The sequence below is a fragment of the Flavobacterium crocinum genome (genome assembly GCF_003122385.1).
Classification (GTDB): Bacteria; Bacteroidota; Bacteroidia; order Flavobacteriales; family Flavobacteriaceae; genus Flavobacterium; species Flavobacterium crocinum.
Map to the genome: position 1 here is coordinate 4,902,072 of NZ_CP029255.1, position 57,671 is coordinate 4,959,742.

Annotated in this window: 47 protein-coding genes (2 of these 47 cut by a window edge); 22 read left to right on the forward strand and 25 right to left on the reverse strand. The window is 33.9% G+C overall.

Features of this window, described 5'->3' with window-relative positions:
* From HYN56_RS20890 to HYN56_RS20920, 7 genes are all read right to left on the reverse strand, one after another.
* A protein-coding gene (locus tag HYN56_RS20890) for a glycoside hydrolase family 28 protein (RefSeq protein WP_109193962.1) crosses the window boundary here: on the reverse strand, positions 1–740 show its 5' portion. 625 nt of this gene lie to the left of the window's left edge; the window shows 740 of its 1,365 coding nt (coding positions 1–740); its start codon is at positions 738–740; its stop codon lies off the left edge, out of view.
* 36 nt (positions 741–776) lie between these two features.
* Positions 777–2,774, reverse strand: a complete 1,998-nt coding sequence (gene pelA, locus HYN56_RS20895; RefSeq protein WP_109193963.1) for a pectate lyase — start codon at positions 2,772–2,774, stop codon at positions 777–779.
* A gap of 10 nt (positions 2,775–2,784) precedes the next feature.
* Complete coding sequence (locus HYN56_RS20900; protein ID WP_109193964.1) at positions 2,785–4,374, reverse strand: glycoside hydrolase family 43 protein; 1,590 nt, start codon at positions 4,372–4,374, stop codon at positions 2,785–2,787.
* A 69-nt stretch (positions 4,375–4,443) separates the two neighbouring features.
* The gene (locus HYN56_RS20905) at positions 4,444–5,667 is read right to left on the reverse strand and encodes a glycoside hydrolase family 88/105 protein (protein ID WP_109193965.1); all 1,224 of its coding nucleotides are present in this window, start codon (positions 5,665–5,667) and stop codon (positions 4,444–4,446) included.
* A 22-nt stretch (positions 5,668–5,689) separates the two neighbouring features.
* Positions 5,690–6,910: a glycoside hydrolase family 88/105 protein gene (locus tag HYN56_RS20910; protein WP_109193966.1), complete on the reverse strand. Its 1,221-nt coding sequence runs from the start codon at positions 6,908–6,910 to the stop codon at positions 5,690–5,692.
* Positions 6,911–6,941: 31 nt separating this feature from the next.
* Entirely contained in the window at positions 6,942–7,880 is a 939-nt protein-coding gene (locus HYN56_RS20915; RefSeq protein ID WP_109194894.1) for an alpha/beta hydrolase, read from the reverse strand.
* A 122-nt stretch (positions 7,881–8,002) separates the two neighbouring features.
* Positions 8,003–9,445, reverse strand: coding sequence for a glycoside hydrolase family 28 protein (locus HYN56_RS20920; RefSeq protein WP_109193967.1), 1,443 nt, complete (start codon positions 9,443–9,445; stop codon positions 8,003–8,005).
* A gap of 287 nt (positions 9,446–9,732) precedes the next feature.
* Here HYN56_RS20920 and HYN56_RS20925 point away from each other — a divergent pair, with 287 nt between their 5' ends.
* The gene (locus HYN56_RS20925; protein ID WP_109193968.1) at positions 9,733–10,761 is read left to right on the forward strand and encodes a LacI family DNA-binding transcriptional regulator; all 1,029 of its coding nucleotides are present in this window, start codon (positions 9,733–9,735) and stop codon (positions 10,759–10,761) included.
* A 336-nt stretch (positions 10,762–11,097) separates the two neighbouring features.
* On the opposite strand, the gene HYN56_RS20930 is transcribed toward HYN56_RS20925, so the two are convergent.
* From HYN56_RS20930 to HYN56_RS20970, 9 genes are all read right to left on the reverse strand, one after another.
* The gene (locus HYN56_RS20930; protein WP_109193969.1) at positions 11,098–12,720 is read right to left on the reverse strand and encodes a UxaA family hydrolase; all 1,623 of its coding nucleotides are present in this window, start codon (positions 12,718–12,720) and stop codon (positions 11,098–11,100) included.
* A 219-nt stretch (positions 12,721–12,939) separates the two neighbouring features.
* A complete protein-coding gene (locus HYN56_RS20935; RefSeq protein WP_109193970.1) occupies positions 12,940–14,385 on the reverse strand; it encodes a tagaturonate reductase in 1,446 nt (481 codons plus the stop codon).
* A 220-nt stretch (positions 14,386–14,605) separates the two neighbouring features.
* Positions 14,606–15,274 carry a bifunctional 4-hydroxy-2-oxoglutarate aldolase/2-dehydro-3-deoxy-phosphogluconate aldolase gene (locus HYN56_RS20940; RefSeq protein WP_109193971.1) on the reverse strand — a complete coding sequence of 223 codons (669 nt, stop codon included), beginning with the start codon at positions 15,272–15,274 and terminating at the stop codon, positions 14,606–14,608.
* A 13-nt stretch (positions 15,275–15,287) separates the two neighbouring features.
* Positions 15,288–16,310: a sugar kinase gene (locus HYN56_RS20945; protein WP_109193972.1), complete on the reverse strand. Its 1,023-nt coding sequence runs from the start codon at positions 16,308–16,310 to the stop codon at positions 15,288–15,290.
* 99 nt (positions 16,311–16,409) lie between these two features.
* A complete protein-coding gene (gene uxaC, locus HYN56_RS20950) occupies positions 16,410–17,813 on the reverse strand; it encodes a glucuronate isomerase (protein WP_109193973.1) in 1,404 nt (467 codons plus the stop codon).
* Positions 17,814–17,837: 24 nt separating this feature from the next.
* On the reverse strand, positions 17,838–18,629 hold the full coding sequence (locus tag HYN56_RS20955; RefSeq protein WP_109193974.1) for a gluconate 5-dehydrogenase: 792 nt from the start codon (positions 18,627–18,629) through the stop codon (positions 17,838–17,840).
* Between the two features lie 4 nt (positions 18,630–18,633).
* Positions 18,634–19,473 (reverse strand): 5-dehydro-4-deoxy-D-glucuronate isomerase, encoded by an 840-nt coding sequence (gene kduI, locus HYN56_RS20960; RefSeq protein ID WP_109193975.1) that lies wholly within the window; start codon positions 19,471–19,473, stop codon positions 18,634–18,636.
* A 99-nt stretch (positions 19,474–19,572) separates the two neighbouring features.
* Entirely contained in the window at positions 19,573–20,886 is a 1,314-nt protein-coding gene (locus HYN56_RS20965; RefSeq protein ID WP_109193976.1) for an MFS transporter, read from the reverse strand.
* A gap of 47 nt (positions 20,887–20,933) precedes the next feature.
* On the reverse strand, positions 20,934–22,403 hold the full coding sequence (locus HYN56_RS20970; protein ID WP_109193977.1) for an MFS transporter: 1,470 nt from the start codon (positions 22,401–22,403) through the stop codon (positions 20,934–20,936).
* Positions 22,404–22,809: 406 nt separating this feature from the next.
* On the opposite strand from HYN56_RS20970, the gene HYN56_RS20975 reads away from it, so the two are divergent.
* Positions 22,810–23,748 carry an alpha/beta hydrolase gene (locus HYN56_RS20975; RefSeq protein WP_109193978.1) on the forward strand — a complete coding sequence of 313 codons (939 nt, stop codon included), beginning with the start codon at positions 22,810–22,812 and terminating at the stop codon, positions 23,746–23,748.
* A gap of 87 nt (positions 23,749–23,835) precedes the next feature.
* Here HYN56_RS20975 and HYN56_RS20980 read toward each other — a convergent pair whose 3' ends face one another.
* The 3 genes from HYN56_RS20980 to HYN56_RS20990 form a co-directional block, all read right to left on the reverse strand.
* Positions 23,836–25,293 (reverse strand): PepSY-associated TM helix domain-containing protein, encoded by a 1,458-nt coding sequence (locus HYN56_RS20980; protein WP_109193979.1) that lies wholly within the window; start codon positions 25,291–25,293, stop codon positions 23,836–23,838.
* Positions 25,294–25,371: 78 nt separating this feature from the next.
* Entirely contained in the window at positions 25,372–26,610 is a 1,239-nt protein-coding gene (locus HYN56_RS20985) for a DUF4374 domain-containing protein (RefSeq protein ID WP_109193980.1), read from the reverse strand.
* Between the two features lie 23 nt (positions 26,611–26,633).
* Complete coding sequence (locus HYN56_RS20990; RefSeq protein WP_109193981.1) at positions 26,634–29,027, reverse strand: TonB-dependent receptor; 2,394 nt, start codon at positions 29,025–29,027, stop codon at positions 26,634–26,636.
* Positions 29,028–29,134: 107 nt separating this feature from the next.
* On the opposite strand from HYN56_RS20990, the gene HYN56_RS20995 reads away from it, so the two are divergent.
* The 8 genes from HYN56_RS20995 (at position 29,135) to HYN56_RS21040 (ending at position 38,338) form a co-directional block, all read left to right on the forward strand.
* On the forward strand, positions 29,135–30,166 hold the full coding sequence (locus tag HYN56_RS20995; RefSeq protein WP_109193982.1) for a helix-turn-helix domain-containing protein: 1,032 nt from the start codon (positions 29,135–29,137) through the stop codon (positions 30,164–30,166).
* Positions 30,167–31,378: 1,212 nt separating this feature from the next.
* Entirely contained in the window at positions 31,379–31,693 is a 315-nt protein-coding gene (locus tag HYN56_RS21010; protein WP_109193984.1) for a hypothetical protein, read from the forward strand.
* A gap of 214 nt (positions 31,694–31,907) precedes the next feature.
* A complete protein-coding gene (locus HYN56_RS21015; protein WP_109193985.1) occupies positions 31,908–32,597 on the forward strand; it encodes a hydrolase in 690 nt (229 codons plus the stop codon).
* A 218-nt stretch (positions 32,598–32,815) separates the two neighbouring features.
* On the forward strand, positions 32,816–34,603 hold the full coding sequence (locus HYN56_RS21020; protein WP_109193986.1) for an amidohydrolase: 1,788 nt from the start codon (positions 32,816–32,818) through the stop codon (positions 34,601–34,603).
* A 98-nt stretch (positions 34,604–34,701) separates the two neighbouring features.
* Complete coding sequence (locus HYN56_RS21025; RefSeq protein ID WP_109193987.1) at positions 34,702–35,262, forward strand: 2'-5' RNA ligase family protein; 561 nt, start codon at positions 34,702–34,704, stop codon at positions 35,260–35,262.
* 167 nt (positions 35,263–35,429) lie between these two features.
* Positions 35,430–36,353, forward strand: coding sequence for a helix-turn-helix domain-containing protein (locus tag HYN56_RS21030; RefSeq protein WP_109193988.1), 924 nt, complete (start codon positions 35,430–35,432; stop codon positions 36,351–36,353).
* A 235-nt stretch (positions 36,354–36,588) separates the two neighbouring features.
* Complete coding sequence (locus HYN56_RS21035; RefSeq protein WP_109193989.1) at positions 36,589–37,311, forward strand: SDR family oxidoreductase; 723 nt, start codon at positions 36,589–36,591, stop codon at positions 37,309–37,311.
* 262 nt (positions 37,312–37,573) lie between these two features.
* Positions 37,574–38,338: an SDR family oxidoreductase gene (locus HYN56_RS21040; protein WP_109193990.1), complete on the forward strand. Its 765-nt coding sequence runs from the start codon at positions 37,574–37,576 to the stop codon at positions 38,336–38,338.
* A gap of 413 nt (positions 38,339–38,751) precedes the next feature.
* Here the strand turns inward: HYN56_RS21040 and HYN56_RS21045 are convergent, their stop codons facing one another.
* From HYN56_RS21045 to HYN56_RS21060, 4 genes are all read right to left on the reverse strand, one after another.
* A complete protein-coding gene (locus tag HYN56_RS21045) occupies positions 38,752–39,207 on the reverse strand; it encodes a hypothetical protein (RefSeq protein WP_109193991.1) in 456 nt (151 codons plus the stop codon).
* Between the two features lie 56 nt (positions 39,208–39,263).
* On the reverse strand, positions 39,264–39,740 hold the full coding sequence (locus tag HYN56_RS21050) for a PepSY-like domain-containing protein (protein ID WP_109193992.1): 477 nt from the start codon (positions 39,738–39,740) through the stop codon (positions 39,264–39,266).
* 133 nt (positions 39,741–39,873) lie between these two features.
* Positions 39,874–40,578 carry a LytR/AlgR family response regulator transcription factor gene (locus HYN56_RS21055; RefSeq protein WP_109193993.1) on the reverse strand — a complete coding sequence of 235 codons (705 nt, stop codon included), beginning with the start codon at positions 40,576–40,578 and terminating at the stop codon, positions 39,874–39,876.
* The gene (locus HYN56_RS21060; RefSeq protein WP_109193994.1) at positions 40,575–41,612 is read right to left on the reverse strand and encodes a sensor histidine kinase; all 1,038 of its coding nucleotides are present in this window, start codon (positions 41,610–41,612) and stop codon (positions 40,575–40,577) included. The genes HYN56_RS21055 and HYN56_RS21060 overlap by 4 nt, the downstream gene beginning before the upstream one ends.
* A gap of 174 nt (positions 41,613–41,786) precedes the next feature.
* On the opposite strand from HYN56_RS21060, the gene HYN56_RS21065 reads away from it, so the two are divergent.
* The 6 genes from HYN56_RS21065 to HYN56_RS21090 all read left to right on the forward strand — a co-directional run bounded on the left by HYN56_RS21065 (position 41,787) and on the right by HYN56_RS21090 (position 50,997).
* Positions 41,787–43,172, forward strand: a complete 1,386-nt coding sequence (locus HYN56_RS21065; protein WP_109193995.1) for a TolC family protein — start codon at positions 41,787–41,789, stop codon at positions 43,170–43,172.
* A 12-nt stretch (positions 43,173–43,184) separates the two neighbouring features.
* On the forward strand, positions 43,185–46,475 hold the full coding sequence (locus HYN56_RS21070; RefSeq protein WP_109193996.1) for an efflux RND transporter permease subunit: 3,291 nt from the start codon (positions 43,185–43,187) through the stop codon (positions 46,473–46,475).
* A gap of 219 nt (positions 46,476–46,694) precedes the next feature.
* Complete coding sequence (locus tag HYN56_RS21075) at positions 46,695–47,783, forward strand: efflux RND transporter periplasmic adaptor subunit (protein ID WP_109193997.1); 1,089 nt, start codon at positions 46,695–46,697, stop codon at positions 47,781–47,783.
* Positions 47,784–48,096: 313 nt separating this feature from the next.
* Positions 48,097–49,626 carry a hypothetical protein gene (locus HYN56_RS21080; protein WP_109193998.1) on the forward strand — a complete coding sequence of 510 codons (1,530 nt, stop codon included), beginning with the start codon at positions 48,097–48,099 and terminating at the stop codon, positions 49,624–49,626.
* 6 nt (positions 49,627–49,632) lie between these two features.
* Positions 49,633–50,226 (forward strand): hypothetical protein, encoded by a 594-nt coding sequence (locus HYN56_RS21085; RefSeq protein WP_109193999.1) that lies wholly within the window; start codon positions 49,633–49,635, stop codon positions 50,224–50,226.
* A gap of 3 nt (positions 50,227–50,229) precedes the next feature.
* Complete coding sequence (locus HYN56_RS21090) at positions 50,230–50,997, forward strand: hypothetical protein (RefSeq protein WP_109194000.1); 768 nt, start codon at positions 50,230–50,232, stop codon at positions 50,995–50,997.
* A 102-nt stretch (positions 50,998–51,099) separates the two neighbouring features.
* On the opposite strand, the gene HYN56_RS21095 is transcribed toward HYN56_RS21090, so the two are convergent.
* Together HYN56_RS21095 and HYN56_RS25270 are read right to left on the reverse strand one after the other, a co-directional pair.
* Positions 51,100–51,333, reverse strand: coding sequence for a hypothetical protein (locus tag HYN56_RS21095; protein ID WP_109194001.1), 234 nt, complete (start codon positions 51,331–51,333; stop codon positions 51,100–51,102).
* A gap of 580 nt (positions 51,334–51,913) precedes the next feature.
* The gene (locus HYN56_RS25270) at positions 51,914–52,036 is read right to left on the reverse strand and encodes a hypothetical protein (protein WP_262510127.1); all 123 of its coding nucleotides are present in this window, start codon (positions 52,034–52,036) and stop codon (positions 51,914–51,916) included.
* Between the two features lie 149 nt (positions 52,037–52,185).
* Here HYN56_RS25270 and HYN56_RS21100 point away from each other — a divergent pair, with 149 nt between their 5' ends.
* From HYN56_RS21100 to HYN56_RS21125, 6 genes are all read left to right on the forward strand, one after another.
* Positions 52,186–52,413 carry a DUF2683 family protein gene (locus HYN56_RS21100; protein ID WP_109194002.1) on the forward strand — a complete coding sequence of 76 codons (228 nt, stop codon included), beginning with the start codon at positions 52,186–52,188 and terminating at the stop codon, positions 52,411–52,413.
* On the forward strand, positions 52,403–52,702 hold the full coding sequence (locus tag HYN56_RS21105; protein ID WP_109194003.1) for a type II toxin-antitoxin system RelE/ParE family toxin: 300 nt from the start codon (positions 52,403–52,405) through the stop codon (positions 52,700–52,702). Before HYN56_RS21100 ends, HYN56_RS21105 begins: the two co-directional genes overlap by 11 nt.
* Positions 52,703–53,439: 737 nt before the next feature.
* Positions 53,440–54,117, forward strand: coding sequence for a response regulator transcription factor (locus HYN56_RS21110; RefSeq protein WP_109194004.1), 678 nt, complete (start codon positions 53,440–53,442; stop codon positions 54,115–54,117).
* Positions 54,114–55,472, forward strand: a complete 1,359-nt coding sequence (locus HYN56_RS21115; protein WP_109194005.1) for a sensor histidine kinase — start codon at positions 54,114–54,116, stop codon at positions 55,470–55,472. The genes HYN56_RS21110 and HYN56_RS21115 overlap by 4 nt, the downstream gene beginning before the upstream one ends.
* A 96-nt stretch (positions 55,473–55,568) precedes the next feature.
* Entirely contained in the window at positions 55,569–56,855 is a 1,287-nt protein-coding gene (locus HYN56_RS21120; protein ID WP_146194623.1) for a TolC family protein, read from the forward strand.
* Positions 56,856–56,883: 28 nt separating this feature from the next.
* A protein-coding gene (locus HYN56_RS21125; RefSeq protein WP_109194007.1) for an efflux RND transporter periplasmic adaptor subunit crosses the window boundary here: on the forward strand, positions 56,884–57,671 show its 5' portion. It continues 301 nt past the right edge of the window; 788 of the gene's 1,089 nt are visible here — the first part of the coding sequence; the start codon lies at positions 56,884–56,886; its stop codon lies off the right edge, out of view.

Here is a 57,671-nt window from a genome sequence, read left to right on the forward strand (position 1 = left end):
TTATGATTCAACGATTTATAGCTGATACCACGAATTGTGATGCTCTGAGATTTTAATAAGTGTAGGCACCAAAATGGCGAATTTTCAATTCTAATATTTTCTACTAAAATATTTTTGCAATTTAAAAACTGAATCATTTGCGGTCTTAAAAAATAACCTTCGCCAAATTTTCTGTTTTCAATTGGCGCATTAGTATGATTCATTTCACGGCTTAAGTTTTTACCTGCTCCTTCTTTTACTTTAAAGGTTTTCCAGATTTTCCCTCCTTCTCCATCAATTGTTCCTTCTCCGGTAATGGCAATATTATTACAAGTATTTGCATAAATAAGCGGACTGTAATTATAGAGTATTGTGCCCTCCCAGCTTGTTAAAACCAATGGCAGATAATCTTTTGGATTGTCACTAAATTTTATTTTTGCTCCTTTTTCTATCCTCAGATTGACATTACTTACAAAATGAATTGGACCGTTTATTTTATAAATTCCTTTTGGAACTATTATAGTACCACCATTATTCTTTTTGCACAATGCCATTGCTTTATCAAAAACCTTTTTGTTGTCAGTAATAGAATCGCCTTTTGCTCCAAGCTTTACAACATCTACTGTAAAGGATGGGAATATTGGAATCTGAATACTATTAACTATTGAATCTACTTTAGCAGATGGGAAATCACTGTTCTGCGAAAACGAGACACAGGAAAAAAGTAAAAGAAGTAAAAGAAATAAATATCTAATATTCATGTTTTTTTGATTTACATTCTCAAAAATGAGAGTCACTTAATTTAAATACCAATTAGCTGTTTTATCCTTAAGGATATTTTCGATTGTATACTGCCCTGCATCTTTTTTTGAAAGCTGATGCGACCAACTAACTCTTTTTGAAGGCTGAAAACCTTCTCCCGTACAATTGTATTCCGCATAAAAGCTGTTTTTTTCTGCTTCCGGTTTTGACCAGTTTTCCCAGCCTTCGGGTTTAATTTGTTTCCCCATTTCGCAGTTTATGAAAACCGTTTTAGCATAGATTCTCCATGGTCTTCCCAAATACACCTCTTTTGCATCAGGATTTGCAGTTAGTTTACAGTTTTTGAAAACAAAACCAAAAGAAGTTCCTACAGGTGTTGAAGCTGCAGTGATATAAGAACTTTTGATACTGTGAATGGTACAATTTTCGAATAAAGCAGTAGCTCCTCCAAAAATAAAATCTGTCGTTCCTTCTATATAACAATCTTTGAAATATTGTTTTGCTTCTTTTCCTGACAAGTATAAAGTATCCTGATTTCCTAAAATATTACAATTTAAAATTTTGACCCTGTTTCCTGTAACTGATAATGCAATTGCCTGACCACGTTCGCCTGAGGTATTTTTAATCGTCAAATTGGATGCTGTAAAGTCATCTGCTTCAACCAAAAGTGTATAGGTATAAAAAGTACTGTTTCTTCCTAAAGCAATTTTTGAAAAATTATCATCAAAGGTTATAATCGTGTTTTCTTTACTTTCGCCTTTTAAAATTACATTGTTGTTCCATTCCGGAATTCGGACTTTTTCGTTGTAAATTCCATTTTTAATGAAGATTGTCACTTTTTCATAAGGGAATGCAGGAGTTGCATAAACAGCATCCTGAATTTTAGTAAAATCTCCTGAACCGTCTTGTGCTACAGTAATTAAGCTTATGTTCTTTTTTTCTGCAGCACCTACTTTTGTGCCATTTTTAACTGCCCAATCCGGAAATCTTTTTAAAACTTCTTTTGGAGCATCGGAATACCAGGAATAGCCGTTTCTGCGTTCTGAACCAATCTGATCAATTGATTTCTTTTTTATTCCGTCACGGTCACAAAAGAAAGGTTCGTTGGTTTCTAAGTCCATAAATCGAGCCCATATTGGACTTGCGTTTACAGCTGGAATCATTTTTTTATCTATAATTTTTCCTGCGTCATTTAAAACTCTTTTCTCTGCTAAGTTGGTAATTTTCGTTTTTTCAAACCATTCCACAGCACTTTTAACAGCGGTTACAATTTCTCTTGAAGGTTTGTCAATTGACATCAATAGCAATACAATTTTTGCCGATTCATAACCACTTAATGAAGCTAATTCAAAAGCTCTTGCATTTGCCGGCGCAAAGGTAACTTCATCGTGTTGGGCGCACCATGCAGTTAAAACACCATTTTGTTTGTATTGCGTTTTTAAAATACAATCTATTCCCTTGTCAAAGGATTTTTTGCATTTCTCTACAATTTCTTTCGAAGGTTTAATACTGTAATAATCTGTTTCATTAGCAATGGCTTTTATTACATTCATAATATTAACCATTGAATCATCATTGTAAGTAATATGCGTATAATATCCTTTTTTTAACGGATAAAACTGAGGCCATCCGCCGTTTGAATACTGTGCTTCCAACAAATAATTCAAGCCTTTTAGAAAAGATTCTTTGTAACGTTCATCTTTTAGCTGAGCATACATCTTAGACATAAAAAGCATTTCCTGACAAGTTGCTCCATTATCTGTTGTGGTTTCAACAGCAGTTTTTTTCAGTGCAATTAAATCTTTTTTCTGTTTTTCAGTCAGCTCTTCCTGCATCTGAATATTTTTGGGCCAGCCGCCAATATCTCTTTGATACAGTAAAACATTCTCTGCAATTCTTTTGGCTTCATCCGATCCAAACCAGGCTGCGTCATTCTTACGAATGATTTCAGGCCATCTCTTATAAGAATTCTGAGATTTTACAGCAAAACTGCAAAAACATAAAAAAAGGATTATTTGTTTTTTTAACTGCATTATTTCTTTCTTATTTCGTTACTCTAAACCAATCTACTACTACATTTCCAGAATCATTTTTCACTTCTTCACCTAAAGCAAAAAGTCCCACTTTAGCACCAATCCATTTTCCTTCTCTTGCTTTAAATTCAGTTCCTATTGGCTGATAATTTTTATCATCTAAGCTGTAGAAAAAGTTACAGATAGCACCTTTCTTGATTTTTACTCTCAAATAAATGGTATTGTTCTCTATTAATATAGATTTCGTTTCTATTTCTGAAATAGTATTTGCAAAAGTTCCTGTTTTCTGATTTAGATATAATTTCCCATTATCATTTTTGAAACAGAGAGCACTATAATCTAATCCCATAATAATTAAACCTGTTGATTCACCATTTAATCTGGAATTGAAAGTCAGTTTTGTTGTTGCTGTAAATTCTTCTGCCGGGAATTTTTGTAATAAAAGATTTGGAGCATTAAAAATGTTTTGAGATACTGTATTACAAAACAAATTCAGATACCCTAAACTAGTTGGAAATCCAAAATTAGTTTGTTTGTTAGCCTGCCATTGCCATTGTAGTCCCAGTTTAGGTTCATTAAATTCATCTGAAGTTTCAGGTACTTCTATTGGATATTTTTTACCAACATTTGGTTTTTTATAAGTAGTAACTGGTTCTCCGATTCCGTTTTTATCAAAATCTTCTCCCATAACCGGCCAGTCGTTTATCCATTTCATGGGTTGTAAATGAACAATTCGACCATAAGCTCCTTTATCCTGAAAATGAAAAAACCAGTCTTCTCCTGTTTGAGTTGTTACCCAAGCACCTTGATGCGGACCATTTATAGTTGTAGAACCTTGTTCCAAAACCTTTTTCTTTTCATAAGGTCCAAAAACATTTCTAGATCGTAAAATACTCTGCCATCCTGTTGGCACACCACCTGCCGGAGCAAAAATATAGTAATAGTTATTTCGTTTATAAAATTTTGGACCTTCTATGGTTTCTTCGCCTTCATGCCCATCAATTACCATTACTTCGTCATTGTTTACGACGGTTCCTTCTGGATTCATAGTGCAAACAACTAATAAACTTTTAATCTGTGCGCGGCTTCCTGCAAAAGCATGGGTCATATAAGCTTTACCATCTGTATCCCAAAGTGGACTTGGATCTATAAGTCCTTTTCCTGCTTTAACCAAAAGCGGTTCCGACCATGGTCCTTCCGCTTTTTTGGCTTTAATCATATAAATTCCGAAATCGGGATCTGGATAATAAATGTAAAACTCATTTTTATGGTACGTAATACTTGGCGCCCAAACTCCATTCCCATGCTGTACTCTATCATAAGTTTCATAAGGTGGTTGTTTCGCCAGTGCATAACCTATAATTTTCCAGTTTATTAAGTCTTTAGAATGTAGAATTGGAAGACCAGGAATACAGTTAAATGAAGAAGCAGTCATATAATAATCATCTCCTACGCGAACAACATCCGGATCTGAATAATCAGCATGAAGAATTGGATTGGTGTATGTGCCGTCATCATTATCAGGAACCCAGACTTGTGCTGTACCTTTCTGAAAGAAAAAAATAGAGAAAAGTAAAAGGATGATTTTTATATTTTTCATTTTTTGAAACTATTATTTCAATTAAACCCGACAGGTTTAAAAAACTTGTCGGGTTTCTGAAATGATTTCTTATCTATTTAATTCTATAGCAGCTAAAATAAATGGTCCAGTTGCTTTAGGATCGTTATCTTTTTTTCTTTCGTTTACGTAATATTCGTAAGATCCGTCACGGTATGGAGTTCCTCCTAAACCTGCAACCTGACAGCAGTTTGTCAAAGTGATTCCGCCATCTTCATCTACTTTTTTAATTAAAACTGTAGTTAATCCATCAAAAGCTTTGTTAGCTGCTTTCTTAAATTTAGCTGGCAAATAACCTTTATTAGCTCCTTTTGCATAAGCATAAGCAAACATAGCTGAACCAGAAGCTTCTAGATAATTTCCTTTTTCTCCGCCTTTATCCGTTACCTGATACCATAAACCTGATTTATCCTGAAATTTAAGTATAGCCTCAGAAGAATTGTTTAAATACTGAATCAATTCTTTTCTTTTTGGATGATCCTTTGGCATATAATCTAATACATCAACCAAAGCCATTACGTACCAGCCTAAAGATCTGGACCAGAAATTTGGTGAATTTCCCGTTTCTTTATTAGCCCATGGCATTTGTTTACTTTCGTCCCATCCATGGTATAATAATCCAGTTTTTGGATCTGTAGCTTTCGACTGAATCAATTCAAACTGTTTTGCGATATCATCGAAACTTTTTCCATTCTCAAACTTCGCTGTATATTCTGCGTAGAAAGGTTCTCCCATATATAAACCATCTAACCACATTTGATTTGGATAGATTTGTTTGTGCCAGAATCCGCCGCTCACAGTTCTTGGTTGCTCCGAAAGCTGCTTACGGATTAACTGTAGTGCTTTTAAGTATTTATCTTCTTTTGAATAAGCATAAACATCAAAAAGTAAACGTCCAGGAAGAACTAAATCGATATTAAACTTGTCAAATTCATAAGTGTTGATACTTCCGTCTGCCTGTACCAATTGATCTACATAACCTCTTACATAAGCTTTGTATCTTGGATCCGGATTTTTTTTGTACAATTCTTCAATTGAATGCAGTACTAAAGCGTGTACATAATCCCATTTTGGCTTTTTAGCATCGTCCAGCATATAGGATTCAGGATGACGCTTCATTAATGTCAAAGCCATTTTATCAGACCACTTCGCATTTTTTGCAATTACGATATCTTTCTTTGCAGGCTCCTGAGAAGTTACTTTACAACTTGTAATCGTCATAACACAGATCATCAAAAACGACATCCAATAACTTTGCTTTCTATTACTTTTCATTTCAAAATATATTTAAATTCTATTATTTATTTAATTCTATCGCGGCCAGCAAAAAGGCTCCAAGACCTATTGCACCGTTATCTCTTGGTTTTGAAGTAAGGTAATATTCGTTTGTTCCATCACGAAAGGACTTTCCTCCCAAACCAATGTTCGATGACACATTCAAAACATTTATCTCTCCTTTTTTATCTACTTTTATAAATTCTTTTACAAAACTGTCAAAAGATTTTTTAGCTGTAGTTTTATAACTTCCTCCCAAATAGCCGTTATTGGTTCCTTTTGCAAAAGCATAAATTATCATACCGGAAGCAGAAGGCTCAACATAATTTCCAAACTTTTCCGGTTTATCCGCTACCTGATACCACAAACCAGATTCGCTTTTATACTGATTTACATTCTTTGCAATCTCATTCAGATATTGTACCAAAACTTTATGCTTTGGGTGTGACTTTGGAAAATAATCTAAAGTTTCTACCAATGCTACCATGTACCATCCAATTCCCCTTCCCCAGATTGTAGGTGAAGTTCCCTTTTGTTTGTCTGCCCATCCAATTTCTTTGCTTTCGTCCCAAGCCTGATAAACTAAACCTGTTTTTTTATCTACAATATGATTTTGAACCAATTCAAATTGTTTTGCAATATCCTCTAAACTTTTTCCTTTTTCATATTTTACAGTGAACTGAGTATAAAATGGTTCTGCCATATACAAACCGTCTATCCACATTTGATTTGGATAAATTTGTTTGTGCCAAAATCCTCCACTTGCAGTTCTTGGCTGCGTTTCTAATTGCGTTCTTAACTTCCCTATAATCTCCAGATAGCGGGAATCTTTTGTAATATCATACAAATTAAAAAGCAGTTTTCCCGGGTTCAGATAGTCAATATTATATTCTTTACTAACATATTTTTTTATATTTCCGGTGCTGTCAATCATTTCATCAACATACTCTTTGATATAATTCAGATACTTTTTATCATTTGTTTTTTGATATAATTTTTCAAAACCGGACAATACAAATCCCATTTTATAATCCCACTTTGGCTTTTCGTTTCCGTCCAGCTGCCAGGCCTGCGGATATCTGTTTAAGATCGTAAGCGCCATTCTCTCCGACCATTTTAAATCATAAGGAATTATACTTTTTCCTGATTCGTTTTGATTTTGAGCTATTGTTTTAAAACCTAAAAAAAATAATATAACAATTGCCGTTTTAAGATTAATCTTTGTAAGTAGAGATTTAGACATAATTTTTACTGGTTTAGATTTTCATTCTAAATTACTTAAAAATTTTATCTAAAAATCCTACAGTATACGAAATTGTCTGCCCAAACCAAGGTTCATAGAACCAAAAGGAATGAGGAGAATCTGCTATCGTATGTACTTCATTATAAATCTTATATTCATTCAAAATTTTAATCATATCGTCTCTTCCTGCATGAAATCTGGGAATACTGCTGCAGATATATAATATTGGCGGTGTATTTTTATCGGTATGCGTTAAAGCAGAAGCATTTTTCCAATTTTCCGGAATCTCATTTGATTTTCCACCCAACCAAAAAGCGGCCACTTCTCCTTCAGTAGATTCTGGGTGTTTCATTGCCAAAACTCCATCTACATCGACGATTGCATTTACTTTTGAGGAAGATTTACTTTTAAAAGTCTTGTCTTCGAAAATTGGATTATTATTTGTTGTGCCAATTAAAGCCGCCATCTGTCCTCCCGCAGAACAGCCTAAAATTGCTATTTTATTGGCATCCACATTAAATTTTGAAGCATTGTCTTTGATAAATTTTATGGCATTTTTGACATCAATTACTCCTGTTGGATATTTTGCTTCTAATGACAATCTGTATTCTATTGAAAAAGTGGTATATCCTTTTGCCGCGATTTCTTTTCCTATAAACTGCATTTGATCTTTATTTCCAGATCTCCATCCGCCTCCATGGATCATAATTACAGCCGGATTCTTTTTCTTTTTTTTATTGACAAAGGCATCAAAATGAAGTACTCTATCTTTTTCTTTGTTGTAAACCAAATCAAATATTTCCTGAACATCAGGATTTGGTTTAACTTCTGGAATGGTAATAAAAGGATGCTTTTTAATTAATTTAGCATAAGTGCTTTTTATCGTATAAGACGAATCAATTTGATACTGCTGGCTTTGTGCCGAAACAACATAAAAAAATACCGCTAAAACTAACTTCAATTTTTGCATTTTCATTTTTATTTTTCGGTTAAGAAAGGAGCTTAACAGTAGTTAAACTCCTTTTTAACTCCTTCAAAAAACAATACTCTCAAAAAATCTTCAAATTACTAATTACCAATTTTGAGAAAATCTTATTTTACAGATTCTACTTTTTTACTATTAACGTAGGTATCTATAAACTTTATATTTTTTACATTTTTCAACAAGTAAAGCGAATCTACTTTCTGAATTTTTACATTTTTTAATGTGATATTTTCAACTGGTGATGCTGCATATCCATCTGCCCAAACACTATATTTGCCACCATTCTTAACATTTACATTTTCTAAACTGACATTTCTTATCGTTGGAATAAAATTTCCCGTCTGAGATCCGTAAACGTTATAAAACATATTAAGTTTTAAAACACATTCTTTTACCGTTCCTACTTCAAGATTTCGAACAAAAATATTTTCTATAACTCCACCTCTTTTTGAATTGGTTTTGATGCGAATGGCACGATCCAAATTTGGACTGTCCATAACACAGTTTTCAACAAAAACATTATTTACTCCTGCTGATATTTCACTTCCAATTACAACACCTCCGTGACCATCAATCATTTTGCAGTTTTGCACAATAATATTTTTACTTGGAATTGCCACTCTCCTACCATCACCATCGCGTCCCGCTTTAATAGCAATACAATCATCACCTGTATTGAATGTGCAGTTTTTAATCACAACATTTTGAGAATATTCAGGATCACAACCATCATTATTGGGTCCGTGACTGTTGACCGTTACACTTTCAATAATTATATTGTTTGTTTTTATTGGATGTAAAATCCAAAATGGAGAATTAATTACAGTTACATCTTTTACTAAAACAGTATTACATTCAAAAAATTCAATAAAATTGGGACGTAGATACCTTCCTTCTCCAAAAACTCTTTCAGACACTGGAACACCTTTTTCTGCCATATCCACCAAAACCTCGCGATTTGTTGGGTCATTTTGAGATGGAAAACCTTTTTTCCATCCATAATTTTTACTGCCCGCCCAAATCCACCAATTGGTACTATCTGCCTGGCCGTTTAATATGCCTTTTCCTGTAACAGCAACATTCGTTTTGTTTTTAGCATAAATCAGTGGAGAGTAATTCATTACCTCAGTTCCTTCCCATGAAGTATGAACAATCGGAAAATCTTTCGGATTTAAACTAAAAAGGATTTCAGCCTTATCTGCTAAGTGCAGATTTACATTACTTTCTAAATGGATTGCACCTGTCAGATATTTTCCGTCAGGAACTAAAACCTGACCTCCACCATTTGCAGCACATTTTTTTATTGCTTTTTCGAATGCCGTTGTGTTCAGTGTTTTTCCATCTGCAACTGCACCAAAGTCATTTATATTATACACTTTGTCAGAAAAACGAGTCTGCGGAATACTTTTCAAAACCATCTCCATTCTCTTCCATGTGTTGTCTGAATCTGAAGAAAGGGATGAAACATGTTTTGTACATGAAACAGCCAATATACCAAAAGCAGTTAAAAGTAGAATCTTTTTTAATGTGAAGGTCTTATTAGTAATCATTTACGCTATATTTTCCTGTTTAGAACCGAAAACACTATAAAATCATGTAATCGATTACACGAAAGTAGAAAAATTGTTCTAAGACACCAAATTAATTTAGAAAAAAATTATATATTTAATTTTTATTATAAATTTTAATTACATTTAATGCAAAAATTTAGATAATTTATTATCATTGTAAAACCTAAATCGTTTTAGTTTTTGATTATGGTAATCGATAACAATTTTTATTACATAATGAAAAAAAATGTACTTTTGTCTAAAATAAACCGATAAACTTTTTTTTAATGAGTGAAAAAGTAACTATTTATGATATTGCTGAAAAACTAAATATCACTGCTGCAACGGTTTCGAGAGCATTAAACAATAATCCTAAAATCAAGGAGGCTACTCGCGAACTGGTTATCAAAACTGCCGCAGCGATGAATTACAAGCAAAATAAATTAGCACTAGCTTTAAAGAGCGGTCGAAGTAATAATATCGGTGTTATTGTACCACGTATTGACAGTAACTTTTTCGCTTCTGTTATTCGGGGAATCGAAGAAGAACTTTACCCTCATGGTTATCAAGTGATTATTTGTCAAACACACGAAAGCATTAAAAGAGAGAATGAAAACCTTCATACTCTTGTAGATGCACAAGTAGATGGAATCATGATGTCAGTCACGGGTATTTCGAATGAAAATGACAGTGCATTCAGAAATGTATTAGAAAAAAATGTACCGTTGATATTTTTTGACCGAAGCAAACATATTGATGGTGTTAGTTCCGTTACTATTAACGACTTTAAAGGTGGTTACCTGGCAACCAAACATCTAATTGATGAAGGCTGCAGAAATATTGCGCATTTTTCGGGAGATCAATCCTTAGATATTTTCAAAAACAGGTTTTTAGGTTACAAACAAGCTCTATTAGACAATGGAATTGATTTTAAAGAGGAATATGTAATTTACACCAAAAGTTCTGTAGATGCCGGTAAAGAATCGGTTGATAAACTTTTACAATTAGAAACACCTCCCGACGCTCTTTTCTCTTCGAGTGATTTTGCTGCATTAGGAGCTATTCAGGAGCTAAAAGAACGCAATATAAGCATTCCTAATGAGTTTTGCGTAGCAGGATTCAGTAATGAGCCATTTACTAAATTTATGGAATTATCTATTACTTCTGTAGATCAGTCTCCTTTAGAAATGGGTAAAATGTCTGCACGTGTTTTCTTAGAACAAGTAGACAAAACTGATACGATTAAAATTGAAAAAAAGGTTGTTCTAGCACCCGAATTACACATTCGTAAATCTTCTGCTAAAACCAACTTTTAATTTTTTAAACCATATAAGTTATATAAGCTCATTTTAGAATGGGCTTTTTTTATGCAAGCTTCGGAGACGCGAAATATTTATAGATAACAATTAGCGATCGAGAATAAAACTCGAGCGGAGCGAAATATTTAGGTTGCAGAAAAATATGTCGCTCCGCTGGAGCTTTATGTGGTAACCGCTAATCTTTTACTATAAATATTTCGCATCTCCGAAGCTTTCTCGAAAAACAAGAGACGCATACAGACAAACTTAACATAAAAAAAGACGCACCATATTGTGCGTCTTCTATATAAAACCTTTGTCTCTTTGTAACTCTGCAACTTTGAGCCTAAAAGACTAAAGAGAAACCCCTCTTTTCCAAGGAATAAAATCATTCTGATTTAAAACTGCTGCTTTTGTTTTAATATTACCACTTGCAACATTAATAATAAACTCAAGCATTTCGTCTGCCATTTCATCAATTGATTTTTCTCCAGTGATAATTCCACCCGTATCAATATCAATAATATCAGACATTTTGTTTGCTAATTGTGTGTTTGAAGAAATCTTCACAACCGGCGCGATTGGGTTTCCCGTTGGAGTACCTAAACCTGTTGTAAACAATACCATATTCGCTCCGGAACCTACCATTGCAGTTGTACATTCTACGTCATTACCTGGCGTACACAACAACGTAAAGCCTGGTTCGTTAATATATTCTCCATAATCATAAACACCTGTAATTGGCGACGTTCCACCTTTTTTAGCAGCACCAGCCGATTTCATAGCATCTGTAATCAAACCGTCCTTAATGTTACCCGGAGAAGGATTCATGTCAAATCCTGAACCTGCATCAACAACTGTTTTTTCGTACCATTTCATCAAGTCTAAGAAACGTTTTCCATCCTTATCATCTATACAACGGTTTACTAATTCCTGTTCTACTCCACATAATTCAGGAAATTCAGAAAGAATTGTAGTTCCTCCCAAAGCAACTAAATGATCGGATAACACTCCTAATGTTGGATTTGCAGAAATTCCAGAGAATCCATCAGATCCACCACATTCCAAACCAATTCTTAACTTAGATAATGGTGCTGGTTCCCTCTTGATCTCGTTTGCTTTTTTAATCGCTTCAAAAGTGTCTTTTACCACACTGCTCAACATCGTTTCAATTGTTCCGATAGATTGTTGATCGTAAATCAAAACAGGCTTTTTACTATCCGGATTGATTGCATCTAAAGCTTCTTTAAAAATTGAAATCTGAAGATTCTGGCATCCTAAACTCAACACCGTTGCTCCAGCTACGTTTGGATTATTTACATAACCCGCCAAAAGCTTCGCCAAACTATGTGAATCCTGACGAATTCCACCGCAACCTCCTTGGTGCGTAATGAATTTTACCTGAATATTATTGAATAAATTCGCATCGTTTGAAGCTTCCTGATTTCCTGCTCCACCTGTCTCTGATTTCACCAAAGAACGCAACAATAACTGATAATCGTTCTCTTTTGGTTTCATCAATTCTTTCTCAAAAATATCTTTTAAGATTTCAATGTTTCTGTTTTCACAAAAAACTAATGGAAAAAATAACCAAACATTTTCTGTTCCAACCTGTCCATCTTCTCTATGATAGCCCTGCCACGTTCTGTCTTTCCATTTATCGATATTTGGTGCAGTCCAGCCAATAGTTTCTGTTTTGCCAGTAACTTTATCACTTTCGTGTTTTACGTTTAATGTAGAAAGTAAACCGCCTTTTTCGATTCTAGCGCTTGCTTTTCCAACCAAAACACCATACATAATGATTCTGTCTCCTACATTAAAAGGAACCATTGCAATCTTATGTTTCATTTTTACGTCAGACTCTACGGTAATTGATTGTCCTTCAAAATCAATCACTTCGCCTGCAGTAAGATCCACCAAAGCAACCGCAACATTATCGGTTGGGTTCACTTTTATTAATTTTTTCTGCGTTGCCATAATTAACCTTTGTTCTTTGTTCTTTTTGTTTTTCTCTTATTTTCAACCCGTTGAGCAAAATTACTTTCTTCTGAATTTTACTCCCCAGCTTAGATTCAAATCTGTGTAAATCTGCTTTGATCTGTATAAATCTGCGTGAAAATCAATGCGCAAAAATAATTTCACGCAGATTTTAAAAGATTTTAGCAGATTAAATTAGATTTATTGATTGATTTTTTTTTATTTTATTCTTTCTTGAAACTTAGCAAAACCTGCTTCAATTCCGTTTGAATCTATTTCTTCTAATGCAATTGTAATTGCTCTTGTTAATCCAGGAATTTCAGTTAAATCTTCATCCCAGAAACCTTTGTTTTGTAATGTTAAACGAGCTATTTTTTCATAATCATCTGATTTCCACAAACCTTCAAAAAATAAAACAATATCTTCACCATCTTTAACTGGTAAACTTTGGCCATTCCAAGTTCCTTTGTAGAAACGAATTAAACTCGCTAATGAAAAAGTCAAATTAACAGGCAATTTTTTGTTAGCATTGTAGTATCCTAATAAACTAGGCAAAACTCTTACTTTGAATTTCGATACAGAATTCAATGCAATATCAGCAAGTGCATGTTTGATAAATGGATTTTTAAATCGGTCCATTACTTCCTCAGAATAGGCCGTAATTTCATTTTTGTCCATATCAAGAGTTTCACTAATTTCACTAATAACGCTATTTACAAATTTTCCGGTAAAATCTCCGTTAACAGTTTCCATTACTAATTTATTACCATGCAAAAGTGAAAAAGGAACCATTGCTGTATGCGCACCGTTTAAGATACGAACCTTAATCATTTTAAAAGGACGTATATCATCAACGATTTTTACATTTAAATCTGTTTTATGAAAAGGCAATTTTGCTTTTAGATCATCTCCTCCTTCAATAGCCCAAAGGAAAAAAGGTTCAGCTGCAACAATTAAATTGTCCTCATAATCTAATTTACTATTGTATTCTTCAATTTCAGCTCTTGGATATCCAGGAACAATTCTGTCAACCAAAGTACTATGATAGGTACAAGCCTCTGATACCCAAGTTTTAAATGCATCTTCTAGTTTCCACAAATCAACATATTGTAAAATATATTTTTTTAGCGTCTCAGAGTTATAATCAATTAATTCACAAGGAATTATTGTAACTCCTTTAGAAGCATCTCCATTAAAGTGCTTAAATCTTTCATATAATAAAACCGTCAATTTTGCAGGAAATGAAACTGGTGGCTGCATGTCTGGAGTATCACTTCCAATAAATTCAATTCCGGCTTCTGTAGTATTAGAAACGATAAACTGAAGCTCTTCTTCTTTGGCTAAAGCCAAATAATTTGCAAATTCAGTATACGGGTTTATAGTTTTTACAATATTATTAATCAACACAATATCTTGTACCTTTTCACCTTTTTTAATTCCGTTCATAAACAAGGTATAAAGACCGTCCTGATCATTAATCATGTTTACCATACCGTCTTTCAAAGGCTGAACTACTGCAATACCGGCATTAAAATCAACTTCTTTATTTAGTTTATCAAAAGCATAATCAACAAAGGCTCTTAAAAAATTACCTTCTCCAAACTGAACTACCTTAATTGGCTGTAACTTTTCTAATCCTGTATTTATTCTATTTAATTTTTTCATTTCAAATTTTCTTTAATGCGTTATAAATAACCATCTATAAACCCTATTTCATCATTTCTGCCTTTTAAACTGTAAAAGAAACATTACACCCGATTGAGTAAAATAAAGCCGGCTGTGAGGAATGGCTAGCTAAATTTTTCAAGCGTAATGTTCAATTACAATCTCTAAAAATCTAAAAAAAACTTATAAAATAAGGAGTTGGCATGATTACCCCTTAATCTTATTTTCTAATATCTTTTATAATGTCAAGAACCTGTTTCACTTTTATAGTAAGTCCGTCAAAGTCTTTCTTTTCTAATATGTCTTTTGAAATTAATTGAGAACCTAAACCAACGCAAGTTGCTCCAGCATTAAGCCATGAGCTTAAACTTTCCACTGTTGGATAAACTCCTCCTGTCGGCATAATATTTGTCCATGGACAAGGACCTTTTATGGCTTTGATAAATTCAGGCCCATAAGTATCAGCTGGAAATAATTTCACGATTTCACAGCCTAATTCTTCTGCTCTTGCTATTTCTGTTAATGTGCCACATCCAGGAGACCACAATACTTTTCTGCGGTTGCAGGCTATTGCAATATCTTCCCTGAAAACAGGAGTTACAATAAAATTTGCGCCTAAACTCATATATAACGAAGCCGAAGCTGCATCTGTAATAGAACCGACTCCCAGAATCATTCCCGGAAGTTCTGCCAAAGCATATTTGTTTAAAGCTCCGAAAACTTCATGTGCAAAATCACCTCTACTGGTAAACTCCATCAATCTGGAACCTCCGTCATAACATGCTTTTAAAACTTTTTTACTCAGCTCAATGTCAGAATGAAAAAACAACGGAACCATACCATTCTCTTTCATTGTCTGAGCTACTTCAATTCTTGAATATTTTGCCATTTTTATTTTAAAATTATCTTGATACTAATGCAGAACCATCACCATCAATCATATTTTCAACTTCTTTTAAAGTAACCAAGTTATAATCTCCTGCAATTGTATGTTTCAAACAACAAGCTGCAACTGCAAAATCTAAAGCTCTTTGGTTATTATTTTGATATTCTAATAGTCCGTAAATTAATCCGCCCATAAAAGCATCTCCACTTCCTACACGATCTACAACCGGTGTAACTTCTTTTACTTTTGCACTATAAATTGCTTTTCCATCAAACAAAATTCCGCCGATTCTTTGGTGAGAAGCACTTACAGAATAACGCAAAGTTGTAGCAGCAACTTGAAGATTCGGAATCAATTCAAACAACTTTGTATATAAAGTCGGAAGTGATTTTTCATCTTGATAATTTGGATTTACTTTAGGAATTCCTAACATAAAATACGCTGTGTCAATATCTCCCAAAATAACATTGCTGTATTTTAGCATTTCCGGCATTACTTCGTTTGGCGTTTTGCCATATTGCCAAAGTTTTGATCTATAATTTAAATCACAAGAAATTTTAATTCCTTTTTTGTGAGCGACTTTTATTGCTTCTAAACAAGCTTCTGCAGCAGTTTGAGAAATAGCTGGCGTAATGCCGCTCCAGTGAAACCATTCTGCTCCATCCAAAACTTTATCCCAGTCAACCTGTCCTTTTTCAATAGTTGACATTGCACTATGTGCACGATCGTAAACTACATTACTTCCACGTGTCCCTGCTCCTGTTTCCAAGAAATAGATTCCTAAACGTTCTCCTCCGTAAACAATGTTTTTAGATTCGACATTCATTTTTCTGATTTCTTTCAATGCAGAAAAACCAATTTCATTTTCAGGTAATCTGGTAACAAATTCAGCATTTACACCATAATTTGCCAAAGAAACACATACATTAAATTCACCGCCACCATACGTAGCACCAAATGCCGTAGATTGCGAAAAACGCAAATGTCTTTCTGTCGATAAACGCAGCATGATTTCTCCAAATGCAACTACTCTACTCATTATTTATATATTTTTTTTGCCACAGATTACAATGATTAAAAAGGATTTCATTTAGCGAGCCTTGCGTAAATCTTTGCGAACCTTGCGGTTATACTTTATTTAAAACTTAAAATATTCTTTAGCGTTGTTGTATGAAATATCAGCAACTAATTTTCCGATCCATTCCATATCGTTTGGAAGTTCACCACGTTTGATTTCGTCACCCAAAAGATTACATAAAATACGTCTGAAATATTCGTGTCGTGGGAACGATAAAAAACTTCTAGAATCTGTAAGCATTCCAACAAAACAACTAATTAAACCCATGTTTGAAAGCGCGTTCAATTGCTTTGTCATTCCATCTTTTTGATCCAAGAACCACCATCCTGAACCAAATTGTACTTTTCCACGAACACTTCCGTCGTTGAAGTTTCCAATCATAGTAGCCATAACTTCGTTATCAGCAGGATTTAGATTATAGATAATGGTTTTACTCAATTTATCTTTACTGTCTAAAGCATTTAAGAAACCAGATAATTTTTGTGCCTGAGGATAATCCCCTATAGAATCCCATCCTGTATCCGGACCCAAAATTCTATGCATACGAGCGTTGTTGTTACGCAATGCCCCTAAGTGAAATTGCTGTACCCATCCAAATTCATGATACGTTTCGCATAAGAAAATTAAAACAGCACTTTGGAATTTTAAAGCTTCTTCCGGTGTTATGATTCTGTTTTCTCTTTTCTTTTTGAAAGTTGCAGCTATCTCAGATTCTGTAAATTCTTCAAAATAAATTTGATCTAAACCGTGATCACTTAATTTACATCCGTTTGCATTAAAAAATTCAATTCTGTTTCTTAACGCAGCTTGTAAATCAGTAAAAGTATTAATTGCAATACCGGACACATCCCCTAATGTGTCCAGATATGCATTATAACCATCATTAGCAATTAAGATGGCTTTATCAGGTCTGAAAGCCGTACTCATTTTAATTCCAGTCGAATTGTTTGCAAATTTTTTGTGAAATTCTAAACTATCAATTGGATCTTCTGTAGTACAAACTAATTCAGCGTTTACTTTTTTAAGAAGATTTTGTGTACTGTACGCCTGAGAATTTACTTTTTCAGAAGTTTCAATGTAAATTTTCTCAGCCGATTTTTCATTCAGCAAATCATAAATATCAAAATAGCGCGCTAACTCTAAATGTGTCCAGTGGTACAAAGGATTACGCATCGTGTACGGAACTGTTTTTGCCCAGTTTAAGAATTTATCTTTATCCGAACCATTTCCTGTTACAAACTGCTCATTAATTCCTAAAGTACGCATTGCACGCCACTTATAGTGGTCTCCATTAATCCATACATTCGTAATGTTATCAAAAATCTTATCTTCAGCGATAAACTGAGGATTTAAGTGATTGTGGTAATCAATAATTGGCTGATTTTTAGAGTAATTATGATACAACTCTTCAGCGTATTTATTTTCTAATAAAAAATTGTCATGTATGAATGTGTTTGCGCTCATGTCTTTTTAAATATAATTTGAGAATTATTCTTCGTTTGAAGGTTTTCCAATTGTTGCAAGGATTCCACCGTCAACATATAAAATATGTCCGTTTACAAAATCGCTTGCTTTGGATGATAAAAATATAGCTGCTCCGGCTAAATCACCTGGATCTCCCCATTTTGCAGCAGGAGTTCTGCTAATGATAAAATCATTAAACGGATGTCCGTCTACCCTAATTGGTTTTGTTTGTTCTGTAGCGAAATAACCTGGCCCGATTCCGTTAATCTGAACATTGTATTTTGCCCATTCAGTTGCCATGTTTTTAGTCAGCATTTTTAAGCCTCCTTTTGCGGCAGCGTAAGCAGACACTGTATTTCTTCCTAATTCACTCATCATAGAGCAAATATTGATGATTTTTCCTTGTCTTCTTTCTATCATTCCCTTTGCAACATGCTTAGAAACGATAAATGGACTAACTAAATCAATGTCTACTACTTCTCTGAAATCTGAAACTTCCATATCAAGCAATGGAATTCTTTTAATAATTCCAGCATTGTTGATCAAGATATCGATTGGACCAACTTCGTTTTCAATTTTTGCAACAGCAGTTTTTACTTCTTGCTCTTCTGTTACATTGAATTTGTAACCAACTGCATTAATGCCTTCACTTTTCAATTCGTTTACAGCATTATCAATTTTTTCCTGAGACGAATTTCCATTCACCACAATTGTTGCACCCGCTTGTCCAAGTCCTTTTGCCATTGCCATTCCCAGTCCGTGTGTGCTTCCCGTTATAAGAGCAACTTTTCCTTTTATGTCAAATAAGTTTGTCATTTTCTTATCTTAAATCAGTGATTTTACAAACATCCATATCTCCGTAATCTAAATTTTCACCTGCCATTCCCCAGATAAAAGTATAATTACTAGTTCCTGATCCTGAGTGAATAGACCAAGGCGGAGAAATTACTGCCTGATGATTGCTCATCCAGATATGTCTTGTTTCTTGTGGCTGCCCCATAAAGTGACAAACTGCCTGATCCTGTGGAATATCTAAGTAAAAATAAACTTCCATTCTACGATCGTGTACGTGAGCCGGCATTGTATTCCAAACACTTCCTGGTTTCAATTCTGTCATTCCCATTTGTAATTGACAAGTCGTTACCACGCTTCCAATAATCATTTGATTCACTGTACGATGATTTGCCGTTTCCATCGTTCCCAACTGTAATTTATTAGCTTCAGCTAAACTTACTTTCTTAGTTGGATATGTTGTGTGTGCAGGTGCAGAGTTTAAATAAAATTTAGCAGGATTACTGCTGTCATCACTTTTAAAAACCACTTCTTTATTTCCTGCTCCAATGTATAAAGCATCTTTAAATCCTAATTCATAAGTTGTTCCTTCTACTACGACAGAACCACTTCCCCCTACATTAATAATTCCAAGCTCTCTTCTTTCTAAAAAATATGGTGCTTTTAAAGGATCAATAGTTTCTAAAACCAAATCTCCTTTTACCGGCACTGCAGAACCTGCAATATATCTGTCATAATGAGAATAAACCAAAACAACTTCGTCTTCCTGCATTAAGTCATCAATCAAGAATTCTTCTCTCAATTGTTGTGTATCATATTTTTTAACAGCTTCTGGGCTTGACGCGTATCTTGAACTATATTTTGTCATAATTTCTATTTAATGTAATCGATTGCACAAAATTAATTTTTTATATTGAAAAACCATAATTCAAACCAAAATTTATTTCACTTGAACTATTTTTTGCTTTTATAATTCTACCTTTTTCATTCTTGGGACTAGTATATGCATAATGAGCCAAGCTAATAAATACGATGCTCCACAGATACAGAACATAATAAAATAACCTGTTTCTATTTTGCCTATTTTAGTGTAATAAACAAACATATTCTTCTGAACAAGCAACGTCAATAAGATTCCTCCAAGTGCTCCAAACATTCCTCCCATTCCTGTAACCGATGCTGTAGCTTTTTTTGGAAACATATCTGAAACTGTTGTAAAAATATTTGCACTCCATGCCTGATGAGCCGAAACTGCTAAACCAATAACCAAAATGGCAAACCAGATATTTATTGCTCCTAATTGCTGCGCAAATAAAACAGGCAAAACTGCAAAAGCATACAGCAACATACTTGTTTTTCTTGCTTTATAAGCCGGCCAATTGCTATTTATTAATTTCAGCGGAAGCCAACCTCCACCAACACTTCCAATACTTCCAATCATGTAAACCAAAGCACAAGGCCAAATAATTTCAGTAGCCGTGAGCTTATATTGTTTCATCAAGAAATCTGGCAACCAGAACAAATAAAACCACCAAACTGGATCTGTCAATAATTTACCAATAGCGAAAGCCCACGTTTGACGAAATGAAAGCAACTTTATCCAAGAAACCTTTTCTTTTGACTCTTCTACTGGTTCCAGCTTATCTGACGTAATATATTCTAATTCTGCCTGAGACAAACGTTTCTGTTTCTGAGGCACCTCATAAAATAAAAACCATAACGCGAGCCATACAAAACCAACAATTCCAGTTATAATAAAAGCCCATTGCCAGCCATATTTTTCTGCAATATGAGGAACTGTTAACGGAACAATAATAGCCCCAATATTACTTCCTGAATTAAAAATTCCAGTTGCTAAAGCCCTTTCTTTCTGAGGAAACCATTCGGCTGTTGCTTTTATTGCGGCCGGAAAATTTCCTGCTTCTGTAACTCCTAAAAACACGCGGGCTATTAAAAAACCTCCTGTACCAGTTGCCAATGCATGTCCAATTGCCGCTAAACTCCATAAACCAGTTGCAATTGCATACCCTAATTTAGTTCCTAACTTATCAATAATTCCTCCTGCAACCAGCATCCCTAAAGCGTATGCAATTTTAAATGCCAATTCGATATTAGAGTAATCTATAACTTCTTGTTCTGGCGTCCAATGAAACGCTTCTGCCAAAAAAGGCCTAAGGTAACTTATTACATTTCTATCGAGATAATTGACAGTTGTAGCAAAAAAGACTAAACTGCAAATAGTCCAACGGTATTTTCCTATTGCTACATTAGCTTGGTTCATGATGTGGTTTTGGTTTAGGTTGGTTAGTTAGTTTCGAAAAATCTTGGTTAGAGATTTGTAATCGGACTGTATTTTGGAACTAGTGATTTCATTACAATCCAGCCCGTTAGATAACAAACTGCACAGATAGAAAAAATGATAAAATATCCAGCTTCAATTCCTTTGAATCCCATAAAAACCATATTGGTATCTTTAGCATAATCAAACAAAACTCCAGATCCTTTATTAATTAAAGTTGATCCTACCCCTCCTGCTAAACCTCCAATTCCTGTAATAGTTGCAATTGCTTTTTTCGGAAACATATCTCCAACAGTTGTAAATATATTAGCCGACCAAGATTGGTGTGCAGCTCCTGCAATTCCGATAATGATTACTGGAACCCAATAACTAATGTATCCTAATGGTTGCGCAATTAATGCTAAAAGCGGAAAAAAGGCAAAAATTAACATTGCTCTCATTCGTCCTTCGTAAGGATTCATTCCTTTTTTCTCTACAAAGTAAGTTGGAAGCCAACCTCCAATAATTGATAATAAAGTAATTAGATAAAGTACAAATAATGGAAATGCCGCTTCTGTAGAATCCATTCCGTAAACGGAACTTAAATAAGCCGGTGTCCAGAACAAGAAAAACCACCAAACACCGTCTGTCATAAATTTACCGAAAGCAAATGCCCAAGTTTGTTTGTATTTGAAACAGTCTGCTAAAGAAACTTTCGTAGTAGTTTCAGGAACGTAACCAACTAATTTACTATCTGCAATATCATCTTGCTGAATGTAAGCTAATTCTTCTGCTGTAACTTTAGAATGTCTTTCTGGCTTATCGTACATAAACATCCAAAATCCCATCCAAACAAAACCTAAAGCTCCGATAATGATAAAAGACATTTCCCATCCGAAAGATTTTGCAATAAACGGAATTGTAATTGGCGCTGCTAAAGCTCCAACTGTCGCTCCTGCATTGAAAATACTGGTTGCAAAAGCTCTGTCTTTTTTAGGAAAATATTCTGCTGTCGTTTTAATTGCTGCCGGAAAGTTTCCTGCTTCTCCAACCGCCAAAACGAAACGAGCAAAGATGAATAATGCAACACTTACATTAATCACTAAAGCCGTATCGCTAACAGTACTAATTATTTCTTTTGAACCATGAAAACCTACAAACCATTCTCCTGTAATGATTCCTGAAGTTGCAATTCCGCAGAAAGCATGAAGACAAGCTCCTACAGACCAAATTCCAATTGCCCAAAGAAATCCTTTTTTAGTATCTAACCAATCTACAAATCTTCCTGCAAACAATAGCGAAACTGCGTAGAAAATAGAAAATAACGCGGTAATATTTCCATAATCATTATTTGTCCAATGAAATTCTGGCGCGATAAAATCACTCCAAGTTAAAGAAAGTACTTGTCTGTCAAGATAATTGATTGTTGTTGCAAAAAACAATAAGGCACAAATACTCCAACGGTATTTCCCTGTGGTCTTAACGTTCTCATTTACTGCAACTGTTTCGGTTTGATTCATAGTAAGTGGGTATTATAGTTTTGTAATTTTTGGTAATTTTAGCAACACCGTTTACCTCTATTTAAAAATATTAAAATCAATAAATTAACAGTTCTAAAAAGAAATAATGTAATCGATTGCACAAATATAGTTTTTAATCTCTACAATCCAAATAAATTGTATAAAAAATAATTTAAGGTTTTCAAATAAACATATTACATAAAAAAAAGAATACAAAATTACACATTAAACAATATATTTGTTAAAAGCCAACAGGTGAAATTCATCCTTTTTACGGGGCAAAATCGTCCTGTAATTGTTGATTATTTAAGCTGTTTTTAACATTTTTAATTAATTTAAGCCATCGGTTGCATTTACCGTGCAAATCAAATATAAAACATTATAAACCAAATAATTATAAATAAAATTGAAAAATAAAAAAATACAACTTTTAAGGAGAATTACACTAAGTTTTCTTCTTTTTTCGGCAGCATTTTCCATAAACGCACAAAATCAGGTTATTCCGTTATGGAATAAAGTTCCGGATGAAATTAAAGCAACAGATTATACAGAAAAAGAAGTATTAAAAGATGGAAAAATGCAAAGTACAAGTCAGGTTTCTGTACCCACTTTAAGCATTTTTATACCAAAAGAAGTAAAACCAAATCAAACCGCTGTTGTAATTTGTCCCGGAGGCGGTTACACTCATCTGGCATTTAATAAAGAAGGAACAAAAGTAGCAGAATGGTTCAATAGTCTTGGAATTGCTGCCTTTGTCTTAAAATATCGAATGCCTAACGACTTAACTATGAAAAATAAAAATGTAGGTCCGTTACAGGATGCACAGGAAACGCTGCGTTATGTAAGACAGAATGCAACAAAATGGAATATTGACCCAAATAAAATTGGAATCTTAGGATTTTCTGCCGGAGGACATTTAGCAGCTACTTTATCAACTCATTATGATGATAAAGTTTATGACTCTACATATAAAATAAGTGCCCGCCCTGATTTTTCTCTTTTAATTTATCCTGTAATTTCAATGGAAAACGAGATAACTCACAAAGGTTCGCAAATTAATCTTCTCGGTAATAATCCATCTCAGGAACTTTTAGATTCCTTTTCAAACGAAAAGAAAGTGACCGCAAAAACACCTCCTGCTTTCTTAATTCATGCTACAGACGATACTGTAGTAATACCGGAAAACAGCATCAATTATTATTTGGCTCTGAAAAGAAACGGAGTTACAGCCGAGTTACATTTATATGAAAAAGGCGGCCACGGATTTGGTTTAGGAGTAAACGATACCAGTAAATTCTGGACAAGAGATTGTATAGAATGGCTTAAAGCAAATGGTTACAACTAAAAATAAGAAAGGCAAAACTTTTTCAAGTTTTGCCTTTTGATCAAAAAAAAAAAACAAAAAGGAATTAAAAAAAACCATTTTAATATGTTAAGCAGTAACTTCTTGTTCTGCGTTATTCTTCAATTTAGGAACAGGAATCGCTTTACTTGCCACTTTTGGTTTTGCAGCAGGCGTTTTCTTTTTGCCAAATTTCTGTTTTCCCCACCAGATAATAAATCCGGTAATAGGCAAACTGGCAGAAATTAAACTGGCCAAAAAGGCAATAATCTTACCTGTTAATCCCAGAACACTTCCAACATGAATATCATAATTCATTCTTCGGATTTTGTCCGGAATATTAGCCTCAATATATTTTCCGGAAAATGGAGTTTTAATCGTAATCTCTTTCAGAGACTGCTGATCAAAACTGTAGCGATCCATATTATAAAAAGTGTTTTTTTGTTTGTACACAAAAGCACCAATAGGATCTGCAGGTTTTCCCGGAATACTGATCATGATTCCGGATGCCTGAGGGTTTTCTTTTTTAATATTTAATAAAACTTTATCAGCCGTTGTAATTTTAAACTCTTTTACATGAGTAGTATCCGATTTTGGAGATTCTCTGTTTTCTACTAATGGGGTTCCTCCTGAAGTTACCCAATACAACGATTTACTCCACCAGCCAAAACTCCACACCAAACCTGTTACAGCAATAAAAAACAGAAAAATACAGCTGTAAAAACCCAGTACATTATGTAGATCGTAATTGACACGCTTAAAACTCGCGTCCCATTTAATTTTAAAACTTTTATCTATAATCGATTTGATCCATTTTGTAGGCCACCACAAAACAATACCTGAAATTAATAACACCACAAAAATCAAAACCGCAACACCTACAATCGGGCGTCCAATATCATACGGAAGCCATAATGCACGGTGTCCATTTAATATCCATCTGAAAAAATCCGGAGAATCCCCTCTTGAAAATGTTTTTACATTTAGAATTTCTCCTGTATACGGATTCATGTATACACTTATAAAAGTGCCACTTCTTCTTCCGCCTTTGCCCTTACCTTTGCCCTTACCTTTACCTCCTTCTTTTCCTTTTTCATTCGCTAAAGGTTTCAAATCAGCTTTTGTTTTTTCGCCCTCATTTTTAGCGAAATCTTTTCTTTTATCACCTTTTTTGTGCTCTCCTTTTTCTCCTTTTCCCTTTTCACCTTCTTCTTTTTTCTCCACAAAATAACCTACAATTGCAGCATCTTCTTTCGAACCAAAAGTAACACTGGTTGCTTTTTTATCTTTCATTTTTTTGTCAGCAATTGCTACCAATTGAGAAGGCAGCAAAAATTCTTTCTGCTGTGGTTTAACAAAACGCCAGTCTTCGATAAAATCTTTAATTTCATTTTCGAAAACATAAATACAGCCCGTAAGACTAACAATAACTACGATAATTCCGGATGCTAACCCAAGCCATAAATGCAGCCAGGCCATAATACGCTTAAAAAGCGACTTTTTACTCTTTTTCTTATTAGTTGGTTTTGGTTTTGAAGAAGAAAACATATTGGATAGATAAATATGATAAATTGAAAAAAAAACGTAAGTCCCCATAGAAATAAGGACTTACGGTAAAAAAAGATATTAGTATTTTAATGTCTGGATAGCAGTAATCTGACCACCTTCAACTTTCATACCTTGTGTAGCAACAGCGGTCGAACCGTTGATAGAGTAAATCCAGTTTCCGTCTGGTGTATTTACACCAAGAATAGCTGAATTTCCATCTTCTGTTGTAATATTATAACGAGTAGTAGCATTTGACAATGTAGCAGGCATACCAGTAACCCATTTAAAGGTTTGGTTGTATACATCAGCAACAGCTAACTTAACAGCTCCTGAATTAGTTCCAGCGTTTCCGTACATTAATAGTAAGAACTTACCATTTGAGATATAACTTGTAGAAGAAATTTTGTACCCTCCTGATTTTTCCTGAACATTAAAGAAATAAGATTTGTCAAATTCTGTGGTACCTTTACTAATTTTAATAACAGCCGAAGGTTTTGTAGAAGTAACTACACCATTAGCTGTTCCAATAGCTCCAGAAAATCCATAAGCATCTCCTTTTTCATCTTGAAACAATCCATTAGTAAAATAAGCTCCTAAGTAACTTGTACGGTTATCTTTTATTACTTTTTCTAATTTTAGATCCGGATAACTATATACCGCTACCCAAGTACTATCAGCATGTCTTGTTCCAAAAGTATCCGGAGCAATACCATTAATTTTCATATAAGGCATAAATACTTTATCTCCTACCTGAGTTGCCCAAGTAAAATGAGCTCTTTCTGCTAAATCCGGATTTTTATTTCCAATTAAAAGTCTCGTATCTTGTGATACTGTTCCTGTAAGTACAGATTGTTCTGCATCAACTTTATACATGTAAGAAATTGAAGCGCCACTTCTAGGTACTTTTACCATTACGATATCTTTGTTAACAGGTGCAAAAACTTGCACTGTCTCTGCCTGGAAATTTGAAGTCTTAGTTAAGTCTCCATTTGCCGTTAAGCCATAAGTAGTAACAGCTCCCGGATTTCCCTGACCGTAAAGGAAACTAAAAAATTTGTTTTGCGTTGATAAATAATAACGATAAGTACCATCTTGCTCTAATCCGTTTCCAGCTGTGGTAATTGATCCTTTTGAAACGTCGTCGGCAGTCAATAGATAATCTGCTACTCCTGTTGCTCCTGTAGAAACGGTAATTATATATTTTGATTTTCCAGTTTCTCCACTAGCTCCTTCATTTTTGTCGTCGCTACTCTCACATGAAGTAAAAGTGAAAGCAAACGCAGCTAATAGTAAAGGTAATTTACTAATTGTTTTCATAAGTATTAAAGTTTATATTAAAATTATTTATTCGATTTGTTAAAGAAATATCTAAACTTCAGATAAAAAGCACGACTTGGTTTTTGAAGTGAAAAATTATCCACAAGTTCATTATCCAATAAGTTTTGACATTCTAAGGCGATGTTGTATTTTCCATTGGCCATTGTGTAAACCAGGTTTAAATCATGCTTAAGCTGTGTAGGAATATCATGTTTACCATTTGAGCCTCCTCTACTTGGCCAGTACAAATAATAGGCATGTACATAAAGAAGATTATAGCCTACAGACAAATTATTTCCTTTTTTAAATACATCGTTAAAAAAAACTGTTCCATCAAGATTACCAAATAAATAAGGGATATTAGGTACTCTGTCCTTATAATAATAGGAAACATAATTTTGCTCTGGCTCATATTTGGTCATATTTCGTATATCCTGATAAGTTATATTAAGACCAGAAGTAAATCGCTTTTTGTAAGAGTATCGAATCTCTCCATCAACACCTTTTGTTTTTACACTTCCCTGATTAACGGTTACAGTTTTGTTTTGATTATTATTAAATTCAGTACGAATAAAATCAGTAGCATTACGATAAATACCATTTACATCAAATGTTAAGGCATTGATGTCATTAAAACTAGTTTGATAACTTAAACCTAAGTTAATATTGTTACTTGATTCTGGTTTTAAACCATTATTACCCTGTAAATTATCATTGGGATCACCAAAAATTTCATTCGGTGTAGGTAATCTGTAGGTTTTTTCATAAGAAGCTTTTAGCTGTAAATTTTGTTTTAAATAATAGCTGCTTGCTCCTCCATAACCTAAAGAAGATGTTTTATTATTTAACTCCATATAGGCAACATCTCCCCAGTTTCCAGAAGGATTATAACTTCTGGTGAGCGTAGTGTTTAAATCATAATTCTTTAAAAATAATGAGGTGCTCCATTTTTCATTGTAGTCAAATTTGTAGCCCGCTGCCAAAATATTCTTTTGTAGTTTTTCAGGTTGCTGATACGTTACAGACTCAGGATAAAGCTCATCACTTCCTTTACGGTCAAATGTGTTAAATGTGTTGTTTATTAACAAAGAATGATGTTCCCCTATAGCATAAGTTGCATTAAAAGTGGCTATTCCATTGTTGTTTTTAAATTTATAGAGGGATCTACCGGCTTCTCCACCTGGTCCAGCGTTTTGTGTATATTGTCCAAACCAATTGTAACGTCTATTTACAGTATCTACAGTTTGTTCATAGCCAAAATTAAAATTTCCTGTTACATCAATATTCAACCCTTTTGTAAACAAATCTTTTACCTGGTATTTTAAAGTAGGCATCAAAGTGTTCCCACGTCTATATCTTTCGCCAAATACTGCAACCATTCTGGCTCCGGTTTGAATATCAGCCTTATTTTGTCCGGTTGTAAAACCAATCATTAATTTATCGGCGTATTTTTTACCCGTAATTCCAATATTAAAAATTACAGTTTCATTATGGTAATTATCATGAAATCTTCTTACTCGTGTTTCTGGATAATATTTACCAGTTTCCAAATCATTAGTTTCAACATTTACCCAATAATTATTATCCGAATAATTTTGAAATGCATTAATCTCTGTGGTAAAACCACTTTTTGAAGTATAACCAGCGTTTATGGCAGTTTTAAAAGTGTTGAATGATCCAAAGGAATAAGAAGCATCAACATATTTACGAGGTTTGCTATTCGTTACGATATTAACAGCTCCTCCTAAAGCATCTCCACCTAACCAAATGGGCACAACACCTTTATAAACCTCTACACGATCAGCCAGGTTAATTGGAATATTATTGATTTGAAAAGACGAACCAAAATTATCCATTGGCACACCGTCAATAAAAATTTTAATTTGGTTTCCGGAAAACCCGTTAATCGATAATTCAGATCGGGATCCTACACCTCCGGCTTCACGAAAACGTACGCCTGACACTCTATCTAATGCATGTGCCAGATCCAAAGTAGAGTTATGTAGTTTTTTTGCATCGACAGCTGTTACGTTGTAAGCTTGCTTATTGATCTTATCAACTGAGGAACGTCCTAAAACCGTAACGCTTTCTAATTCCTGCAATTCGTTATCCAATTGAACCGGAATATTTACAGAAGTTCCAGAAACCTCTATGCTTTTTTTAAAGCCTGAAAAACCAATTGCAGAAACTTTAATAGTATGTTTTCCTGGTTTAACATTTCTGAAAATAAACTTTCCGTTTTCATCAGAGACCATACTTAAGTCCGTTTTTTCTATCACTACAGTTGCAAATGGAACGGTTTGACCAGATTTTTCAACTACCTGTCCACTAACTATTACCCCTTGATTTTGCTGGGAAAATGATAAGAACGAAAAGAAGAAAAATGAAATAAAAAATAAAATTTTTGGCGTTGACATATATTTAATTAGACTAATTATAAATAACTTTGCCGCAAAAGTACCATCAACTCACTCAAAAAAGTTAGGGAAAAACGGATTATTATTTTGTAAAAACGGATTAAATTTTGAAAATCAAGTCTACTCTTTTATCGCACGAAAAACCAATTATTGACATTGAAATAGATACTCGCTACAATCCAAAAAGTATTCTTAAAGAAGAAAATATTGATCTTCAAAAAGAAGACACAGAAGATATAAAGAGTCATATTCTGGCAACAGACGGAATGGTTTTAATAAATACAGAAATGTACTTTACACAGCCTCAAACCGATGTTTTCGAAATTAATGATGAATGTATCGTAATGGATTTTATAAGCTGCAATAACATCGAGACTCAAATTGATCAACTTGAAAATGAAAAATATTTAAAGCAGAATACTCACAATATTTTTTATACTACAAAATACAAAGGCACCTATAAAATTCCCGCATTTGAAAAAGTAAATTATTTAACAATTATCTTTTCTAAAGAATTCTACTTTAATATAATTAATGAAGACTGGAAACTTCATGAAAAATTTTCTAAAAACATTCTCGTCAAAAAATCCGGCTATCTCAACTCGAAATACATCCCCTTCACTTCTTCTATTCAATGGATTATTTCGGAGATCAAAAATTGTAACCGGAAAGGCGCATTAAAGAAAATGTACATTGAAACCAAAATCAAAGAGCTTTTAATACATCAGTTAGAATCGGTGATTTCTAAACCTAAACCAGAAGAAAAAATTGACAGCGAGGATTACAACAAATTATTAGAAGCAAAAAATATATTAGACAACGATTATCGAAACACTCCTACTCTTCCTGAACTTTCCAGACAAATTTCATTAAACGAATTCAAGCTAAAAAAAGGTTTTAAGGCTTGTTTTGGAACAACTGTAAAAAGCTATATCATTAAGTTAAGAATGGAACATGCAAAAGAATTGTTCCAGAGCAAATCGGCAACAGTTAGCGAAGCAGCTTACAAATGCGGCTATAAAGATGTTTCTCATTTCTCGGCCGCTTTTAAAAATTATTATGGCTATTCTCCTCAGAAATTTAAAATAAACACCGATATGTTACAATTTTGGCTAATCGGACTTTCGTTAATTTTATAAAAAAAAGGGTCTTAAAATTAGGTCCGTCGACTTAATCTTAAAACCCAAAAAAAATTAGACATTAATTGTACATTGCAAACTATATACAAATACCCACGATCAAATGAATATGTCTTAATTAAAAATAAAAACGTTTCTCCAAAAACTGTTTTCTGTAAAAATTTCGAGTGACATCTAAAAAGGTAAAGAGCATCACCGTTTTCAAATTTCTACATCCCAAAATTATAATGCAGAAAAGAGATTCCCTTACGGTTTTCCACATAATGACTAAAAAACAAGCTCTAAATCAGAAGCAAAAAACAATAAACAGCTAAAAACCAGTAACTTAAAACTAAAACTTTAACATTATTTTAAACAAATAATTGCAAATTTTAACATTTAAAGTGTAAAAAACACACTTAAAAAGATGTTTCTTATTCTCGATTAATTCCTCTTTTTCTTTCACTAAATATATTTGCAACATAAATTACAAGTTCTGTCAAAAACTGAAATCAAAAAATAAAGAAAAACTCAGCTTCTTATCATCTTAGAACCTTAGTATCTTTTTCTTATTCCAGATTAAGTCGAAACAAAATTGGAACTAATAAATTTGCAATATAAATTACAAGTTCTGTCAAAAACTGAAATTAAAAAACAAAGAAAAACTCAGCTTCTTAGCATCAGAACCTTAGTATCTTTTTCTTATTCCAGATTAAGTCGAAACAAAATTGGAACTAATAAATTTGCAATATTAATTACAAGTTCTGTCAAAAACTGAAATCAAAAAATAAAGAAAAACTCAGCTTCTTAGCATCTTAGAACCTTAGTATCTTTTTCTTATTCCAGATTAAGTCGAAACAAAATTGGAACTAATAAATTTGCAATATAAATTACAAGTTCTGTCAAAAACTGAAATTAAAAAACAAAGAAAAACTCAGCTTCTTAGCATCAGAACCTTAGTATCTTTTTCTTATTCTAGATTAAGTCGAAACAAAATTGGAACTAATAAATTTGCAATATTAATTACAAGTTCTGTCAAAAACTGAAATCGAAAAATAAAGAAAAACTCAGCATCTTAGAACCTTAGTATCTTTTTCTTATTCTAGATTAAGTTGAAGCAAAAACGAAAGCAATAAATTTGTAAAGTAAAATCAGAAGTTCTGCGAAACTGAAATTTAAAAGTCAAAAAACTTAGAATCTCAGCATCTTAGAATCTCAGCAACTCAGAAAAAAATGAAAACACTTGAATTCTTATTACTTGGAAAAAACGAAGCGATTCTGGCCATTTTACTTCGCCTTGTAAATGCTTATGAAGACTGGAACGGAGTCGCATTTAGCAGCGAAACAGAAGCTCAGGAATATTTTCGTAACCACAAAATCGACGTTGTCCTTTTGAGCTCCGGAATCGAAGATGATGTAGAAAAAGATTTTACTTCTTTTTGTTTAAAACAACAGCCAGACGTAGAAGTAATTGAACATTTTGGTGGCGGAAGCGGATTATTAAAATCAGAAATTCTCCACAGATTACATTTAAAAGGAAAAATATAGCGCCCTAGTTTCCTTTCAATCATTTTAGCTTTAAAACAATACAATCACGAAGATCGTCAAAAATTTACGATATATCGTTAAGACTTCTTTTGCCTTTTTTGAAGAAATCCCTTTAAGAACAAGGCTTTAGGAATAGGGCATTCATTTTGAATACTAAAAAGTAAAAATCACAATATTTTAAAACCTAATCATTAACAACAAAATCAAAATTATCATGAAAAAATTAATCCTTACAGCAGTTTTAGCTTTAGTAACCTTTATCGGATTTGCTCAAAAACCAAGTCCAGCGTTACTAGACCCAACAAATCATACTTTAGTTTTAATCGATTACGAAAGTCAAATGGCATTTGCAGTAAGCAATATTCCTATTGATCAGCTTAGAAACAATACAGCCTTGGTAGCCGGAGCTTCAAAAATATTTAAAGTACCAACTATCGTTACAACGGTTGCCGAAAAATCTTTTAGCGGACCTGTTTTTAGAGAAATCGAAGAATTCTACCCTCAAAAAACTTCAAACTATATCGACCGTACAACAATGAATACCTGGGAAGATGCTCCAGCACGTAAAGCAATTATTGCAACTGGTAAAAAGAAAATCGTATTTGGCGGTTTATGGACAAGTGTTTGTATTGTTGGACCAGTTTTATCAGCAATCAACGAAGGATATGACGTTTATGTAATTACAGATGCAAGCGGTGACGTTTCTAAAGAAGCTCATGAAATGGCGGTAACTCGTATGGTTCAGGCTGGTGCTCATCCTGTAACTTCTTTACAATACTTATTAGAATTACAACGTGACTGGGCTCGTCAGGAAACTTATGTACCGGTAACTGATTTGGTTAAAAAATACGGTGGTGCTTACGGTGTAGGTGTACAATACGCTCACGAAATGTTGAAACACTAAATCTTAGTGAACGCGGATAAAACGGATTCGTTATCGCGAAGGCGCAGATCAAAAACGGATTTTAATTCATCCTATTTACTTTAAAAAAATCTGTACAAATCAGCGTCTTCGCGAATACGAATCTGTAAAATCAGCGTCAAATTTTAATCTATCCAATAAATAAAGACTGTGTGCTCAAAACATACAGTCTTTTCTCCAACCAAACAAAAACCTCCACTATGAAACCTTCTTTCAAAATACTAGCTTTTCTTTTAATCATTTCCCTTCCTGTTTTTGGACAAAAGAAAAAAGCGACACTTATTGTGCATCATGCTGTAATTCACACTTTAGACAATCAAAACTCAATTGTGGAAGCTATGGCTGTCGCCGATGGAAAAATCCTTAAAACAGGTAAAAACAGCGAAATCTTAAAATTAAAAGACAAAAAAACAACCGTAATCGATGCCCAGGGAAAAACGATTATTCCAGGAATATTCGATTCTCACATGCATATTATCCGCGGAGGAAGATTTTTTAATACTGAATTACGATGGGACGGAGTTCGTTCTTTAAAAAGAGCTTTGGCAATGCTGAAAGAACAAGCTCAAAGAACTCCAAAAGGACAATGGGTTCGCGTGGTTGGCGGATGGAATGCTTATCAGTTTGAAGAAAAAAGGTTACCGACTTTAGCTGAAATCAACGAAGCAACAGGTGATGTTCCCGCTTTTATTCTTCATTTATATGGACATGCTTATTTGAACAAAGCAGGTTTAGAAACTTTAAAAATCGATGCCAATACACCAAATCCAAATGCAGGTTTAATCGAAAAAGATCCAAACGGAAATCCGACAGGATTGTTAGTTGCAGAACCAAATGCTTTCATTTTATATTCAACTCTTGCTAAACTTCCTGAATTAACACAAGAAGAAAAATTCAACTCAACTAAACAATTTATGACCGAAATGAATCGTCTTGGCGTAACCGCGATTATGGATGCAGGAGGCGGATTTCAAAACTTTCCGGATGATTACGGTGTAACAAACGGTTTATGCAAAGACAGCGATTTGACAGTTAGAATGCCTTACTATTTGTTTGCACAAAAAGCAGGAACAGAACTAAATGATTATACCAAATGGATGCAAACTGTTGAAATTGGTGAAGGCTGTGACGACGATCATCATTCAGATAAAGTGGAATATCATGTTCAGGGCGCCGGAGAAAATTTAGTAATGAGTGCCGGAGATTTTGAAAACTTTGATAAACCAAGACCCGAATTAAGCCCGGCAATGGAAGGACAATTAAAAGAAGTTTTATCCCTACTGGTTAAAAACAGATGGCCGTTTAGAATTCATGCTACTTATAACGAAAGTATAACAAGATTTTTAAATGTAATTGAAGATATTAATAAAGAAACACCTTTAAACGGACTTTTATGGTTCTTTGATCATGCTGAAACGGTCTCGGTAGAAAACTTAAAACGTATCAAAGCTTTAAACGGTGGAATTGCAATTCAACACAGAATGGCGTATCAAGGGGAAAGTTTTATTAAACGATATGGAAAAACTGCTGCTGCGAATACGGTTCCTTTAAAGAAAATTTTTGAATTAGGAATTAAAGTCGGAATGGGAACTGATGGGACGCGTGTGGCAAGTTACAATCCGTGGGTTGGTTTATATTGGTTGACAACCGGAAAAACTTTAGGCGGTTTAAAATATATGAATGATGAAAATATTGTAGACAGAACTACCGCTTTGAAATTATTCACTTACGGAAGCGCACAATTAATCAACATTGAAAAAGACAGAGGAATGCTTACTGCAAATAAACTGGCTGATTTTGCCATTCTTTCTGATGATTATTTTTCTACTTCTGAGGAAAAAATACTAAACATAGAATCAAAACTGACAGTCGTAAACGGAAAAGTAGTTTATGCTGATAATGATTTTAGAACTTTTGCAAACGAAAAACCAAAAGCAATTCCAGACTGGAGTCCGGTAAATTACTTTGGAGGTTATCAAAAAAATTAAATTATAAAGTAACGACTAAATTCAAATTTCAAATAAATTTTCTATGGCTTTGAATGCACAATTTAAATTTTAAATTTGTGTAATTCAAAGCCTTAAAAATGGAGAAAACATATTCGGTTGTATTTTATTCTAAAACATTGGTTGAACCCATTAAAAAAATGAAAGACTTTTTGAGAAGCAAAATCGATTGGTATAACAGCTGTAATTCTGAAGCACATATTACGATTTGTGAATTTACCATTGAAGAATCTCAATTCGATTCCATCAAACAAAAACTTTCAAAAATTTCAGATGGTTTTACACCTTTCGAGGTCTCTTTAAATCATTTTAGTTCATTTCCTACCAGTGGTGCATTTTTTATCGGTGTAACTAAAGATTCAGAAAAAAAACTTGTCCCAATCATGAAAAAGATTCATGAAACTTTGAAGTTTTTAAAACTTAAAAAAAGCGACAATCCGCACATGTCAATCGGCAGAAGATTAACTCCCGAAAATCTTAAAATTGCATCAGAACTTTTTACTACAATTGATCTCCAATTCGAATGCAACGAAATTGTTTTAAGAGAATTTGATCCAGTAGTAAAACAGTTTTTTGTAATGGATTCTTTTCCTTTTGGAAGTAATCCTGAGCCTGAGTTTGTACAAGGAAGCCTATTTTAACCGCAAAGAGCGCAAGGTTTTTCCGCAAGGTTCGCAAAGATTCACAAAGCTTTGCGAACTTCGCGTTTTCTGTAGACTGTCTAAATCAAAAAAAACTTGCGCTCTTTGCGGTTAAGCTGACAAAGTTTATTTTTTTCGTATATTTGATTTTTACAATTCATCTCTATATGAAATCCCTTGACTCCTTTTATAAAGACATTACCGAAGGTTCAACCGTAGAACCAACTTCCCTGTTACCAAATGACATTCAGAAAGAAATCGGGCATTTTAATGTTTTTGATATTAAGGAACTTTTGGAACGCATGAAAGGAAAACCCGGTATGCCTTATGACAGAAGGGCTTATTACAAAATCAGTTTAATAAGAGGGAAAAACAGAGCCGAATATGCTGATAAAGTAATCGACATTGAAAAGCAGGGATTGTTATTTGCAACACCAAAAATCCCATACAACTATTTACCGCAAGACACCAATCAGGGCGGACAATTCTGTGTATTTACCAGCGAATTTTTATCGAAAAGCAAAAGTGGAATCGACTTAGACGAACTGCCAATTTTTGCTTCAGACGGTTATCCTATTTTTCAGTTATCCGATGAAGAAGTCGAAGAAGTCGCTTTGATTTTCAAAAAGATACAAAAAGAAATCAACTCGGATTATATCTATAAATACGATTTAATCCGAAATTATGTTGCTGAGCTGATTCACTTTGGACAAAAACTACAACCCATTACTGCTTTATATTCTAAACACAATTCCGCAGCCAGAGTTTCTTCTTTATTTGCAGAACTGCTGGAAAGACAATTCCCTATTGAATCACCACATCAGCGATTAGAACTTAGAACTGCAAAAGATTTTGCAGAGAGATTATCCGTACACGTCAATCATTTAAACAAAGTTTTAAAAGAAAACACCGGAAAAACAACAACAGAGTTAATCAGTACAAGATTAACCAATGAAGCTAAAATACTTTTAAAGCAAACAGACTGGAATATTTCTGAAATTGCCTATTCACTTGGTTTTGAAGAATTAGCGCATTTCTCTAATTTCTTCAAAAAGCAAACGTCCTTTACTCCTATTGCTTTTAGGAGTTAGATTGTTTTGTTTCAATTTTCAGGTTTCAGGTTGTACGAGTCGTAACCATACCATTTGTCATCCCGAGGAACGAGGGATCTCCGCAAGAAGCTCCACAAAGTTTTGGAATTTGGAATTTAAAATTTGGAATTTAAAACCTCGTGATTTGAATTTCGCAAACATCGGTTTGATATTTACAACTTCCCACATCTGCTTTGCTCCTACCTTTGTCTCATCAAATTAAAAGAACGAAAAGATGAATTTATCAAACAACAAAATTCTAATAACCGGAGGTGCAAGTGGTATCGGACTTGGACTTACCGAACGATTTATTCAGGAAAACAACACCGTGATTATCTGCGGCAGAAGAGAATCAGTTTTAAACGATGTTAAAACAAAGTTTCCAACTGTAGTTACTAAAGTTTGTGACTTGTCTATTGAAAAAGAACGTGTAGCGCTTTACGAATGGATTTCTGAAAACCATCCTGATTTAAACATATTAATCAATAATGCAGGAATTCAAAACTGGAAATCGATAACAGATGCTGATTTCTACGAAAGTATGAAAGCGGAAATTAATACGAATATTGAAGCGCCTTTACATTTAACTTCCTTATTTATTCAGTTAAAATCTTTGACAACCGTAATGAATGTAACTTCAGGACTGGCATTTTCTCCTTTTGCCAAAGTTCCTGTTTATTCGGCTACCAAAGCGTTCTTTAGATCATTCACGCTTTCACTTCGTCATTTATTAAAAGCAAAAAATATTGAAGTAATCGAAATCATTCCCCCAGCCTTAAACACAGATTTAGGCGGAATTGGTCTTCACGACGCACATCCAAGCGTAAGCAGTTTTATCGAATCTATTTTTGAACAGTTAAAAGAAGGTAGACAAGAACTTACCTTTGGAACAAGCGAAACAAGATTAAATGCAAGCGCTGAAGAATTACGAAATCATTTTAATGCAATGCATTCTTAAATTTTAAATACATAGAAACATAGATTTGGAGTGAATAAAAGGCATTCCACTTTTAATAAAACACCTAGCTATGTGTTAGAAACTAGTTTCTTTCTATAATCTTTAAAAGAGAACTAAAATCTATGTTTCTATGTGTTTAAAAATTTTCTGAAATAAAAATTTGTCTTCCTGAGCGTAGTCGAAGGATATTCGTACCGAAGATTTCCGATCTCTCTCAGACAAACAACAAACAATAAACAACAAACAATAAACACTATATAAAATGGCAGTAAATACAAAAATCGCTCTGGTTACAGGCGGAAGCAGAGGTTTAGGAAAAAATATGGCAATTGCGATTGCTAAAAAAGGAATTGATGTAATTATTACTTACAACAGCAAAAAAGAAGAAGCTGATTTGGTGGTAAAAGAAATCGAAAGTTTAGGTCAAAAAGCAGCTGCATTACAATTAAATGTAGCAGAATCAGGATCATTCGATGCTTTCTTCAAAGAAGTGGAAACCGTTTTAAAAGATACTTTTAAAACAGATAAATTCGACTTTTTAGTAAACAATGCCGGAATCGGAATCCATAATTCATTCATTGGAACAACAGAAGCGGAATTTGACCAATTGACCAATATTCAGTTTAAAGGGCCTTTTTTCTTAACTCAAAAAGGATTAAACGTTATGAATGACGGTGGCGGAATCGTAAACATTTCAACTGGTTTAGCAAGATTTTCTTTCCCTGGTTACGCTGCTTATGCGTCTATGAAAGGTGCAATGGAAACTTTAACTAAATATCAGGCAAAAGAATTAGGCGCCAGAAAAATCAGAGTGAACGTTGTTGCTCCGGGAGCAATTGAAACTGATTTTGGTGGCGGAGTGGTTCGTGACAATGAACAAATGAATCAACAAATTGCCTCAGTAACTGCTTTAGGAAGAGTTGGTTTACCAGACGATATTGGAGGTGTTGTAGCTTTCTTATGTACTGAAGATGCCCGTTGGATAAACGCTCAAAGAATTGAAGCATCAGGCGGAATGATGCTTTAAATTAAGTTATGAGTTATAAGTTATGAGTTATGTGTTATGTGTTAGGAGTTAATTCCTTTAACCCTTAACCCTTAACCTTTAACCTTTAACCCTTAACCCTTAACCCTTAACCCTTAACCCTTAACCCTTAACCCTTAACCCTTAACCCTTAACCCTTAACCCTTAACCCTTAACCCTTAACCCTTAACCCTTAACCCTTAACCCTTAACCCTTAACCCTTAACCCTTTAACCTTTAACCCTTAACCTTTAACCCTTAACCTTTAACCCTTAACCCTTAACCCTTAACCCTTACCCCTTAACCCTTAACCCTTAACCCTTAACCTATAACTTATTACAAAAAACAAAACCCGATAAGCATTAAAAAACTTATCGGGTTTGTCGTTTCAAAATAAATTGAATTAGTAAGCCGTTTTTATCTTATTTGGATCCTCTTAAGGAATTCACCATCCTGATCAAAAATCAAATTATACAATTTTGAATCTTTAATTACTCCCACTTCAAAGCTCTTCTTGTTTGAATAATCCATCACAGAAAATACCTGTTTAACAGATTTAACTGAATAATTAGCTTTTAAATAACTCTGGATTTTTTTTGCTAATTTGAGAACTGGCATTTGCACTTTATAAACTTTAAAAACTCCATTTTGATCATATTGAGCAAAAGCTATGGTTTTGGGAGCCTGAGTAAATTTTGCTTCAAAAGTGATATCATCGTTTTTACTTCCATATTCAACATTCCAGTTAGCTTTCTTTTTAGGATATTGCTTTTCAAAAGCATTAATAACATTATCAGGAGGCACAATACTTGCTCCTTGCCCTTTTACCAGATTGCAACAGATAAAAAATAGAAATAGAATAAATGTTCTCATGTTTAAATTTCAAAATAAATGCAAATCTAAACAAATAAAAGTATTTTCTTACTTTTTTATTCTGGTTTTTCGATAATCACATCAAAACCACCTTCTTTATCAAACTGAATATCATAGAATTTAGCGTCTTTTTTTACTCCAACTTCATAAGTAGTTACATTTTTATAATCTACAACAACTGCAATCTCTCTAATGGCTTTTGCGGGATAATTTTTCTTTAAATAAGCTTGTGCCTTTGCAGGTAACTGACTTAAAGGAATCTGCAGTTCATAAGCTTTCATATTTCCCAGATTATCGTAAATCGCCAATGCTTTCGTTTTATTGTCGACATTATATCGCGCTTCATAACGAAGCTCGTCATTATCATCTCCAACATATTCCTCAGACCAAACCGGAACTTTTCCCGGATATTCTTTTTCAAAAGCAAGTCTCACCTTTTCCGGTGGTGTTATCACTTTTTTCATATTGGTTCCTTCTTGTGCAATTAAAAAACTGCTGCATAAAAAAGTAAAAGCCAAAAACACGTTTTTCATGGTTTTATTTTTAAATTAAACGCTAAACAACGTATTAAAAGTACTACTTTTTAATGAAGTACAAATGAAGCATACAAAATTTTTAAGAACGTTTTTTAAGACTAAAAACCAGTGAATTAAATTAAACCGAAAATCATAATTCCAGCTTTTTTAATCTGTCGGTCAACTCTCTTTTATAGGTAATTCCAATTGGAATTCTTTCATTTTTAATTACAACAAAATCTTTTTCGGTAGCATCAATTTTATCTAAAGCTACAATGTAAGATTTATGAATACGCATAAAGTTCTTTTCCGGCAGACATTTCTCAAATTCAGTTGTCGTAATCGAAGCCAGATAATTTCGTTTGGTCGTATTTAGTTTTACATAATTTCCAAAACTCTGTGCAAACAGAAGCTGTTCTAATTCTATTTCGATAAAATAGCCATCGACTTTTACACTCACAGAATTGATAGTTGCTTCTTCGACTTTCCTTACACTTTCTGTTGCAAAAAAGCGGTCAATTGCTTTTAAAAACCTTGGAAAATAAATGGGTTTCAAGAGATAATCAATTACACCGTAATCATAACTTTCCAGAGCAAACTCAGAATAAGCTGTTGTGAGAATAGTTTTGGGATGTGTTGGAAGAATCTTCAACAATTCCATACCCGAAATCTCCGGCATATTGATATCCAAAAACATTAAATCTACCGTATTTTCACGAAGAAAATTCATAGCTTCAATACCATTATACCCCTGAAAAACCAATTCTAACTGCGGATTCTGTTTGATATAATTCGCCAAAACATAATGCGCGGCAGGTTCGTCATCTACAATGATACATTTTTTGGTTTCTCTCATCCTACAAACTTTTTAAGCTGTATTTCCAAATCTACAACGTAGGTCTTTTTATCATCCTGAATGTCTAATTTATAATCTTTTCCATAAATTAAATTCAGACGTTCAATAGTATTCTTTAAACCAATTTTGGTTGAAATGACATCATTTTTCTTCGGAATCGAATTCATAACATGAAGATTCAATAATCCGTTCTGAACTGTAATTGTGATTTTTACAAAGCAGTTTTCGATCGCGCAGGTTCCGTGTTTAAAAGCATTTTCGATAAAAGCGATTAACAACATTGGCGAAATTTTATACGCATTTTCGTTATCTACATTACTTTCAAAAGTAATATCGCAACGATATCCTACGCGTTCTTTTTCAAGCTGAACATAACTGTTAATAAATTCCAGTTCGTCTTCTAAAGATACACATTGTTTACTGTTACTTTCCAATTGATAACGCATTAACTGCGAAACTTTCATAATTAAATCAGGCGTTCTGTCCGGAAACTGAAGACTGATTCCGTAAAGTGTATTAAAAGTATTAAATAAAAAATGCGGATTCAATTGTCCTTTCAAAGAATTTAACTGCATTTGATTGAACAACAAGGCCGCATCGGTTTGTTTTCTGTGGATTCGATAAAACTTAAATACAATAATCGGACTTAAAATACAGACCAAAGTCCCTAAAACGCTTGCCAATTGATACGCATAACTTCTTTGATGCGAGTTTTGATACAAATGGCATTTGGCAAACATATCGAGCATTGTAATTTCGTAAAGAATGACTGAAAAGACAAAAACTCCAAAAAGTGTCAGAATTATATAAGTAAAAGGCTTGTTTGCTTTAAATAAAATGGGAAGCAAGAAAAAACGGTTAAACTGGGCATGCATGTATAAAATGCAATAGAAAAATATACCCATTGCAATAGAAATGAAGGAACTGAATAACATCCAATCATTTTTCAAGGTATAAATTGTAAATGAAAAAAGGACAACGGCTACTTCCTGCCACCATTTGTTGTCCAGTATGTTATCGATTCTTTTATTCATTCTTAATTTTCAAATAGGGTACAAAGTTCGAACAAATATTTAATTTATATTTCTTAAAAATGACCAATTCAATTCGTCATTTACTAGTGCAGTACATCACTTAACATGACTTTTATCAGGGTAAGAGAAATAAATTTGTTTCATCAAAAACATTTTATTTCACACCTTGAGTTTATGTATTTCAAAAAAATTACCATTTTATTTTTATTGATTTTTGTCTCAATTGGTTATTCTCAAACCCTGTCTTTAAAAGAAGCAGTAAAAACAGGACTTGAAAATTACGGTTCCATCCGAGCAAAAAACAATTACACCAATGCATCAAAGGAAACTCTAAAACAATCCAAACGTGATTATCTGCCAAACCTGAATTTGTCGGCACAGCAGGATTACGGAACTGTAAACGGACAAAACGGACCGCTTTACGGATTTGGAGGTTTAGGAGTTGCTTCATCAGGTTTGCCTCTTCCGGAACAAAACTGGAATTCGGCGTTTGGTGCACTTTATTTAGTCAACATGAACTGGGATTTTTTCACTTTCGGAAAAACACAGGAAAAAATCAATTTGTCTAAAATTGATGTTCAGGCTAAAGAAAAAGATTTACAGCAGGAAAAATTCCAGCAGGAAATCAAAATTTCGGCTGCTTACTTGAATTTATTAGCAAGTCAGAGATTACTGATTTCACAGCAAAAAAACTTAGACCGCGCAGAAGTCTTCAAAAAGACAGCGGTTGCGAGAGTTAAAAACGGATTATTGGCAGGAGTCGATTCTACATTGGCTACAGCCGAAGTTTCTAAAGCTAAAATCGCTCTCAACTTAGCCAGGAATTTCGTTAAGGAACAAAACAATAAATTAGTCGATTTAATGGGCGTTGCGCCACAGGACTTTGTTACTGATACCCTTTTTGTAACGCAGATTCCAAAAGAATTGATTCAGGGAAATGCCACAAATGACAGTCTTCATCCTTTATTGCAATTCTATAAAACCAAAATCGATTACAGCAATCAACAGGTTAAATTATACAAACGTTTTTATTATCCAACAATGAGTGCTTTTGGTGTTTTACAAACCAGAGCTTCGGGATTTGAGAATAGTTATGCAACAGACCAGACTGCATTTAGCAGAAATTACTGGGATGGTGTAAATCCGGATCGTACCAATTATTTACTTGGAGTTGGAATTACGTGGAATTTAACTACTCCGTTTCGTTCAAGCAAACAAGTTATGGCTCAGAAATTTGTTTCTCAGGGATTACAGGAAGAATACAATCAGGCAGACAGAGAACTGAAATCGCAATTGAATTTTGCTGAAGATAAGATCAAAATTACACTGGAAAATTACGCCGAAGCTCCTATTCAGGTTGATGCGGCAAAAAGAGCTTACGTTCAGAAATCGACTTTATACAAAAACGGTTTAACCGATTTGACCGATTTAACACAAACAATGTATGTCTTAAACCGTGCCGAAATCGATCGTGATATTGTCAACAACAATGTATGGCAGTCGTTCTTGCTGAAAGTAGCTGCAACGGGCAATTTTGACTTATTTATAAATGAATTTTAACTATAGATCCAAATGAATTTAATACGTTTTGCACTCCGCAAACCCATCTCCATTTTAGTATTGGTTGCGGGTCTATTTTTCTTCGGAATTGGTGCCATCAGAGACATTAAGGTAGATATTTTACCTAAAATGAATTTGCCGGTTATCTATATCGCGCATCCGTTTGGAGGTTATACGCCAGACCAGATGGAGGCTTATTTTGCCAAAAACTACGTAAATGTTTTACCTTTTTCTAACGGTATCAAATCCGTAGAAACCAAAAATATTCAGGGGTTAATGATTATGAAATTAACCTATTATGAAGGAACCAATATGGCTCAGGCCGCTGCCGAGTTAAGTGCGCTGTCGAACAGAATCCAGGCGGCTTTTCCTCCGGGAACACAGCCTCCGTTTATCATTCGTTTTGATGCTTCTTCACTTCCAATCGGGCAATTGGTATTGAGCAGTAAAGTACGTTCAAACAACGAATTACAGGATTTAGCCAACGTTTACGTTCGTGCTTCCTTTACTGCAATTCCTGGTTTATTATCTCCGGCTCCCTTTGGCGGAAGCCCAAGAACAATTGAGGTTAACGTTGATCCGGATTTACTGCGTTCGCATAATATGACGCCGGATCAGATTGTAGAAGCGATTCGTGTAAACAATCAAACGGCTCCTTCCGGAAATGTGAGAATGGGCGACAAAAACTATATTACACCAACGAACAATACCATTAAAGAAGTTAAAGATTTTGAACAGATTCCGTTATTCAAAGGCGGTGTTCAAAACTTAAAATTAGGCGATGTCGCAACGGTAAAAGACGGTGCAGATATTACCGCAGGTTATGCCTTGGTAAACGGAAAACGTTCGGTTTACATTAGTATTGCAAAAGCCGGAGATGCTTCTACCTGGGATGTGGTTCAGAAATTGAAAAAAGAACTTCCTAAAATTCAGAGTACTTTACCTGAAGATGTAAACATTACGTATGAATTTGACCAGTCGGTTTATGTAATCAACTCGGTTAAAAGTTTGATTACTGAGGGAATTATCGGTGCGGTTCTAACGGGATTAATGGTTTTATTATTCCTTGGTGACCGTCGCGCCGCTCTGATCGTAATTATGACGATTCCGATTTCGATTATTTCCGGGGTTTTATTCCTGAAATTATTTGGACAAACCATCAACTTAATGTCATTATCAGGATTGGCGCTGGCAATTGGTATTTTGGTGGACGAAAGTACCGTAACGATCGAAAATATCCACCAGCATCTCGATATGGGAAAACCAAAAGCACTCGCCATTTGGGATGCCTGTCAGGAAATTGCTTTGCCTAAATTATTGATCTTACTTTGTATTCTTGCCGTTTTTGCACCGGCATTTACAATGGTAGGTATTCCCGGAGCGTTGTTCCTGCCTTTAGCATTGGCGATTGGATTCTCAATGGTAATTTCATTCTTATTATCGCAGACTTTTGTACCTGTAATGGCAAACTGGATGATGAAAGGGCATGAAAAACACGAACATGGCCCGGAAATTACAGATGACGAAGCTGAATTTAATGACTGTGGTTTAACTCCGGAATCAGAACAAAATCTGATTACTCAGAAAAAAGGGTATGTAGAAAGAGAAGACACTAATCTGGACGGAAAAATAAGTCTTTTTGAGCGTTTCAAAATTCGTTTCATGCGAACATTAGACCGTTTATTCGTTCATAAAAAAATAACGACTGTTGTATATCTGGTTTCGGCTATATTTTTGGCAGTTGTACTGATTACTTTTATTGGAAAAGACGTATTCCCAAAAACCAATTCAAGTCAGTTTCAGCTGAGAATGCGTGCTCCTGACGGAACGCGTCTGGAAAGAACAGAAGAGCAAGCTATTATTGTTTTAAAAGAATTAGAGAAAATGGTGGGGAAAGAACATATCGGAATTTCGTCTGTATATGTCGGACAGCACCCGTCTTTATTCTCCATTAACCCGATTTACCTTTTTATGGCGGGTTCTCACGAAGCTGTTTTTCAGGTGAGTTTGAAAGACATTCATCTGGATATGGATGATTTTAAAGATGATTTCAGGGCGAGACTTAAAAAAGTATTGCCGGATACGAAACTTTCTTTTGAACCTATAGAATTAACCGATAAAGTGTTAAGCCAGGGATCTCCTACTCCAATCGAAATTCGAGTGGCTGGAAAAGACAAAAAACGAAATGAATTGTACGCTACTCAAATTGTAGAAAAACTAAAAGCAATTTCGTATTTCAGAGACGTACAAATTGGTCAGCCAATTCATTATCCGGCTATGAATATTGATATTGACAGAACGCGTGCTGCCGAATTGGGAGTAGATATGAATGATATTTCACGTTCTTTGGTAGCTTCGACCTCATCATCTCGTTACACCGAAAAAAATACGTGGGTTGACGAAAGAGCGGGATTATCATACAACGTTCAGGTTCAGGTGCCTTTAAACAAGATGAAAAGTAAAACTGATATTGGAGAAATTCCGGTATTAAAAAATTCGCTTCGTCCGGTTTTAAGTGATGTTGCTAAAATTACACCAAGCATTGTAAGTGGTGAAAATGATAACTTAGGAGCCATGCCATACATTACCGTTACGGCCAACATTAACCAGACCGATTTAGGAACGGCTACAAAAGATGTTGGTAAAACCATTAGTTCACTGGGCGAATTGCCACGTGGTTTGTTTATAACGCCTATTGGATTAAGTACTGTACTGACAGAAACATTAAGTAGTTTACAATCTGGATTATTGGTTGCTATATTTGTAATCTTCTTAATGTTGGCTGCTAATTTCCAGTCGTTCAAAGTTTCGCTGGTTATTTTAACAACCGTTCCGGCGGTAGTTTTAGGCGCTTTATTAATGCTGACTATTACAGGTTCTACGTTAAACTTACAATCGTATATGGGAATTATCATGTCGGTTGGGGTTTCGATTGCCAATGCTGTACTTTTGGTTACGAATGCAGAACAGCTTCGAAAAATAAACGGAAATGCATTAGAATCTGCGAGAGAAGCGGCAGCGTTGCGTCTTCGTCCAATTATCATGACTTCGGTTGCAATGATTGCGGGTATGTTACCAATGGCAATTGGACACGGCGAAGGAGGCGATCAGGTTTCTCCGTTAGGAAGAGCGGTTATTGGCGGATTATTATTTTCTACTTTTGCCGTATTATTAATCCTTCCGCAGATATTTGCCTGGGCACAGGAAAAAACAACGACACAATCTGTTTCTTTAGATCCTGAAGACGAAGAAAGTATCCATTATATCTCATCGATAAGTAAGTCAAAAGTTGGAAAGTCATAAAGTTGAAAGTCACATCGTAGTGTAACTAAAAATTAAACACATAGAAACATAGAATTTTATGTCAAAAAAAAGGTAAAAGAAAAAACTAGTTTTCACACATAGCTATGTGCATTTAAACAAGTGAAACGCCTTCTATGCACAAAGAAAAGCTATGTTTCTATGTGTTTAAAAAAAATACACGCAACGGATTAAAACATATTCATTATATAAAACCAAAAAATGAACACTAAAATTATAAAATATAGCCCGCTGTTTCTAGCAGCATTATTTTTCCTGAACAGCTGTAATTCTAAAAAAGAAGAAACCGTTACACCGGAAATTCAGCCAAAGGTTGAAACCTTCCTTTTAGAAAAACAAAAACTAACAACAGAACTGCGTTTGCCAGCCGAATTAACCGGTTTCCAGCAAGTAGATTTGTATGCAAAAGTAAGCAGTTTCGTAAAAACGTTAAAAGTTGATATTGGTACGAAAGTAAAAAAAGGACAGCTTTTAATTGTTTTGGAAGCGCCTGAAATTAGCTCGCAACTGGCTGCAGCCGAATCGAGATTAAAATCGATGGAAGCCATTTACGCTACCAGCAAAAGCACTTACAACCGTTTGTACGAAACGAGCAAGGTAGAAGGAACAATTTCTAAAAACGATTTGGAAATGGCAAGCGGAAAAAAGAATTCTGATTACGCACAATATCAGGCCGCAATTGCAGCGCATAAAGAAGTTTCGATCATGAGAGGGTATCTTGAAATTCGTGCTCCTTTTGATGGTGTTGTAGCAGCCAGAAATGTGAATTTAGGAACATTTGTTGGGCCGGCAGGAAAAGGATCCGATTTGCCTTTGTTAACGATTCAGGAGCAAAGCAAATTACGTTTGGCGGTTTCTATTCCGGAATTGTATACAGGATATTTACACCCGGGCGACGAAATGAGTTTTAATGTAAAATCGTTACCGGAAAATTTTAAAGCTAAAATTACCAGAATGTCCGGTGCTTTAGATTTAAAACTGCGTTCTGAAAGAGTCGAAATGGATGTTTATAACACAAAAGGCGATTTATTACCTGGAATGGTTGCCGAAGTTTTATTACCGCTTAACGCGAAAGACAGTACGTTTGTAGTACCAAAATCGGCAGTAGTTAGTTCTGCTGAAGGTTTGTATGTAGTAAAAGTGGTAAACAAAAAAGCGACCAGAGTTGAAATTAAAAAAGGAAGAGAAATCGACGATAAAATCGAAATTTTCGGTGACTTAACTCCAAAAGATAAACTGGTAAAAATTGCCAGCGAAGAAACTAAGGAAGGCGATGTTATAAACGAATAACCTGCGTTTAGTCTTCATTTTAGTGATTACCAATTACTGTACGCATTCTTAGGAATGCAAATTTTTAAATTTGCCTAAAAGGGCAGTTCTTCTTTAATTGGAGGGACTGTCTTTTTTTTGTTTGAATTGCTTTAATTTCTGAAAACAACTCTCAAATTTAATCCTATTCTAAATACTAAAAAAAGTCTTATTTTATTACAAATAAAACTTTTAAAGCGTGCTTATCATTTTATCAGTACATAAATTTAAAATTTAGACATATTTAACATAAAATAAGAAACATTAACTATCTAATTTTAAAAGTTTAAAAGTTATGACAAAAACCAGACGTGTTGGCGGTAATGCGACTTACATAGTTAGAGGAACGACAAGAGAATTTGCCAACGAAATAGAAATAAACTCAAACGGGCGAATCGATTATTATGCACCTGAATATACCTATGGAGACCCAGAACCCAGACCTGTTAGAAAAGAACCTGAAGTTGCTTTTTCAGGCTGTTGGACTTCAGATTATGAAGGAATGAGAAACTTGGAAAAGGATACCACTAAACCTATGTCAAATCTTGGAGAAACGGTTTACTTTCAATTAACTGTTAGCAATGACATACCAATTGGTACAAATATAACATTTAAGCTTTGGGATGAAGATTTTGGAGATATACTAAATTGGTTTTTATCAGATGATGATACATTTGATGGTAAAAAAGTCTATCGAAATGCTGTTGTAAGAGAGGTAAACGGCACTCATAAAATGACAATTAAATTATTTCTAAACCCAAAATGGTATGATGATCTTGTGGCAGATCTCGGGCGTTTTAAGAATGGCTGTCTGGACTTTTATTGGACATGGGAATATAATGGTAAACCATGGACTTCAAATACAAATATACTTAATGTATATCCTTCAAAAACTACTTTGTTTATAAAACCAGCTTATGAAGGTTATGGTTTTCCGGAACTTAGAACAGCAGATGGCCAACTTATTGTTTTCTCTGCGGGAATCGTTGCTACAAAAGAGCCATCTAAAGAATTAGAAAATATAATGGATACTATTCTAGATGATATTAAAAATAACGCTATTGCAGATGTTCGTGAAAAGGTGGTGAAATTCAGCGATAAATTGCGCTATTCTATTGCGATCAAAAAGCTTAAAAAAGGATATTTAGCCAATAACTTAGGAAAAATAGAATTTAGCCGAAGGCTTTACACCAAACCTGTATTTGATAACAGCGGAAAACTGTATGAAATTACGCAAGCGGCTAATTTTGGCTACATAAAAGAAGGAAAACTTGTTACCACAAAAGGAATAAGCCAGCTTGATTATTTTAGAGAAATTGGAGTTCGTAATGCAATATTAAAAAATGCAGAAAAACTAGATTATATCTTACAAGCTTTAGATCTATTACGTTTTGCCATGGACGAAAAAAAAATAGAAACCATCACTACCATGTTTGCACCTTTAGACTTTTTAAATGCAATTGTTTATCCAAGCATAAGCAAACCCATTGAAGAACTTTGGGATAATATTGTGGTGCATGATGTTGAAAATGCAAAAGACAATGGTCTTAGAGGAATTTATAAACTAGTAAATTCAGAAGATTTTAATAGAGAGAAATATGGAGACTATCAATATATTGAAATTAACCAAGATATGTTAAATAAATTATTGGAAGGGAAATATAAAACATTTGAAGAATTAAAAAAAAATCAAATCCGATTAAGAGAAACCGTTGATAAATATGAATATCAAGAGGGTTTACTTTATACAATTCTTTATTACAAAAAAATTGATGATAATTTAGACAAACCAATGACATATATAGAAACTATTTTTATTAACTAATTCACTATGAGACACATTTATATAATTATTGTAATCTGTATATCATTTTTTTCATGTAAGCCTAAAAAAACTATTGAAATTAACCAAATTACTTCTAAAGAAATTGTAACAATTGAGAATAACTATATGGATAAAAATAAAATCAAAGATAGCTTCCGTATAAGTATTCCAACTGAATATGAGATAAGAATTAATTCATTTGTTCACTATATAACGTGGTTTTATAAGGTTAATAATAAAACTTTAAATCCTAGTAGAATTGATTATCAAGTATATGACAAGCGAGATCTAACAAAAGAAATATTGGAATTAAATTTTGACAAATCATTCAATAATGAATCAATAGGTATAATTGTAAAAGAAAGAAATCATTTAATTTCCAAAAAAGATGCTCAACAACTATTAAAAAAATACAGCATTAATAAATCTCTAGATAGTTTAAAATCTAACGACACCATAAAACTGGTATCTTATGATAAGTTTAGAAAAGAAAACAAGATGTTTATACAAGAACTTAATAAGATTAGCGATTCTATACATTTTACAGCAATGAAAAAAGATGGGAGTTTTTTTTATGTGAGCAAAAAAATCAATTGGTAGATTATGAAAAGTTATTATAAAATTTCAGTGACAATTTTATGCTTTTTTTTGCTTGTAACAATATGGAATTATTTTAAAAAACCAATTTCAATAAAAGAAGAAAGAGCAACTAATGTTCCAATAAAGTTTAGTGCAGACCTAAATGAAGACTGGCAAAAGGTCATTAATGTGTATATCCCATATAAAATTGAAGTTAAAAATAATAGATTAAAAATGATTAGACTAAATTCATTTGATGATGGAAATAGTGGAAATGTTACTTGCTTAACTTACAATACTGCAGGCTTCGAATTGAGTTATCTTTATTATAATGAATATAGCGACCTTTATTATGATGAATATAAAGAATCGTTTAATAATCTACAGCTTAAATATAGAGCGAGTATTTTTCCCTTTTTCAGCAGGACATTTTACTATTATAAAAGACATCAATTTATCGAAGGGAAATTACATTGCAAATTTAATTTTAGTAAACTTGATTATGATGATTATAACGAACAATTTAAATTTTTATCAAAAACTCTTAATATCCCCATAAATAAAAAAATAATTGATAGTTTGTATAAAACAGATGAGAATAAAAGATTTAATATTTACTTCTATGATAATAGAAATTTAGGAATGCCGATGTTTATTGAAACGAGATTCAATAGTGCTGAGCAAATATACATTGATGTTTTTGACACCATTAAAAATATGAATCGAGAACAAATGGAAAAGTATTATAGAACAAATTTTACTAAAAGAATTGATCTAAAAAATAAAAAATAACCCTCTACTAGCACGAGCATCTCGCTCGTGAATTAACTGGAGAAAGAATTAAAATAAAAACCTCGACCTTAAAAAAATCGAGGTTTTTCCATTTAATAAACTTTACTCCTCACTCAAATAAGGATTCAAAATCTCCGCCAATTCATTGAGCCAATAATAATTGTCTTCAAAATTTGGTAGTCCAATTTGGAGGTTTTCGTGTTGTCGCATTACGCCGAGAGCTAAAATGCAATTTACTTGTCTTAATATTTTAGCCATATCTTCTGGATCTATAATATGGTTAAAAAAATCAATCAGCCTTGTTTCGGCTTCTTTGGAAAGGGTGTTTTTTTTCATAAAGTGAAGAATTTAAGAAAAAACCCTCATACCTTAGCAGTCTTACGCTTCTTCACGGCGTCAAAGTCCTTTCGGAGCTTTACTACATAGCACGAGGGCAAATTTTATGTTGTCTTAATGTGAAGATTTAAGAACTTCAAATGTAAGAAAAATTTTCAAAAGAAAGATTTTTCTTTCAATTAATATATTGCTTTTATCAAATATACTAAATATATATTTCAGCAGGTATTTATCGCATTTTTGTCATTTCGACGTGAGGAGAAATCTTCGCGAGAAACTCCGCAAACTAAATCGCCAATCTTTGTCGAGCTACTTGTGGAGATTTCTCGTTCCTCGAAATGACAAACTGTGCGCAAAAGAACATGAAACATTTGTCAGGCGGAGCGAAGTTCTTGCCCCGCATTTACAAAATCAAACTTTGTGTCTTTGGTTAGTGTGATTGCTTCGTTCCTCGCAATGACATGCTAGGCGAAAAATAAATAAAAGAGCCATTGGCTCGATCAATATTGTAGGGCCGGATTTTAATCCGGTTTTATATACAATCCCATATACAGAAAGATCCGTAGGATCGAAACATATGCTATGCGTTATTAATACATGCCGTTCCTACGGAACTTTCGTATGATGCCGTTTTTTCATTCAACGGATTAAAATCCGTCGCTACAATATACTTCATTCCTAACGGAATTTTCGGTTTATACATTTTAATTGTATACAGGAACAAGACATTCGCGTCAAGAAAGGCTCAAGTTAAATATATAGGTTCAATTCAAAAAAAATAAATTATTCTGATTAACATTAAAATTAGAGTTTTGTCTTAACTTTGTAAATCAACTTTAGTAAATTAATCTCATGCAAGCAATTAACATCACAGCGTATACAGAAGATGCTTCTCAAATAGAAGCTGTAAAAGCTTTTATGAAAGCGCTAAAGATAAAATTTGAAATAGCAAATGTAAAGTCTTATGAATTATCTGCTGAACAACAGGAAATCTTAGATAATCAGGTTAATTTGGATAAAAGCCTTTATACAGATGCTGAATCATTATATACTGATTTAAAAAAGAAGTATGAGCTATAAAATAATCGTTTCGCCAATTGCAATAAAAAACATTGAAGAAACTGTTGAATATTATATTTTTAAAGCAAGCAAAAAGGTCGCTTTAGACTTTTTGAATGATTACAAAAAGGTATATAAAGCTTTACAATTAAATCCTTTTTACCAATTTCACGATAATAATTATCGTTTTCTACCATTTAAAAAATTCCCATATATTGCTTTCTTTATTGTAGACGAATTATCGAAAACTGTTTTTCTAAATGCTGTTTTTCATACGTCGCAACATCCTGCAAAATATCCAACTAAATAAAAGAGCCATTTGGCTCGATCACTATTGTAGGGCCGTCCCGATACTTCGGGATTAATCCGGTTATTATATAGAATCCCATATCCCGAAAGATCCGTAGGATCGAAACATATTCTATGCGTTATTAATACATACCGTTCCTACGGAACTTTTGTATGATGCTGTTTTTTCATTCAACGGATTAAAATCCGTTGCTACAATATATTTCATTCCTAACGGAATTTTTTGGTTTGCAGGCACATTTTAACCAAATAAAGGAACAAGAAATTCACACTAGCAAAAGACAAAAAAAATCACTAGGAACTCCACAATCATTTTAAAACATAGCCTCTGGTTTCAACCAGAGGAACGCAAAGATTTGTTCTCATTTTAATTAAAAAAATCGATTGCCTCCAGTTTTAACTGGAGGTATAAATAAAAGCTGGAAAAAGGCTTTAGCCAAAATACGCATTTGGGTAAACCCTTCTTATTATAAATTCTCATCAAATCTATTCACTGCTAATCTTTGTCGAGCTACTTGTGGAGATTTGCTTCGCCTATTCGCTATCGCTCGGGTCTCCCTTCGGTCGAAATGACAAATAATACGTTTACAACAAAAAACTTCAATAACTTATATGACCTTATATGGTTCAAAAAAATAATTGCTATTTTTGATAATACTATTTTTTTGAAAACAACTTATCAAACGATTAAAGCATAACCGTTTTAATCAAAACAGCAACAATTATAATATACCATTTATGAATGTTTTACTCATTGAAGATGATAAACGCATCAGCGAATTTATAGTAAAAGGTTTAGAGGAAAACAACTTTACTGTGCATCTGGCCGAAACGGGCGAGATTGCCAGAGACCTCATTCAGCAGGATATTTGGGATATTATTTTAATGGATATTATGCTTCCGGGAATTGACGGAATTCAGTTGGTAAAACTTATGCGTTTTAAAAAAAATCATACGCCCGTTTTAATGTTAAGCGCTTTGAGCGATACAGATGATAAAGTAAACGCCTTAGATTCCGGTGCCGATGATTATCTGGTAAAACCCTTTCATTTTAAAGAATTAATTTCGAGAGTCAATGCGCTTACACGCAGAACCAAATTCAACTACGATAAAGTAGAAACCTTATACAAATTAGGAACTTTAACCATAAATCCTGAAGAACATAAAGTGACAGAAAACGATAAACTAATCGATTTATCGCCAAGAGAATATAAGCTGCTGTTGTATTTATTAGAGAACAGAAATAAAGTAATACCAAGAACACAGATTTTAAATGCTGTCTGGGGAATTAATTACGATAACAATACAAATGTGGTCGATGTTTATATTTCTTATTTAAGAAACAAAATTGAGCAAAACCATAAATTTATCCATACCATAAAAGGAACTGGATATATGCTTAAAGAAGAATCATGAAAATACGCAACAGGTTTACCTTAATATCGTCTTTTACTTTTAGCGTTGTTTTTGTCATTGCTTCTGTTATCACGTATTATTCTTTCTACAGTTATTCGGAAAAAATTATTTATAACGAACTGCAAAAAACATGTTTACTAACGGGGATTTTCTATCTCGAAAAAGACGAGCTGCCCGAAAATCAGCATTTGTTAATCGGACAGCAATTCAGGGAAAATTCGCTTGAAATCATTACGCGTGTGTACAACAACAAAAATCAGATTGTATACGGCGACAAAACGATCGACAACAATATCAATGCCGAAAGACTCGATTATATTCGGAAAAACAGAAAGCTTAGTTTTAAATCGAAACATCATTTCTATTTTGGAAGTTACTATCATGACAATCAAGGAGATTTTGTGGTTTTCGTTAAAAAAAATGACGTCGAATTTAAAACCATGACGGACAGACTGCAAATCATTATGATTATGGTTTTAATCATCGGATTGATTACAATTTATATTGTAAGCCGCGTACTTTCTAATCTGGCTTACAGTCCTATAAAAAACATTATTGATCAGGTAAACGAAATTAAGGCTTCGTCGCTGGATCGCCAGATTGTTTCTCCAAATTCCAAAGATGATATTCAGGAATTGGTAGAAACGTACAACAATCTCTTTAAACGTTTATCGGATACTTTTATCATTCAGAAAAACTTTATCAATTATGTATCGCATGAATTTAAAACGCCTTTAACCGCTATTTCAGGAAACCTGGAAGTTTTTGCCCAAAAAGACAGATCAAGTGCGGAATATAAAGAAATGTCTGAAAAAGTATTAGAAAACGTCTATCAAATCGAAGACACCATGAATACGCTGATGATGCTTTCGGGCTTGCGAGATAATACTGAACTTAATGAAATTTTCAGGGTAGATGAATTGGTTTGGGACATTAACGATCAACTACCTGAAATTTATGATTTAAAAAATGCTCCGATACAAATCGTTCTCGAAGTTGTAAATGACAAACTGCTTTCGATAAAAGGAAACCCCAACGAAATTAAAATCGCTTTATACAACATTATAGAAAATGCCGTAAAATACTCCAACGGAAATCCTATAAAAATAAGTCTGCTGGAACAGCACAATCAGCTTAAAATTGTCATTGAAGACCGCGGAACGGGAATCAGCGAAGACGACTTAATCTTCATTAAACAAACCTTTTACAGAGGTAAAAACGTAAAAGATATCAAAGGAAGCGGCGTTGGACTTTCGTTGGCCAATATCATCTTCAAACAAAACAATATAGATTTTAGCATTGCATCCAAAAAAGATGAAGGAACAACGGTAACGCTACTGTTTCCGAGACTCTAATCGTTTTCTAATGTTGCTCTAACCGTCTTATAACACACATCAAATTAGAGGCTAATATGTCGCAGATAACTTTGCAGCATATTAAAAATCTTGAATTTGAAACGTATACTTTTAACCCTGCTCGTTATTGTATCGCACAAAGGTGTGGCGCAGCTTAATGCAATAAACGATACAATTGTTCTTTCCAGACCACAGGCCGAGGCTTTATTTTTGGAAAAGAATATCTCTATTATTTCCGAAAAACTGAATATCGATATCGCCGATGCACAGGTTATTCAGGCAAAATTATGGCCCAATCCTACGCTTACCATTGGCGAAATCAATCTTTGGAACAATGCTACTGCCGAGAAATTACCTCCGCTTTGGGGAAATTTTGGTACGACTTCACAAGTTACCGCAGAACTGGAACAGCTGGTTCAGACCGCCGGAAAACGTAAAAAAATGATTGCGATGGAAAAAGTGAGCGTTGATCTTGCTAAAGAATACTTTAAAACCTTTTTACGCAATTTAAAAATCGAATTCAGAGGCAATCTTACCGAACTACAATACAATCAGGCTCAGGAAGCAATTTATAAAAAACAACTTTCGTCTATGCAGACTTTGCTGAAAGCTTACGGAAATCAGGTAAAACAAGGCAATGTGGGCAAAGGCGAATACATCAGATTAAAAGCAACTGAACTTCAGTTCTTAAAAGAAATAGCCGATTTGCAAAAAGACAATAACGCTTTACAAAAAGAGCTTAAAGTTTTAATGAATCTTCCGCCCACAAATTATATCAAACTTACCGACGATGGTTTTGTTCCCGATAACAAAAATATCGACAACATCAATTTAGGAAATCTGATGACTTCGGCTGTAGAAAACCGTCCTGATATGAAAGTGCTCAAACTCGGAAATGACTACAACGATAATAAATACAAATACGAAAAAGCCATGCGAACACCAGACGTTACACTTGGTGTAAGTTATGATCGCGGTGCCAGTTTAATGCATGATTTTGTGGGGCTGGGTTTTTCTCTTGATCTTCCGTTTTTTAATCGCAATCAGGGAAATATAAAAGCAGCAAAACTGGCTATTAATCAGGGAAAATTATTGGCCGAAGAAAAAACAATCAGCATACAGTCGGAAGTATTACAGTCTTATGAAAACTTATTGGTTACCAAAAAGTTATATGATAGTGTCGAAGCCGATTATGAAGGAGATCTGGATAAACTTTTAGAAGCGTATCGAAAAAACTTCCTCCAAAAAAATACCAGCATGTTAGAATATCTTGATTTTGTCAACGCCTATTTAGACAACAAAACCATACTGCTGAATTCTAAAATGGACCTGAATAAAAATCTGGAAGAGCTGCGCTATATCTCAGGTCAGGAAATCAATTAAAATCTAATTATCAAAATATAACAATCAAATGAAGAAATTTATTTTACTCCCGATACTTGGGTTACTGCTCGTTTACGGATGTGGCAAAAAAGAAGAAGTTAAGGAAACTAAAGAGGAGAAATTTTGCATCGATAAAGCCTTAAAAGAAAAAATTACAATCGAACCGGTACAAAAACGTGCCGTGACCGAATCTATAAACCTTACGGGAAACATTACCTACAACGGCGATCACGTGGTACAGTTTAACAGCCTTGTAGAAGGAATTATAACCAAAACTACTTTCTCATTGGGTGATTATGTCCGAAAAGGACAAGTTTTGGCCGAAATAAAAAGTACACAATTAAACAGCATGCAGTCTGAAAGCAAATCGCTTCAATCGCAGATAACTGTAGCCCAGCGTAATTTACAAGCAGCAAAATCAATGTTCGATGACGGAATTTCGTCGCAAAAAGATTTATTGCAGGCACAAAGCGAACTGGATGTTTTAAAATCTTCCCTTGAAAATGTAAGAGCCAATCTGGCGATGTTCAGTGCCAGCAGTGAAAAATCTGTTTTTTTAATCAAAGCACCGACAGAAGGTTATATCGTTGATAAAAACATAAGCCCGGGAATGCAGATTACAGACGGTAGTGAACCGCTTTTTACGATTTCTGACTTAAAGGAAATCTGGGTTTTGGTGAATGTATATACCAGTAACTTAAAAAATGTATCCGAAAATATGCCTGTAGATGTTACAACTCCAGCCTATCCGGGAGAAATTTTTAAAGGAAAAATAAAAATGATGGCCAAGGTGTTTGATGCCGATGAACATGTTTT

Coding starts and splice junctions, on each gene's coding strand:
- HYN56_RS20965 (WP_109193976.1), bottom strand. CDS start 20,886: ATGAACCAAGCTAATGTAGCAATAGGAAAATACCGTTGGACTATTTGC.
- HYN56_RS20910 (WP_109193966.1), bottom strand. CDS start 6,910: ATGTCTAAATCTCTACTTACAAAGATTAATCTTAAAACGGCAATTGTT.
- HYN56_RS20905 (WP_109193965.1), bottom strand. CDS start 5,667: ATGAAAAGTAATAGAAAGCAAAGTTATTGGATGTCGTTTTTGATGATC.
- HYN56_RS21040 (WP_109193990.1), top strand. CDS start 37,574: ATGGCAGTAAATACAAAAATCGCTCTGGTTACAGGCGGAAGCAGAGGT.
- HYN56_RS21090 (WP_109194000.1), top strand. CDS start 50,230: ATGAAAAGTTATTATAAAATTTCAGTGACAATTTTATGCTTTTTTTTG.
- HYN56_RS21060 (WP_109193994.1), bottom strand. CDS start 41,612: ATGAATAAAAGAATCGATAACATACTGGACAACAAATGGTGGCAGGAA.
- HYN56_RS21095 (WP_109194001.1), bottom strand. CDS start 51,333: ATGAAAAAAAACACCCTTTCCAAAGAAGCCGAAACAAGGCTGATTGAT.
- HYN56_RS21055 (WP_109193993.1), bottom strand. CDS start 40,578: ATGAGAGAAACCAAAAAATGTATCATTGTAGATGACGAACCTGCCGCG.
- HYN56_RS20915 (WP_109194894.1), bottom strand. CDS start 7,880: ATGCAAAAATTGAAGTTAGTTTTAGCGGTATTTTTTTATGTTGTTTCG.
- HYN56_RS20935 (WP_109193970.1), bottom strand. CDS start 14,385: ATGAAAAAATTAAATAGAATAAATACAGGATTAGAAAAGTTACAGCCA.
- HYN56_RS20900 (WP_109193964.1), bottom strand. CDS start 4,374: ATGAAAAATATAAAAATCATCCTTTTACTTTTCTCTATTTTTTTCTTT.
- HYN56_RS21065 (WP_109193995.1), top strand. CDS start 41,787: ATGTATTTCAAAAAAATTACCATTTTATTTTTATTGATTTTTGTCTCA.
- HYN56_RS25270 (WP_262510127.1), bottom strand. CDS start 52,036: ATGTATAAACCGAAAATTCCGTTAGGAATGAAGTATATTGTAGCGACG.
- HYN56_RS20980 (WP_109193979.1), bottom strand. CDS start 25,293: ATGTTTTCTTCTTCAAAACCAAAACCAACTAATAAGAAAAAGAGTAAA.
- HYN56_RS21110 (WP_109194004.1), top strand. CDS start 53,440: ATGAATGTTTTACTCATTGAAGATGATAAACGCATCAGCGAATTTATA.
- HYN56_RS20930 (WP_109193969.1), bottom strand. CDS start 12,720: ATGGCAACGCAGAAAAAATTAATAAAAGTGAACCCAACCGATAATGTT.
- HYN56_RS21100 (WP_109194002.1), top strand. CDS start 52,186: ATGCAAGCAATTAACATCACAGCGTATACAGAAGATGCTTCTCAAATA.
- HYN56_RS21010 (WP_109193984.1), top strand. CDS start 31,379: ATGAAAACACTTGAATTCTTATTACTTGGAAAAAACGAAGCGATTCTG.
- HYN56_RS21070 (WP_109193996.1), top strand. CDS start 43,185: ATGAATTTAATACGTTTTGCACTCCGCAAACCCATCTCCATTTTAGTA.
- HYN56_RS20990 (WP_109193981.1), bottom strand. CDS start 29,027: ATGTCAACGCCAAAAATTTTATTTTTTATTTCATTTTTCTTCTTTTCG.
- kduI (WP_109193975.1), bottom strand. CDS start 19,473: ATGACAAAATATAGTTCAAGATACGCGTCAAGCCCAGAAGCTGTTAAA.
- HYN56_RS20985 (WP_109193980.1), bottom strand. CDS start 26,610: ATGAAAACAATTAGTAAATTACCTTTACTATTAGCTGCGTTTGCTTTC.
- HYN56_RS21105 (WP_109194003.1), top strand. CDS start 52,403: ATGAGCTATAAAATAATCGTTTCGCCAATTGCAATAAAAAACATTGAA.
- uxaC (WP_109193973.1), bottom strand. CDS start 17,813: ATGAGCGCAAACACATTCATACATGACAATTTTTTATTAGAAAATAAA.
- HYN56_RS21085 (WP_109193999.1), top strand. CDS start 49,633: ATGAGACACATTTATATAATTATTGTAATCTGTATATCATTTTTTTCA.
- HYN56_RS21075 (WP_109193997.1), top strand. CDS start 46,695: ATGAACACTAAAATTATAAAATATAGCCCGCTGTTTCTAGCAGCATTA.
- HYN56_RS21030 (WP_109193988.1), top strand. CDS start 35,430: ATGAAATCCCTTGACTCCTTTTATAAAGACATTACCGAAGGTTCAACC.
- HYN56_RS20945 (WP_109193972.1), bottom strand. CDS start 16,310: ATGAGTAGAGTAGTTGCATTTGGAGAAATCATGCTGCGTTTATCGACA.
- HYN56_RS20955 (WP_109193974.1), bottom strand. CDS start 18,629: ATGACAAACTTATTTGACATAAAAGGAAAAGTTGCTCTTATAACGGGA.
- HYN56_RS21045 (WP_109193991.1), bottom strand. CDS start 39,207: ATGAGAACATTTATTCTATTTCTATTTTTTATCTGTTGCAATCTGGTA.
- HYN56_RS20940 (WP_109193971.1), bottom strand. CDS start 15,274: ATGGCAAAATATTCAAGAATTGAAGTAGCTCAGACAATGAAAGAGAAT.
- HYN56_RS21015 (WP_109193985.1), top strand. CDS start 31,908: ATGAAAAAATTAATCCTTACAGCAGTTTTAGCTTTAGTAACCTTTATC.
- HYN56_RS20970 (WP_109193977.1), bottom strand. CDS start 22,403: ATGAATCAAACCGAAACAGTTGCAGTAAATGAGAACGTTAAGACCACA.
- HYN56_RS21050 (WP_109193992.1), bottom strand. CDS start 39,740: ATGAAAAACGTGTTTTTGGCTTTTACTTTTTTATGCAGCAGTTTTTTA.
- HYN56_RS20920 (WP_109193967.1), bottom strand. CDS start 9,445: ATGATTACTAATAAGACCTTCACATTAAAAAAGATTCTACTTTTAACT.
- HYN56_RS20925 (WP_109193968.1), top strand. CDS start 9,733: ATGAGTGAAAAAGTAACTATTTATGATATTGCTGAAAAACTAAATATC.
- HYN56_RS21115 (WP_109194005.1), top strand. CDS start 54,114: ATGAAAATACGCAACAGGTTTACCTTAATATCGTCTTTTACTTTTAGC.
- HYN56_RS21035 (WP_109193989.1), top strand. CDS start 36,589: ATGAATTTATCAAACAACAAAATTCTAATAACCGGAGGTGCAAGTGGT.
- HYN56_RS21020 (WP_109193986.1), top strand. CDS start 32,816: ATGAAACCTTCTTTCAAAATACTAGCTTTTCTTTTAATCATTTCCCTT.
- HYN56_RS21025 (WP_109193987.1), top strand. CDS start 34,702: ATGGAGAAAACATATTCGGTTGTATTTTATTCTAAAACATTGGTTGAA.
- pelA (WP_109193963.1), bottom strand. CDS start 2,774: ATGCAGTTAAAAAAACAAATAATCCTTTTTTTATGTTTTTGCAGTTTT.
- HYN56_RS21080 (WP_109193998.1), top strand. CDS start 48,097: ATGACAAAAACCAGACGTGTTGGCGGTAATGCGACTTACATAGTTAGA.